The following is a 57,671-nucleotide window of genomic DNA, read 5'->3' as shown; positions in this document are numbered from 1 at the left end:
AGAGTCTTAGTAGCTAAGAAGCTTAAAATAAACAATCAGAAATAAAAAAGTTGCGAAGTAGCTAAGCGACTAAGAGAAAAACTTAGAACCTCAGAACCTTAGTAACTCAGAACCTAAAAGAAAAATATGGGAATTTTTAAAATCGAAGGAGGAATTCCTTTAAAAGGAGAAATTACTCCGCAGGGAGCAAAAAATGAGGCATTACAAATTTTATGTGCCGTGCTTCTAACGGGAGATAAGGTAAAAATTAATAATATTCCCGATATTATTGACATCAACAAATTAATCACCTTGTTGGGTAATTTAGGAGTTAAAATTCAACGCAATGAACCGGGTTCGATTACGTTTCAGGCTGATGAAGTAAATGTTGGATATTTAGAAACCGAAGCTTTCAAAAAAGAAGGTGGAGCACTTCGTGGTTCTATTATGATTGTTGGACCATTATTGGCTCGTTTCGGGAAAGGATATATTCCTAAACCGGGAGGAGATAAAATAGGCCGTCGTCGTTTAGATACTCACTTTGAGGGTTTTATTAACCTTGGAGCAAAATTCAGATACAACAGAGAAGATCACTTTTACGGAGTAGAAACTCCTGCAGAAGGACTGAAAGGTACAGATATGCTGCTTGATGAGGCATCAGTTACCGGAACAGCAAATATTGTTATGGCTGCTGTTTTGGCAAAAGGAAAAACGACAGTTTACAACGCAGCTTGTGAGCCTTACCTGCAACAATTGTGTAAAATGTTAAACTCAATGGGAGCAAACATTACAGGAGTTGGATCTAATTTACTGACTATCGAAGGTGTTGAAAGCCTTGGTGGTTGTGAGCACACAATTTTGCCGGATATGATCGAAATTGGTTCTTGGATTGGTCTTGCGGCTATGACAAAAAGTGAAATCACGATCAAAAATGTAAGTTGGGAAAACTTAGGTTTAATCCCGAATACTTTTAGAAAATTAGGTATTACAATCGAAAAACAAGGTGACGATATCTATATTCCTGCTCATAAAGACGGATACGAAGTAAAAACAGATATTGATGGTTCTATTTTAACAATTGCAGATGCTCCTTGGCCAGGTTTTACGCCTGACTTATTAAGTATTGTTTTGGTTGTGGCAACGCAGGCAAAAGGCGATGTTTTAATTCACCAGAAAATGTTTGAAAGCCGTTTGTTCTTCGTAGATAAATTAATAGATATGGGAGCAAAAATTATGTTATGCGATCCGCACAGAGCGGTAGTTATGGGGCATAATTTTGAATCTCAGCTAAAAGCTACAACAATGTCATCTCCGGATATTCGTGCCGGAATTTCATTATTGATTGCAGCTCTTTCAGCAAAAGGAACAAGTACAATTCAAAATATTGAACAAATTGATCGTGGATACGAGCGTATCGATGAGCGTTTGAGAGCTATTGGAGCAAAAATCGTGAGAGCGTAATAAGAGTTAGCCCCGAATTTTATGAATTTTTAATTTGTGAAATTCGGGGCAAAAAAATAGTCTAAATGACAGATGAACAAAAAGCTGTAAAAGCTACTATCTTTAGTATAGTTGGAAACACCTGCCTGGCCCTGGTAAAAGGTCTGGCAGGTTTTTTTGGCAATTCTTACGCCTTAATTGCAGATGCGATAGAATCAACAGCGGATATATTTTCGTCTTGTTTGGTTTTATTCGGGATCAAATATTCTAATAAACCGCCAGATGAAAATCATCCGTACGGTCATGGCCGTGCAGAACCTTTAATTACCTTTTTGGTTGTTGGTTTTTTAATTACTTCAGCAACAATTATTGGTTACGAAAGTATTGCAAATATTCAAACTCCGCACGGACTGCCAAAATCCTGGACATTATATGTTTTAGGAGCAATTATTGTCTGGAAAGAATACTCGTTTCGTTTGGTAATGAGACGAAGCAAAGAAACAAATAGTTCTTCTCTTGCAGCAGATGCCTGGCACCATAGAAGTGATGCTATTACCTCTATAGCCGCATTTATTGGGATCTCGATTGCACTAATCATGGGAAAAGGGTATGAATCAGCAGATGATTGGGCAGCACTTTTCGCTGCTTTTTTTATCTTATATAACAGCTATAAAATTTTCAGACCTGCACTTGGCGAAATAATGGATGAGAACCTAAATGATGATTTAGTCGAAGAAATTCGAATTAAATCTTTAAACGTAGAAGGTATTTTAGGGACTGAAAAATGTTTTATCCGTAAAGCCGGAATGAAATATCATGTTGACCTTCATGCTATTGTTTCAGCTAAAATTTCAGTAAAAGAAGGACATGATTTGTCACACAGATTACAAGATACTTTAAAAGAAAAAATACCTCAATTAGGGAATGTTTTAATTCATATTGAGCCAGATGATTATCATTGAGAAGAAAGGCTCAAAGTAGCAAAGTAGCAAAGGTTTTATATATGTTGCGAATCTTTAAAATTAAAATCCGTTTATTCTTAAAAGAGTAAACGGATTTTTTATTGATATTATGTCAGTTCAAGTGAAGTTAAGAACTTCTCATAGCATATACCTTTGTTGCTTTGAACCTTTGCTACTTTGTACCTAGTTTAAAACATTTAAAATCTTCATCCCCAACACAACGCCATTTTGTTGAATTCCGCCTTGATAAGAATGAACATAATCCAATCTGAATAATTTAAATTTACCAAACCCCAGATTATCTAGGCCTACAGTAAACTCGGTGTAAGGTTTTCTATCCGGAATAGCCAGCGAATGGAAACCAATATTTATAGTCGATTTTAAGAGATTCAATAATGGTATTTTATTCATAATAAATCCGGTATCGTTATGCTCTAAATGCATTTCAAAATAACTATCGTTTGTACTATTGGCATAATACGGCATTAAATTGAAAACATTCAGATAACGATCGCTTGTTCCAATATGTGTTTGATTGCCATTAAAATGCCTGTAATCAACAAAAGAAATATTCTCAGCATTAAAGAACTTTCCTGCTCTTAAATTCATCCCAAGAATTCCTTTATTGCCTAATGACAAATCATAAACTACAGAAGCTCCAATGCGTTCAAATTCATATTTTTTCTCGCTGGCAGCAAATGCTTTTTCAAAAGCTAAAAATACAGTTGGATATTTATCATCTTTAAAATTATATCTTCCGTCAGGTCTTGAAATGTATTTGTTACCAAAGTTAATTTGTGTGCTTAAAGCTGCTTTAAATAAATGATGAGGATCAAATGCGGGAGTTGTAAAATCATTTGGCGCCAAAGGATTATTAGACGAATACACATCATCTCTTTTAAAGAAAGAATAATCAGTAGTATTAAAAAGCGGTTTTCTTTGTTCATAAGCTACTTTTCCAATCAGTTTTACACCATTTAAGATGTCTTGTGAATAATTTACCTGCGCATATTCCAGATTATACAATTTCATATAATTATCTTTAAAAAATAAAGAACTTATAGAATTAATCAATTTGCTTATAGGTTCAAAGCTGTTAAACTGCGCAACCTTTGTTCCTCCTGAAACTCCAATGGTAGCATAATTTATGTTGTTGAATTTATGACTGAATTCACCAACAACCCGAAAACGTTCATCTGAAAAACCATAATTAAAAGTTGTACTTACAGAGGTGCTTTTTCCTTTTTCTTCATTCCATTTTTTAAAGGAGAAACCGGAATCTAAATTAAATCCCTGAACAGTATTAAAACTTAAAGAAGAGATGTTTAGTAAACCTTTATAATCAAAAGAATATTTTTTGAAAGTATTCTTATAATCATAACCCATTAAAATGTCCGAAATTTTGAACTTATTGTTTTTTGCATCTATCGAATCTGTATATTTTTGAGATTTTCTAATAGTTTGCAAACTGTCTTTTTTAGTATAATCCGTGCTTTCTTCAATGGTCAGGGGAATTGGACGAATTTGATTCCAGAAAGCATCATCTTTTTTATTTGCATTAATTTCAAAAGCAACAATTTCATTTCCAAAGGTTTTCTTTTCAAAATAGGCAGGAAATTCATAATTTGAATAGACATAGTTGAATTTTCCGGAGAATTTTACACCAAAGATTCCTGCCGTAAAGTCAAGTGTTTGGGCATTTTTTGTCCATATTTTATTTTGTGCATTATAACTAAAGCTTTGTTTGAGAGTCATTACTTCAGTAAATTCATTTTTCATTCTATACCCTTTTATGTCTAAATCAAGGGCATAAATTGCAAAACTGTCGTCGACAATATAAATATAACCTTCAAAAACAGGTTCTTTATCTCGTTTTGGCAACACTTTTATTTTATAAACCTGTTGATTGTTATCATCATAAAAAGTGCCTTCAAGTTTATATTTATAGTAACTAAAAGCGTTGTCAGCAATGGGGGAGATGAGTTTAACATCAAAATCCAGCGTGTTGTCATAAAAGTCATAAGTCGACAATGAAGCTGTATTGTAGCTGTAACCTTTATTGTTTCCGGAGATTTTAGAAGCAATAATTTTCTCTTTTAATTTATTGGGCTTTTGAAAAGTAATTTTCGAAATAGTTTCAGATAAATATAAAATTCCTGTTCCTGTAGAATCCAGATTTGAAGCCATATCATCGCCAAGATCTACTTTTTTGCCAAGGATTTTTTTGGGTAAATCTTTAACTTTAAACATTCCTTTCGAATAAAAATCTGCAGTATATCGGGCAGTTTTATCTGAGTTCTCTTTTTTTTCTGCAATTGCGCTTTTAATAATTGCATCTGCAGGATTATTTTTAGGATCAATAACAACTTCATTTAATGCAAAGCTTTCTTCAAGCATTTTTACATCAAGTGTAATTGTTTTTGAATTATTAGAAACTGTTATTTTTTGAGTTTTGAATCCTAAATACTGAAAAGTGATTTTATTTTTACCAATTTCTTTTACGTTAAGTTGGTATTTTCCCTGCTCGTTAGAAGTTGTTCCACTATATGTGTTTTCCTCAAATACCGAAACAAAAGGCAACGGATTACCTTTTTCATCCGTTATGGTTCCCTTTATTTGGGCAAAATTTGAAATCGAAAAAAATAAAAAGGCGAGTAAAGTATAGTTTTTCATGGAAGTAGTTTCTCTAACAAAAATAGAATAAGTTAAAAATGAGCTTATTAAAAAATTGTTAAAAAAAAAGACTTACAAGAACGATTGAAGCGCTAATTCATAGCTTTTTAATCCAAAACCTAATATAACACCTTTTGCATTTCCGGACAAATACGATTGATGCCTGAAACTTTCACGTGCATAAGTATTCGAAATATGAACCTCGATAACTGGAGTTGTAACCGCTTTTATAGCATCGCCTAAACCTATTGAAGTATGCGTATAAGCTCCGGCATTCAAAATAATTCCGTCATAAGTAAAACCGCATTCCTGAATTTTCCCAATCAATTCGCCTTCAATATTACTTTGGTAATAAGAAAGTTCAATATCCGGGAATTTTGTTTGCAACGTTTCAAAGTAATCTTCAAAAGTTTGGCTTCCGTAAACTTCGGGTTCTCTTTTTCCTAAAAGATTCAAATTGGGTCCGTTGATAATGCAAATTTTCATATGATAATTTTGATTTATTTAAATGTAATTGGTTTTATTTTATACCTCGCCAAAAGCATTTTAGAATGTGTGTAAAAATAAAAAAACCGTTCTAATTAATAGAACGGTTTTTGTAAAAGTATGTGATATATTTTTTAGAACATAAAACCAGCTGATAACTGGAATACAGAGTTTTTAACATCTGCATCTTTAGAAGCTTCTGTTAATCCTAAACCGTAACGTCCTTGAACAAATATACTTTCTGTAATTTTAAATCCTAAACCTGCGTTTAAACCAAATTCGAATGTTTCACCATTTTTAACGTCAAAATCATTTCTTTCGCTTAATAAAAATGAAGCTTGTGGTCCAAGTTCTAAACTAAATGATTTGCTTAAGTAAAATTTAGCCATTACCGGAATAGATAAATAACCTAATTCGTTTTTAAATTCCTCACCTGCACTTTTATAAGTTGCTCCTTGAGTAGAATATAAAAGTTCTGGCTGGATAGAAAACTTTTCTAATAATTTTACTTCTGCAACAAGACCTGCGTGGTAACTTGTAATACCTTCTTTATCAACAGAAATTCCGTCAAATGCAGCATCTCCTGTTTGATTAGCAAAGTTAACCCCTGCTTTTACCCCAATTTTTAATAATTGTGCTTGTATTGTAGCTGAAGTTGCGATGAACAGAACAGCTGCTAAAATTATCTTTTTCATAAAAAGTGTTTTTTAAAATTTGGTATTTTTTAAATGTTATTTACAGTCAAAACTACAGAATTAGGAATTTATTGTTTTATATTTTGGTTTAAATAATTACTAAATTTCTCATGTTTTTTTGTTTTAGTTGTGTAATATGCTCTATTTAAGTGGGTTGTTGCAGTTTTAAAACACTCATAAATATTTTTAATTAATCAGATTTTTATTTCAAATTAATTTAAAAATTATTTTGTTTTAATAAGGATATTTTGATGTTTGATTATTTTTTATCTTGAATTATTGGTTAGAAAAGTTAAAATTTACATTTGTAATGATGTCGTATTTTGCCTCGGAAAATTGGTTTTAATTACAAATTGCAATTCTATAAAATTTTCTAACATTAAAGTCTTTCTTACTAATGAGAAGGTTTTCTATTTGTTTGATATATAACAAATTAAAATTTATTAGTTCGTTTTTAATAGGATTATGTTTCTAATTACCACTTTTTTTGTTAAAATACAAATTATTTTTTATGAAGAATATATTTATATTTGATCATTAAATTTAACCAAAACAAATAAAATGAAAAAGATTATTTTATCTGCGATCGCAGTTATGGCATTTGCATATACAAATGCACAATCAACAAGATTTGGAGTAAAAGGAGGTCTTAACCTTTCAACTGTAGTTGGAGGAGATGTCGAAGACACTAAATCTTTGGTAGGTTTTCACGTTGGGGGTTTTGCAGAAATCAAAGTGGTTGAAAAATTCTTTATCCAGCCGGAACTTTTATACTCTGCTCAGGGAACTAAATTTGATGGTCCTTTTGGAGAAGATTTCGATACTAAATTGAATTATTTGAACATTCCAGTTCTTGCAAAATATTATATCGTTGAAAAATTTAGTGTTGAAGCAGGTCCACAATTAGGTATCTTATTATCAGCTAAAGCAGATGGTGAAGATATTAAAGATTATACAAGATCAGTAGATTTTGGTTTTAACATAGGTGCAGGATATAATTTTACTGATAATCTCTCAATTGGCCTTCGTTATACTATTGGTTTATCTCCTATTTCTGATAAAGATATTGATAATGAAGATGATTATTACGATAGTGCTAAAAATAGCAACCTTGCATTGTCTTTGGCATATAAGTTCTAAAAATATATTAGTGTATAAAAATGAGCCTTCCAGATATGGGAGGCTTTTTTTTATATTTAGTTAACAATAAATTTATTTTAACATAATTAAATTCAATTATAATTTTTTTGTTAAAAAACAAGTCCTTTTTTTCTTTCTATAGTTTTATATTTGGTCCATTAATTTTAACCATAAAAAAATAAAATGAAGAAGATTATTTTATGTGCCATTGCAATAATGGCATTCGGGTTTACAAATGCTCAAAAAACTAGATTTGGAGTAAAAGGCGGTCTTAATATTGCTACTATAGGCGGTGTTGATGAGGCGAATGCATTAGTAGGTTTTCAATTAGGTGGTTTTGCTGAAATCAATATTTGGAAAAAATTATACATTCAGCCAGAACTTTTATTTTCTGCTCAAGGAGCAAAATTTGATGGATATGGTGGTGAGCGTGACTATACCGTAAATTTAAACTATATCAATGTTCCTGTAGTCGCTAAATATTATATTACAAAAGAATTTAGTGTTGAAGCCGGACCACAACTTGGGTTTTTAGTTTCGAGTAAAAACATTGATGATGAAAAATCTGTTGATGTAGCTTTTAATTTAGGAGCAGGATATAATTTTACAGATAATTTTTCTGTAGGTGCTCGTTATACTATTGGTTTATCTAATGTTTATGATTACAACGATCGTTATGATGGATATTATTATGACAATAGATATACAAACAACGTTTTGGCATTAACTGCGGCGTATAAATTCTAATCTATAATTTTAGATATTTAAAAACCTTCCCTAATCCGGAAGGTTTTTTTATGCCTAAAAATGTTTTACTTTGTAAGTATGAATTGGGACAGATATATAAAAGATTATCAATCGTATTTGCGGATCGAAAGGGGAATGTCTAAAAACACAATCGAAAATTATAGTTTTGATATTGAGCGATTGTGTCTTTTTTTAGAAACAAATCAAATTGAAGTTTCGCCTTTGAAGATTACAGATGAAACTGTGCAGGATTTTATTTATGCTGTAGCGAAAGAGGTAAATCCACGTTCACAGGCAAGAATCATATCAGGATTAAAAAGTTTTTTTAATTACCTGATTTTTGAGGATTATAGAAATGACAGCCCTCTTGAATTAATCGAAACCCCTAAAACCGGACGAAAATTACCGGATACTTTATCTCTCCAGGAAATTGATGCCCTGATTGCGGCTATTGATCTAAGCTCAAATGAAGGCGAAAGAAATCGTGCTATGATAGAAACTTTATATGGTTGCGGACTTCGGGTTTCAGAGTTGGTTACGCTCAAAATATCCGATTTGTTTTTTGATGAAGGTTTTATAAAAATTACCGGAAAAGGAAATAAGGAACGTTTTGTTCCAATTGGTAAATTGACTCAAAAATACATTCAGATCTATCAAAAAGAAGTTAGGGTGCATCTGAATATTAAAAAAGGGCATGAAGATACTTTGTTTTTAAACCGAAGGGGAAATCAGCTTACCCGGGCAATGATTTTTACGATTATAAAAGATTTGGCTGTAAAAATAAATTTGCATAAAAACATCAGTCCGCATACGTTGCGCCATTCTTTTGCAACACATTTACTTGAAAATGGTGCCGATTTAAGATCGATTCAATTAATGTTGGGACATGAATCCATAACCACTACTGAAATTTATGTACATTTAGACAGAAGTTTCTTAAAAGAAGTCATGCATTCGTATCATCCGCGAAAATAATTTTTTAACTAATCGCCTCATTTTAAGCGAAAATTTAATATATTGTGTGATATTTTGTATTAATCAGGAAATAAAAAAAACATGAAGTAAAGCTTTTTTATTCTTTTTTGTTGAGATATTATTTTTTGAATAATTGAATCTACATAAAATAAGTAATGTATGGTTTTTGATTTGTATGGAAATGAAGATTGCTTAGAGGTAAATAATTTTTATAAAAAGTTGTTTGCAGAAATGCCTGATTTACTTTTTCAGTTTGTAATCGATTGCGATAATAATTATACTTTTCCCCTTGTCAGTAAATCAGCTGATGAAATTTTTGAGCTTAGTGCTGAAATGTTTTCTAATGATCCCAAAATCATTATTTATGAGAGGATTTATGCTCAGGACCGCGATTTGTTTTTTGAATCTCTAGTAAAAGCGCGAAAAGAAGTAAAACCATGGCATGTCGAATTTAGAGCTGTTTTGCCTAAAAAAGGATTACGCTGGTTTAAAGTTTCTTCGAAAACCGAATTATCTGCAGATGGTTGTGTTAGTTTTTACGGACATGTATCTGATATTACAGAACTAAAAGACAAAGAAGAAAAACTTCGTATATCCGAAGAACGATTTCAGTTTGCCCTTGATGCATCTACAGCCGGAATTTGGGATTGGGATATGGTAACCAATAGGGTTTTTTACTCCTCATTATCATTAAAAATTTTAGAATTAGATTCAAGTGATGTAGTCGATGATCCCGAACGTTGGGATAAAATTGTTCATCCTGAAGACCTGCCCAAATACTATTCTGACATTCAGGAACATTTTGAAAATAAGATTCCGTATTATGAAAATTATCATCGTGTAATGACTTCAAGCGGCAATTACAAGTGGATTCTCGATCGCGGAAAAGTTATCAAAAGAGATGAAAATGGTAAGCCATTACGAGTAATTGGCATGCATACAGATGTTTCTTTGCAGAAGGAAAAAGAGTTGGAACTTCTAAAAACAATGAAGTTATACAGTGATCAAAATAGCCGACTGGTTAATTTTTCGCATATCGTTTCACACAATCTAAATACTCAGGCTGGCAATATTAAGTCGATTCTGGATTTTATTGATGCTGATGTTGATAAACAAACTGTTGATGAGATGTTAGAACATCTAAGAACTGTTTCTAATGATTTGAACGATACAATTACAAATCTAACTCAGATTGTAAAGACACAAAGTAATATAAATATTGCTGTTGTCCCTTTAAAATTATGTGATTACATCGAAAAGACGATCTCTACTATTAAAGGATTTGATAAACAAAAGAATGTTAAGATTATTAATAACGTTCCTAAATATCTCACCGTTAATTTTAATCCGGCATATATGGAAAGTGTTTTGCTGAACTTTGCAACAAATGCCATAAAATATGCACATCCGGATCGCGACCCAATTATTGTATTTGATTTTGGAATTGAACCTGAAGGTTTTAAATCATTAAAAATTACAGATAATGGTTTGGGTATTGATCTTAATATTTATGGTGATTTATTGTTTGGGATGTATAAAACATTTCATAAGCATCATGAAGCCCGCGGAATAGGATTGTATATTACACGTAATCAAATTGAAGCTATGAAAGGAAGTATTTCTGTAGAAAGTGAAGTTGGAGTAGGGACAAGCTTTAAAATTGTTTTTAATGATATTTAAACAATATTTTCAGGTTAATATAAACAACAAAGGCTATCCGTTAAGATAGCCTTTGTTATTTTTTATAATGTTTGGGAGATTACTTGGCAATATTAACTGCTCTCGTTTCTCTAATTACTGTAACTTTTACCTGACCTGGATAAGTCATTTCAGTTTGAATTTTTTGTGAAATCTCGAAAGATAAGTTTGCTGCATTATCATCAGAAACTTTTTCGCTTTCTACAATTACACGAAGTTCTCTACCTGCCTGGATTGCATATGCATTTTTTACACCGCTAAATCCGTAAGCTACTTCTTCAAGATCTTTCAAACGTTGAATGTATGAGTCTAAAACCTGACGTCTTGCACCTGGTCTTGCACCTGAAATAGCATCACATACCTGAACAATAGGAGAAAGTAATGATTTCATTTCGATCTCATCGTGGTGAGCTCCAATAGCGTTGCAAACTTCTTCTTTTTCGCCATATTTCTCTGCCCATTGCATTCCTAATAATGCGTGAGGTAAATCGCTTTCAGTATCCGGAACTTTTCCAATATCATGAAGTAAACCGGCTCTTTTAGCAAGTTTTACATTCAGGCCTAATTCAGCAGCCATGATACCACAAAGTTTAGAAACTTCTCTTGAGTGTTGCAATAAGTTTTGTCCATAAGAAGAACGGTATTTCATTCTACCTACAACTTTTATCAATTCAGGGTGTAAACCGTGAATTCCTAAGTCAATAACCGTACGTTTACCAACTTCGATAATTTCGTCATCAATTTGTTTGGCTGTTTTAGCAACAACTTCTTCAATTCGCGCCGGGTGAATACGTCCGTCAGTTACCAATTTGTGCAATGACAAACGGGCAATTTCTCTACGAACCGGGTCAAAACAAGAAAGGATAATAGCTTCTGGTGTATCATCAACAATGATTTCTACTCCGGTTGCAGCTTCAAGAGCTCTGATGTTACGACCTTCACGACCAATAATTCTACCTTTTACATCGTCAGACTCAATGTTAAAAACCGAAACGCAATTTTCAACTGCTTCTTCAGTTCCAACTCTTTGAATTGTATTAATGATAATTTTTTTAGCCTCTTGCTGAGCAGTAAGTTTAGCTTCTTCAATAGTATCCTGAATATGCGACATTGCTTTGCTTTTAGCTTCGGCTTTTAATCCTTCAACTAATTGCTCTTTCGCTTCTTCTGCAGAAAGTCCTGAAATTACTTCAAGTTGCTGCAATTGACTTTTATGTAATTTGTCAACTTCAGCTTGTTTTTTATCTAAAACTTCAATTTTGTTATTGTATTCATTTGTTTTAGCTTCAAAATCATCATTCACTTTTTTGGCTTTTGACAATTCATTTGAAATTTGAGATTCTTTATCACGAACTCTTTTTTCTACTTCTGCTACTTTTTTGTCTCTGGCAAGAATAACTTGTTCGTGCTCTGATTTTAATTCAATGAATTTTTCTTTTGCCTGAAGGATTTTATCTTTTTTAATGTTTTCAGCTTCTAAATTGGCGTCTTTTAAAATGGAAGAAGCTTCTTTTTTTGCATTTTTGATTAAGTTAGAAATATTGCTTTTTTCGATAATTTTAGCGATTGCAAAACCTGCTGCAATCCCTATAATACCTGAAATAATGATCGTTATGATGTCCATGTTTGTTAAAATTTATATATAAAAAAAGCCTACATTAATTGCTTGAATAAACTCGTAAAGACAAGTTTTGAGCTAACTCACTGTTCAAGTTTCCCCAATAAATCGGGGCATACTATAGTAGCGAAGATTCACTCACTTTAATTTGTTAGTGTTGAGTTTACCAATTGTGAACTAATGTAGGCAGTATCTTAGTTTCTGTAAAGAACGTTTAATTTTCGAGATATTGATCTAATAGCGAATTTAATCTTTTAATTCTTTCGATGGTTTCTTCGCCATCGATTGCGTTATCAATTTGTTTTTGTTCTACTTGTGATGCAAATTGCAAGGCACACATAGCCAGAACATCTTGTTTATCGCGAACCGCGTAACTTTCTTCGAATTGCTTGATCATAGCATCAATTTTTTTAGAAGCACTTCTAAGTCCTTCTTCCTGAGCTGGTTCAACCGTTAGTGGGTAAACTCTGTCTGCGATTGATATTTTAATTCTAAGCTTTCCGTCCATGTCTTTCTAGTCTGATAGTTGTGCTATACAGTAGTCAATTTCGCGAATTAATGAATTTATTTTAAGCTTTGTCTCTCTCTTGTTATTGTCGCTGCCAAGCAACGAATTGGCTATCTTAAGTGTGTCATATTGCTTCTTCAAAGCTTCCATTTCTTCAGATTGTTTCTGGATGATTTGCGCAGCTTTGGCTAATTCTAATCTTAAAACCTGATTGTTTTTCTCCAAACCTTTTGACTTCTCAAAAAGCTTTTCGACTTTATATTCAAGAGTATCAATTATTTCTGCAATTACACTCATTGTAAATCCTATTCATTACTTAATCATACAAAGTTAGTATTCCTTTTTATTAATGCAATTTTTTATCGATTTTTTTACATTAAAAATAACCAAATAAATGAAATTCAATCAATTGTATTTTTGTAGCTTTTTCCTCGTTTTTGGCTTTAGATTTTTTTATCTTAGCAAAAATGTTGTTTATGAAACTCTCACTACTCACCCTGTTTTTTTGCCCTTTTATTTTTGCACAGACCCAATATCCCAAAGAAGATTTTCGTGCTCCGCTTGATATTCCGATGCAGCTTTCCGGTAATTTTGGGGAATTAAGGCCAAATCATTTTCATGCAGGTTTCGATTTAAAAACGAATCAAAGAGAAGGATTAAGCGTACATGCAATTGCTGATGGATATGTTTCCAGAATAAAAATTTCAACTTTCGGGAACGGTAAATGTATTTATATTACGCATGCAAACGGATATACTTCTGTTTATGGTCATTTACAGACTACCGTGGGTGAAATTCAGGATTATGTAACCAAAACTCATTATAAAGAGCAGTCGTATGAAATAGAAATGTTTCCTAAACCTTTTGAACTTCCGGTTACGAAAGGACAAATAATTGCACTTTCAGGAAATACAGGTTCATCAGAAGGGCCTCATTTGCATTTTGAAATTCGCGATACTAAAACCGAATTTGTAATAAATCCAATATTCTTCGGATTTGATAAAGAAATAAAAGATACTAAAAAACCTACCGTTTCAAGTGTTTATGTTTATCCGTTAGACAATGCTACGGTAAATCAGTCTAAATTGCCTTTGTTGTTAAATCTTACGCTTCAAAAAGACGGAACATATTTGGCTGGGAAAGTAAAGGCGAATGGAAAAATTGGTTTTGGAATTTCGGCGGTAGATTTTGATGATGTTTCATTTAATAAAAATGGTGTTTTTAATGTTTCAGCCTTTTTTAACGGAAATCAGAATTACAATTACCAATTCAATACTTATTCATTTGATGAAATGAGGTATATAAATGCATTCATTGATTATGCAAAATATAAAAAATCAGGGCAGCGTGTTCAGAAACTTTTTATGAAAACGCCTTTTGCTTTAAGTATTATTAAAACAGATTCTCTTCGCGGAATTATTCCGGTCGAGCCGAATCTTGCTTCTACGTACCGAATTGAAGTTTCGGATTATTTTGGTAATTTGAGTTCCATTACCGTTCCAATTGAATATGATAGTGCAACTCCAATTGTCAATGCAGAACCTGTAGCGTCAAAATATTTTATAAAAACAAATAAAGACGCCAATTTCGAAAAAGATAATATGTCTGTATTTTTTCCTGCCGGAACCTTTTACGAGGATTTTAATTTAAATTTTGATGTAAAGAATAATCGTATTTATATTCATGACGATACCGTTCCTGTTCATTCTAATTTTACCATTACAATAAAAGACAGCCTTTATCCGGAATCATTAAGGGATAAACTTTTTATAGGCAGGCTTACTGGTAATAATGCCAGTTATAATGGTACGATAAGAAAGGGAGATGTTTTTACTGCAAAATCTAAAATATTGGGCCAATTTGGATTAGTTTTGGATACCATTGCACCAACTATTAAAATTGCTAAACCTATCGAAGGTAAATGGATAAGTGATCAAAAGAAAATTGCATTTACGATCAATGACAGTTCATCAGGGATTAAATCCTACAATGGATACTTAAACGGAAAATGGATTTTGTTTGAATATGAAAATAAAACCAGGAAAATCACCCATACTTTTGATGATTCAATTGTTGCCGAAGGAGCAAATGATTTAAAAATTGAAGTTGTTGATAATGTAGGTAATTCTGCTATCTTTGAAACTCATTTTTTTAGAAGCCAACAAAAATAAAACCAAAACAGTTGAACCAAAATAAGCTACTATTCGTTTTTCTTTTTTTATGCATTACTTGTGTTTCATTTGCTCAAAATGCTCATATTAAAGGTGTTATTTTAGATGATCTCAATCGTCCCGTTGCTGATGTTAATATTACTTCTTTAGGTAATAGTACCCGATCAGATGCTAGTGGTTTTTATGAAATCGATGTCCCTTCGAAGAAAAAAACGTCGCTGATTTTTACTCATGTTTCATTAAAAATGATGAGTCTTACGATAAGTCTGAAGCCTGATGAAGTCTTTGTTTTTAATCCTGTAATGAATAATTCTGAGGAGCAAATGGGAGAGGTTTTCGTTTCTTCCGGAAATAAAAAACGCATTCAGGGAATTACAACTGTTGATGCCGCTACCATTAAAAAAATTCCCGGAGCCAATGCCGGAATTGAAAATATTCTAAAAACATTACCGGGCGTAAACTCAAATAATGAGCTTAGTACACAATATGCCGTTCGTGGCGGTAATTATGATGAAAATCTCGTTTATGTAAATGAAGTCGAAATATATCGTCCTTTTTTAATTCGTTCCGGACAACAGGAAGGATTAAGTTTTACCAATACCGATCTGGTTCAGAATGTCGATTTTTCGGCGGGAGGATTTCAGGCTAAATTTGGAGATAAATTATCATCAGTATTAGATATTACCTATAGAAAGCCAACCCATTTTGGAGCTTCTTTAGAGGCTAGTTTATTAGGTGGAAGTATTTCTGTAGATGCCGTTTCTAAAAATAAAAAATGGTCAGCCGTTACCGGTGTTCGTTATCGAAATAATAGTTTGCTGGTAAACAGTCAGGATACACAAACGAATTATACGCCTACTTTTGCTGATATTCAGACCAATATTAATTATGATATTTCAGATAAATGGCAAGTAAGCTTTTTAGGGAATATTTCACAGAATAAATACCTATATCAGCCTTTAACGCGCGAAACAAAATTTGGGACTATCGATCAGCCCATGTCGCTTGCCGTTTATTATGAAGGAAAAGAGCGTGATCAGTATGATACTTATTTTGGTGCATTTAAAACCACTTATAAAGCTTCGTCAAGTTTGACTTTAAAATTTATTGGATCGCTTTTTCATACAATGGAAGAAGAGCATTTTGATATTTTGGCACAGTATCGTTTGGGAAATGTAGGCGAGGATCAAACAACAGAAGTTGATTTTACAAGAGGAATTGGTTCACAGCTTAATCATGCCAGAAATGATCTGGATGCTTTAATAGCAAATGCAGAAATTAAGGGCTTTAAAGAATGGAAAAATGACAGCCAATTAGAATTTGGTCTTAAGTATACCAGAGAATCTATCCGTGACAGAATTGTAGAGTGGGAGATGATCGATTCAGCAGGATTTTCTATAAATCCTCCAATTGTTGTTTTACCAACAAACAATCAGCCTTATCAACCTTATACAGGTCCTTTGCTGCCATATCAGGATGTTAGGGCGACAAATTACAATACGATCAACAGATTTTCAGGGTATGCACAATACAATAAGAAATCAGAATTAGGATCTAGTCAGATTTGGTATAATGCAGGCGTACGTTTCCAGAGTTGGGATGTTTCCGGTGCTGCAGTTGAAGGAAAAAATCAAATTGTTTTTAGTCCGCGTGGTCAGTTTGCCATAAAGCCGGATTGGAATATGGATATGGTTTTCAGGCTTTCAGGCGGATTATACCATCAGCCGCCTTTTTATAGAGAACTCCGTGATCTGGATGGTGTTGTGAACCCAAACGTAAAAGCACAAGAATCTGTTCATATTGTTTTGAGTAATGATTATAATTTCAGAATGTGGAATCGACCATTTAAATGGGTAACGGAACTTTATTATAAATCACTTTCAGATGTAAATGTATATTCGATTGATAATGTCAGAATTCGATATGTAGCCAATAATAATGCAACAGCTTATGCGCAAGGTTTAGATTTCAGGTTAAACGGAGAGTTTGTACCCGGAACAGAATCCTGGATTAGTTTTGGATATTTAAAAACCGAAGAAAACTATGAAAACAAAGGTTATATCGCCAGACCAACTGATCAGCGTTTAAAATTTGCCATGTTGTTTCAGGATTATATGCCTAATATTCCAAGTGTAAAATTGTATCTTAATTTAGTCTATAATACAGGTTTGCCTGGTGGAGCACCAGCATATTCTGATCCTTATTTGTATCAAAGCCGTCTAAATGATTATCGTAGGGCAGATGTTGGTTTTGCTAAAGTTTTTGTTGATAGCAGTACGAAAGCGCCAAAAGCAAAATGGTTGAAAAATTTTAAAGAATTATCCGTTGGATTAGAGATTTTTAACCTTTTCAACAATCAAAATGCGATAACTAATACATGGGTTCGCGATGTATATTCTAAAAATCAATACGCGATTCCCAATTATATGACTTCAAGGGTTTTTAATGTAAAGCTGAATGCAAGGCTGTAATATTGGTTTAACTCTTTTGCAATAAGAGGAGAACTATGTGCGTTGAGAGTAAGTACATCTTTATGCCAGTAAAATTCAATAAAACGAGATAATACAATCAAAAATACTATATTTGATATCCTAATATAATTAGCATACATGAAAAAATCCTTAACATATATAGCCTTGGCAATCATCGGAACTTTAGTAAGTTGTAAAGATGAAGCTCAGAAACCGAAAGTAATTTATGATGCTACAAATAAATCTAATGTGGTGTCAAAGACTGATTCTACGCAGATTGAAATTGCAGATTTGCCAATTCAGATGGAAGGAACAAGTTATTTAATTCATCCTGTAGGAGATTTACGCGTTTTCGAAAAAGGAACAAAATCTCGTTATGGATCTTCAAGTGTAAATGATGTTAGTTTTACAATTTCGAATTTAGGAGAATACGAAATAACAGGTTATTTACAAAATCTTAAATTTCAAAAAGTAGATTCAGATTCAATTCGTCCTTTGACAGATAAACCAGCTTTAATTTTGACTGCTACTTATTTAAAGTCAGTTGCAGACAGAACTCAGAACCAAGTTATGGTGTATACACTGGCGGATTCTGATACTAATAAAGATGGTAAAATTGATTCAGGTGATATCAAAACGCTATATCTAAGCAGTATTAGCGGAGAAAATTTCACGAAAATCTCTGAAGATTTTCAGGAGTTAGTAGACTGGAGTTTGGTAGAATCTAAAAGCCGTCTATACTTTAGAACAATAGAAGATACCAACCAAAACGGACAATTTGATAAAAACGACGTTTTACATTATAACTACATTGATTTGGGCGCAAAAAAATGGGAAGTTAAAAGTTATAAACCTATTTGAAGGTTCTAAGTTACTAAGATTCTAAGTTGCTAAGATTTGGAATCAAAAAGAAAAAGCTGTTTAAAAATTAAATCAATTAATTTTTAAACAGCTTTTTCTTTTAAGACGATGGTTAAAATCCTTTTAATCTATATAATCTGTGGCAAAAAAACTCAGCACCTTAGAATCTTAGTAGCTTAGCGCCTTTATATCAATATATCGCTTTCCAGATCAGATTTTTCAATCTCAAAATCAAAGCCCAAACGTTCTACCAACTCGATAACCAGTTTTTTATACCAGTTTTCAGATTTTGGATGAATGTATATTTTCTCGATTAATTGTTTAAGATCAACATTGATTTTTAAACCGTCATTCAGTTTTATAATACTTTTTGAAGTATCGGTAATAATACGGACTTCGCGTTCGTACTGAAAACTTTTTCGTTTAAACAAAAACGGAAAAAATAAATCATCAAACGGAATATATTCTTTTTTGTAGTCGATGTAATTGACTTCGCCAATATACTGATCAAAATTATTCTCGGGATTTACTGCTTTTTGTAATCTGCCAATAGTCGACTGAATTGCCAATCCTTCGCTGTTTTGCGTAAAAATCTGCCACATGGCAAACGATTCATATTCGTTGATATGCCAGCTGCTTATGGCAACTTGTTCGCGATGCGTTTTGTAATAATTTAAAAAGTCAGGATTGTCTATTGCCAGTTTTTTAATCTCTTCAAAAGTAGGCTCGCTAAAAGTCCCTTCGTACTGATCTTCAAATTTATCAGATCGGGACATGAATAATTTTTTAGACATTAATAAATCGAGAAATTTAGATAAGTCTAAGTATTTCCAAACAACAGTATCCGGATCATCGGGAAGCTTTATATTCTGACTATTGAGATACATATTTTATATTTTAGGATTTATGCTAAAAAAAATAGCCACAGATTATAAAGATTAAAATGATTTTATTTCGTTAAAAAAAAGAATCTGAGTTAATCTGTGTAATCTGTGGCTAAAAGTATATTTCTTTTATTTACGATTCAAATGATTGCATGGTAACCAATTTATTATAGGTTCCGTTTTGAGCAATTAAGTCATCATGTGTACCTTGCTCAACAATTTTTCCTTTTTGCATTACAACTATTTTGTCAGCTTTCTGAATGGTCGAAAGTCGGTGCGCAATAACGATCGAAGTTCTGTTTTGCATCATGTTTTCTAAAGCGACCTGAACAAATTTTTCGCTTTCAGTATCCAATGCAGATGTTGCTTCGTCCAGAATCATAATAGGAGGGTTTTTTAATACCGCGCGGGCAATCGACAAACGTTGTTTTTGACCACCTGAAAGCTTGTTTCCGCTGTCACCAATGTTGGTATAGATTCCTAAAGGCAATTCTTTTACAAATTCAAAAGCATTTGCAATTTTTAGCGCTTCGATAATTTCATCATCAGTAGCATCTAATTTTCCTAACGCTATATTGGCTTTTATAGTGTCATTAAATAAAATACTGTCTTGTGTTACCAATCCCATCAGGCCACGAAGTGATTGTAAATTCATGTCTTTAATGTTAACGCCGTCAATAGAAATTGTTCCATCATTTACATCATAGAAACGAGTCAGTAAGTTTGCAATAGTACTTTTCCCGCTTCCGGATTGTCCAACAAGTGCAACAGTTTGTCCTTTTTTGATTTGAAGAGAAAAGTCTTTTAAAACCGTTTCGTCTTCATATTTAAAGTTGATATTTTGAATATCTATATTGTTATCAAAAGTTGTTTTTTCGATTGCATCAGTTTTTGATGTAATGGTGTTTTCCTGTTCCAGAATTTCAAGAACACGTTCAGCGGCAGCATTTCCTCTTTTTACTCCGTAAGAAGCTTTAGAGATTGCTTTTGCAGGAGTAAGGATATTATACGCTAATCCCATGTAGGCAATAAATGAAGGGCCGTCAAGCGTTTTTTCAATCAAAACCATTTGACCTCCGTACCAAAGTAAAATAGCGATCACGGTGATTCCCATAAATTCGCTGGCAGGAGATGCTAAGTTTTGACGATTCCCGATGCTATTTGATAATTTGAAAAAACGTTCTGTGGAATTTTGAAAAATAGAGTTGAAATAATTTTCAGAATTGTATCCCTTTACAACTTTCAAACCGCCAATTGTTTCTTCAATAGTAGATAAAAAACTACCTTGTTCCTGTTGTGCTTTACTGGATTGTTTTTTTAATTGTTTTCCAATTAATGAGATAATATATCCGGAAACAGGAATAAAGATAAATACAAACAAAGTAAGTTTAGCGCTAATAATTAGCATGGCGCCTATTGTAAAAATAATAGTTAAAGGCTCTTTTACGATAAGTTCCAAAATTGCCAGAAAAGAAGTCTGAACCTCATTTACGTCAGCAGAAATTCTTGAAATTACATCTCCTTTTCTTTTTTCAGAATAGAAAGCCAAAGGTAATTCCAGTGTTTTTTTATACAGTGCATTACGCATATCTCTTAAAACACCATTACGCAAAAAATTGATGAAGAACATCGCTAAATAGTCAGCTAAGTTTTTTAATAAAAATATCGAGATGATCAGCGCCACCATTATCGAAAGTACGTAACCGGGATTACTTGGGTCTGTATGTGTTGTAATGTAATAGCTTAGATAGTTTTCTCCATATTCTTTTATATGGGTAAATCCTTCATAAGTTGGCATTACATAATTTTTCTTTGTTTTATCGAATAAGACCTGAAGCATAGGGATCAATGCCATAAAAGATAGTGTGCTAAAAAGTGCATACAAAACATTGAAAAAGATGTTTAAGAATGCATATTTTTTATACGGATATATAAAAGGAACTATTTTTTTGAAATTACTCATTTATTTGTAGATATTATTTTCTGCTATAGCAATGGCATTTTCGAGTTTTCTAGTAATAATTTTTTCAGATTACTGAATTATTGTGAATCTAAAACTCCTGCTTAATAATGGTTTCGTTTTAATCTTAACCTAATTGTGCACACAGTGTGTGCACAATTGTAGAGGTCAATATTTTTTATCACTCATTATTTTTATTTCAATTGCATTCCTGCAATAATGTTTTGTATTTTTTCGTCTAAGAAACTTTCTGCAGCATCAAAATTTTCAACTGAATCTAATTCTGCATTAACACTAATGTAGAATTTAATTTTAGGCTCAGTTCCGCTTGGTCTTGCACAAATTTTAGAACCATCTTCAGTATAATAAATCAATACATTCGATTTCGGAATATCCATTGTAGTTTCTTCACCATTCAGTAAGTTTAGAGCAATAGATGATTGATAATCTTCAACCATAATTACGCGTTGTCCGCTGATTTCTTTCAAAGGATTTTCACGTAAATCAATCATCATCTGATTAATTTCCTGTAAACCTTCCATTCCTTTTTTGGTCAACGAAACTAAATATTCTTTATAGAAACCATTCTCAACATAAAGTTGTATAAGTTCTTTATAAACGCTGCTTCCTGCTGCTTTTGCCTGAGCTGCAACTTCGCAGATTAATAAAGTAGCTGCAACAGCATCTTTATCTCTAACGGCGTCGCCAACCATAAAACCAAAGCTTTCTTCACCACCTCCAATAAATTCGAGTTCCGGGAAATCTTTGATCATTTTGGCAATCCATTTAAACCCGGTCAAACCAACTTTACATTCTACGCCATAACTTGTGGCTAATTCCATCATCATTGGAGTTGAAACAATTGTAGAACCTACGAATTGTTTTCCGTTGATTTTACCTGCTTTTTTCCATTGTTTCAATAAAAAGGAAGTCATCAAAATCATGGTTTGATTTCCGTTAAGCAAAATCATTTTGCCATCATTATTTCTAACGGCAACACCAAGACGGTCACAATCAGGGTCAGTTCCAACAACGATATCAGAATTTGTTTTATCTGCTAAAGCCAATGCCATTGTTAAAGCCTCTGGCTCTTCAGGATTTGGAGATTTTACTGTTGGGAAATCTCCGTCCGGAATAGCTTGTTCCGGAACAATATGAACGTTTTTGTAACCTGCTTGTGATAATGTATCAGGAATAGATTTTATAGAAGTTCCGTGAAGCGAAGTAAAAACAATATGTAAATTATCTTTGGCTTCAGCCGGAGTGTTAAAACTTGCGTTTTCAATAGATGATTTCACAAAAGCCTTATCAATTTCAGTATCGATATATTCAATCAGGCTTTCGTTTGCATTAAATTTAATTTTATCGTAATCCAGATTTTCGATCACGTTGATAATTGCAGCATCTTGAGGAGGAACAATTTGTCCGCCATCTTCCCAATATACTTTGTAGCCATTATATTCCGGCGGATTGTGTGACGCTGTAAGTACGATTCCGCATTGACAGCCTAAATGTTTAAGGGCAAAAGACAATTCAGGAGTTGGACGTAAATCGGAGAACAAATAAACATGAATTCCGTTTGCAGAGAAAACATCTGCAACAACCTTTGCTAAAGTGTTGCTGTTATGACGACAATCATAAGCAATAACAACCTTTAAGGGTTGATTAGGGAAAACTTCATGCAAATAATCAGACAATCCCTGTGTGTTTTTTCCAAGCGTATATTTATTGATTCTATTGTTTCCAACGCCCATAACACCGCGCATTCCGCCAGTTCCAAATTCCAGGTTTTTATAAAAACTTTCCTCAAGTTCCTTTGGCGACGTAGTCATTAATTCCTTAACCGCAGCTTGTGTATCGTTGTCAAATGTTGGGGTCAGCCATTCGTTTACAGCATTCAAAATATTAGGTGCTATATTCATCATTCGTATATTTTTTATATTTAAATAGTAATAATTTTCAGAAGCTAATTACTTCGTTAGCTCTCTTTGCTCTTGTCTGCTGTACGCTAGTTCCCCATTTAAAAAACAAAGCTTTTTAGCCGTAGTTTTTTAAATTGTGAGATGCCTCAACCATAAGGGAGGACTTCGCGTTAAAAATTAACTTCTCGGGCTACTTTATAACGTGCTTCGTTGCTTTTAGTTCTTAAAATAATCTCCCCAAGAAAACCTGCAAGAAATAATTGAGTTCCTAAAATCATAGTTGTTAAAGCAATAAAGAACCAGGGATTACTGGTGATTAAGCTGTATTTCATTCCGTTATACATATGGTACAATTTCGAAACTCCAATATAACCCGCCAATAAAAATCCGATAATAAACATTAATGAGCCCATGGCGCCAAATAAATGCATTGGTCTTTTTCCGAATCGTGATAAAAACCAAATCGTAATCAGGTCAAGGAAACCGTTTATAAAACGCTCCATTCCAAATTTAGTTTCACCATATTTACGAGCCTGATGAATAACTACTTTTTCACCAATTTTACCAAAACCGGCATTTTTTGCTAAAACCGGAATGTATCGGTGCATTTCGCCAGATACTTCAATGTTTTTTACGACTGTATTTTTATAAGCTTTTAATCCGCAGTTGAAATCATTCAATTCAACACCCGAAGTTTTTCTGGCCGCCCAGTTAAAAAGTTTAGACGGAAGATTTTTCGCCACAACAGAGTCGTAACGTTTCTTTTTCCAGCCTGAAACCAAGTCAAATTTTTGGGCCGTGATCATTTCGTATAATCCTGGAATCTCATCCGGACTATCCTGTAAATCGGCATCCATAGTAATAATAACATCACCCTTTGCTTTTGCAAAACCAGCATGTAAAGCCTGTGATTTTCCAAAATTCTTCATGAAACGAATCCCTTTTACATTAGGATTTTCGTTAGAAAAACTTTCAATAATATTCCAAGAATCATCTGTACTTCCATCATCTACAAAAATGATTTCATAAGAGTAATTATTAGATTGCATCACTTTAATAATCCACGAGTAGAGTTCTTTCAGTGATTCCTCCTCATTAAGAAGCGGTATAAGTATAGATAGATTCATTTATATTATTATTCTTGTATAGTAGTTTTACTTTTAAAAAATGCTGCGAAAATTAATCCAAAAATTGAACTGACAACGATTGCAAAAACAGATCCTTTAAGTAATTCTAAAGTAGAATATGGATTTGTTTCTTTCATTTTGTCAATAGTTTCATTGATTACAGAAGCCGGTGATCCAAATTTTTGCATCATGTTTGCCGTATATTTAATAATCAATTCGTTCAGGGTGTCTTTTGCTGCCGGGTCAATAAAATTGAATAGGATAATATTAAAAAATGTAGAAATCAGAATTCCAATTACCGCAGCTATAAAATAAGTAGTAAAAGCTTCTTTAAAAGAAAAAACTCCTCTTAAATCTTTCTTGGTTTTAGAAAGTAAAACGATACATATAGTAAGGTTAATAGCCAGACTTAAAAGCCCGATCCACCACGAAGTGAATAAATTTAAATCAACCGCATATATAGTGCTCGTAACTAATGCAGATGCAACTCCAATCATTACACCATAAGTAATACCATTCTTTTTTATAACTTCATTAATCATATTTCTATATGTTTTAAAATTAATCCACAAATATAGCAATTCCCAATATATTGAGAGACAAAAAAAGCTTTTTGAATTTAACTAAAAAAAAGTGGGCTAAACATTTGTAGATTAAAAAAGAATTGTAAATTTGCAACCTGAAATAATAAAAAGTTTTAAACAAAAAAGAGTATCCTTTGTTTACACCTTTTTCTAACCATGAAAAAGCTTCAAAATAAAAATGCTCTAAACAATAAATAAAAAGAAAAGATGAAAAAAGGAATTCACCCAGAAAATTACAGATTAGTTGCATTTAAAGACATGTCAAATGACGAAGTTTTTATCACTAAATCTACTGCAGATACAAAAGAAACAATTGAAGTTGACGGAGTTGAGTATCCAGTTGTAAAAATGGAGATTTCTAGAACATCTCACCCTTTTTATACTGGTAAATCTAAACTTATCGATACTGCAGGACGTATTGATAAATTCAAAACTAAATATGCAAAACACGCTAAAAAATAATAGCTGTTTATACTTATATAAAAGCCTTCCAATTTGGGAGGCTTTTTTTATACCCTTATTTTTAGCCGAAGAATGAACCAACGCAGCAAATTTGTGGCGAAAAAAGTGCATTTCTTCATTTTGAGCAGAAACACGTTTAATAGAACAAATAAAATATTTGTAACTTTGAACTCGATAACCAAATCAGATTTTAACAAGTACCAAATATTTTTTATTTATGAATTACATTCTTTTTGACGGTCCCGTCCGGAATGCTTTATTACCTTTTACTTTTACAAGACCAGTTGCGGACATACTAATTGGAATAATGACGATTCGCCAAAAATGGGAAACGCGTTTAGGTTCGACTATAACCACTATTACTGAAGATTACTTGTCAACCAAATTTCCAATGGTTGAAATGGAAGAAAACGTAATGATCAATGCAGCATATTTGCCAAATGATACGCTTGCAGAATTAGTTTCTGATTTAAAAGAGAATCAGGCAATCTTTAAAGGCGATGATGTTATTGCTTTTTTTACCAATGAAAACCAGGAAGAAGTTGACTTTGATTTGTATGAAATTATTCAGTACAACGACGATGTTTTAACTGTAGAACATACATGGGATATTTTCTCTAAAAATGATGCTGCCATTCGTGAAGATTTTATTTATCTGACCGAAGACAGAAAATCACAGCCAATCCCAAAAAGTGTAAATGTTATTGCTCCTGAAAATATTTTTATTGAGGAAGGTGCGAAACTAGAATTTGTAACCTTAAATGCTTCAGGCGGTCCTATATATATAGGTAAGAATTCTGAAATTATGGAAGGAACCGTAATTCGTGGTCCTTTTGCTTTATGCGAAAATGCTCAGGTAAAATTAAATGCTAAAGTTTATGGAGCTACAACTGTTGGTCCTGGATCAAGAATAGGAGGAGAAGTTAAAAATTCGGTTCTTTTTGCAAATTCAAATAAAGGGCATGACGGATTTCTGGGAGATTCTGTTTTAGGTGAATGGTGTAATATTGGAGCAGACAGTAACAATTCGAATCTTAAAAACAACTATGAGGAAGTAAAATTATGGAGTTACGAAACAGAAGGTTTTGCAAAAACCGGACTTCAGTTTTGTGGTTTAATGATGGGAGATCATAGTAAATGCGGAATCAACACGATGTTTAATACCGGAACGGTAGTAGGAGTAAGCGCCAATATTTTTGGAAGTGGGTTTCCTCGCAATTTCGTGCCGAGTTTTTCGTGGGGAGGAGCGGCAGGTTTTACAACTTATGTAACCAAAAAAGCTTTTGAAACTGCAAAATTAGTTATGGGAAGACGAAACATAGATTTCGACGATACAGAAGCAGCAATCTTAGAATATATTTTTGAGGAAACTAAAAAATGGAGAAAAGATTAATTTTAATTAGATAATTAGTCAATTTGATAATGAGATAATTTAACAAACCCGACACGTTTTAAAGCCTGTCGGGTTTTGTTTTTTTATAAAATGCTATTTGTCTATTTTAGTAAAATCTCCTTTTAAGTTGAATTTTAATTCTAAACCATTGGTTAGTTTTGTTTCGTAACCGGAAGATCCTAGTTCTATTTTGATTATTTTTTCTTTGCGGAAATTTGTTTTTATATACGAAGCGACTTTTTTCGGGATAATAGACGAAGGGATTTTAGAGCCATTACCATCTACTTCCTTCCAGTTTCCTTTTTTATCAAATTCAATTTCTGTTTTATTGTCAAACTGAACTTTATATTCTGTAGAGAGGATTTCTTTGTCTTCTATTATATAGCTTGGTTTTTTAGATCCAAAGTGGGTCTTTAGAAAAGTTTGAGCATTTGCCGGTAAATTTTCCTTTTTGATTACAGTTTTTTGTGCATTCGCAGAAAGTCCAAATAGTAGTCCTGCAAGTAGGCCAACTGCCAAGTTTAATTTCGTTTTCATTTTTTCCTGATTTTTAATTATTATACAAGATAAGGTGAAAATTTTAAAATATGTAAGAATATTGGTGTGATTTAAAAAATCTAACAATCCGGTAATCTAAATAATATTGTCTAATACTCTAATTAATCTATCTTTGCGCTTTCAAAAAATACTTGCTAAGAAATCTAAGAATCTAAGCAGTCTAAAAATCTAAAAATCTAAATGATTACAGTTAACGATATTTCGGTTCAGTTTGGTGGAACTACATTATTTAGCGATGTTTCTTTTGCTATAAATGAAAATGATAAAATTGCCCTTATGGGTAAAAATGGTGCGGGAAAATCGACACTTTTAAAAATAATTGCAGGTCAAAGCAAGCCTTCTACCGGAAGTATCTCTGCCCCAAAAGATGCTGTTGTGGCTTATTTGCCTCAGCATTTATTGACTAAAGATGGTTCTACAGTAATGGAAGAAGCGTCTAAAGCTTTTGGTGAAATTTTTAAAATGAAAGCCGAAATCGATGAAATCAACGAACAATTAACCGTTCGTACAGATTATGAAAGTGATGCTTATATGAAATTAATCGAAAGAGTTTCTGACTTAAGCGAAAAGTTTTATGCTATCGAAGAAGTAAATTACGAAGCTGAAGTTGAGAAAATATTAGTTGGTTTAGGTTTTGAACGTGAAGATTTTACACGTCAGACTTCTGAGTTTTCTGGAGGATGGAGAATGCGAATTGAATTGGCTAAAATTTTATTACAAAAACCAGACTTAATTTTACTGGATGAGCCAACCAACCACATGGATATCGAAAGTATTCAGTGGTTAGAAGAATTCCTGATTAATTCAGCAAAAGCAGTTGTAGTAATTTCTCACGATAGGGCATTTGTAGATAATATTACCAATCGTACTATCGAAGTTACAATGGGAAGAATCTACGATTATAAAGCAAAATATTCTCATTACTTAGAATTGAGAAAAGATCGTCGCGTACACCAACAAAAAGCATACGATGAGCAGCAAAAAATGATTGCTGATAACAGGGCATTTATTGATCGTTTTAAGGGGACATTCTCTAAAACTGATGCCGTTCAGTCTCGTGTAAAAATGCTTGAGAAATTAGTTATCGTACAAGTTGATGAAGTTGATAACTCAGCATTGAAACTTAAATTCCCACCTGCAGCACGTTCCGGACAATATCCGGTTGTGGTAAAAGAACTTTCGAAATCATATGGTGATCATGTAGTTTTTAAAGATGCTAATGTTGTGATTGAAAGAGGTGAGAAAGTAGCTTTTGTAGGTAAAAATGGAGAAGGAAAATCGACTATGATCAAAGCGATCATGAAAGAAATTGGTATTGATGAAGGAAGTGTTGAAATTGGTCACAATTCTCAAATTGGATATTTTGCTCAAAACCAAGCTTCATTATTAGATGAGAATGCTACGATATTCGAAACTATAGATGCAATTGCTGTTGGAGATGTCCGTACACAAATAAAAAATATTCTTGGAGCTTTTATGTTTCAGGGAGATGATATCACTAAGAAAGTAAAAGTACTTTCAGGAGGAGAAAAAACACGTTTGGCAATGATTAAATTATTGTTGGAGCCTGTTAATTTATTAATTCTCGATGAGCCTTCGAATCACTTGGATATGAAGACTAAAGATATTATTAAAGATGCATTACGCGATTTTGACGGGACATTAATCCTTGTTTCTCACGATCGTGATTTCCTTGACGGATTAGCAACTAAAGTATTTGAGTTTGGAAACAAACGCGTCAAAGAGCATTTTGAAGATGTAGCAGGTTTCCTGGCTCATAAGAAAATGGATTCAATGAGAGAAATCGAAAAATAATTTTTCTATTTTAAAAATATAAAGGTATAAGTTCGTTCTTATACCTTTTTTTATTTTATGAATATTCACAATGAAATTTTAATGCAGATTTTTTTTACAATATATTTAAATTTTCCTTAATTTGGTAAGATATTTTGTAGGAGTGTATCTGTTTTAAGGTTGCTTAAATAAAACAATGCGCTAAGGTCTCATTTTTATTTCTGGTATGTATGAATCGGTCTTTCCTAATGAAAATTATTTTTGTCTTTGTATTCATGCCGCTTTTGGTTCATGCTCAAAATGAAAATCAAAAGACAACCGATTCTGAAAGTAGCGTTAAGTATCCTCAATTTCAGTTTAGAGGACTTTTACAGGCTAGATATTTAGAAAGTTTTGGTGATAATGTTGATGTTTTGGGAGTTCATCATTCTACAGGTGACGTGACTCAAAGCTCATTTGATATCAAAAGAATGCGTGTAGGTCTTACTACTAAATTAGGTGAAGCCACAGAAGTGGTTATTTTGGTAAACCTTGCTGATTTTAAATCAGATCCTAAAGGTAAAGTTCTTGAAAATGCTTACGGAAAATATACTTTCAATAAATATATAGCTTTAACTGGTGGTCAGTTTCGACCTGCGTTTGGTATAGAGGAATTAGTTCCTGTGGATATAATTAAATCATTTGATTTTTCGAATCAATATTATGAATTCGGAAAAAATGGCTGGACAAGTTTTCAAATTGGAGCTTCTGCTTCCGGAGTTTTTGATATTGGTAAAATTCCGGTGAGTTATGCCGTTTCTGTTTTGAACGGAAACGGGAAAAATCAGGAAATGGATAATGACAATGGAAAACAATATTCGACAAGATGGGTTTTTGAATTGTCAAAACAGCATAAAATAAATTTAGGATTAAATGGTGGTATCGGAAAAAGATCAGATCAAAAAGTGTTTGCTTTGGGAGCTGATATTACCAGTGATTTTAAACTTACTGACAGGTTTACTTTTGATTTGCAGATAGAATATAAACAAGGTACAAATCATAATCTTTATTTTTCTTTACCCGCTGATGCAAGAACTCCTAATGTTGATGATTATCAAATGCGTGGTGTTTATTTTTTGCCTAATTTAAGGTATGTTGTGGATTATAAAAAATTGACTTCACTGGAATTATCATGTAGATTTGAATCATTTGATAATAATTATAAAGTGAATTCGAATGTGCGAAAAACCTATACACCTATGATAAGCCTTGAATTTGGTAAAGCATATTTAGGCCGTATAGAAATGGGATTTGAAATAGACCGATACGATAAAAACATTCCTGACACCTCTTTTTATGATGATGATTTATTTCTGATTCAGTTGCAGCTCAGACTTTAATTTAATTTTAATTCTTGTTTTATGAAAGAAGTAAAAATTCCTCAATCGCTTATAACACTTGCAATTGGAATTGCAATTTGGTTTATTCCTGCTCCTGATGGAGTTGTGATTGAAGCATGGCATCTATTCGCCATTTTTGTAGCTACTATTTTAGGAATTATTCTAAAGGCTGCGCCTATGGGTACTATGTGTATGATTGCTATTGCTATGACTGCGTTTTCTCAGGTTTTGGCTCCCGGTGAAGCAGGCAAGTCGATTACACTGGCATTAAGAGGTTTTGGTGATAAGGTAATCTGGCTTATCGGAATTTCGTTTTTTATTGCCAGAGGTTTTATCAAAACCGGTTTAGGAAACAGGATTGCTTTTTTGTTTATTAGGATATTCGGAAAAAGTTCGCTTGGCCTCGCTTATGGTTTAGGTCTCGCAGATTTAGTTCTGGCTCCGGCAGTACCAAGTAATACTGCAAGAGGAGGAGGGATTATTTATCCTATTATGAAATCGATGTCAATGAGTTTTGGTTCAATGCCGGATCAGCCCGAAACACATAGAAAATTAGGTGCATATCTTACTTTGAGCAGCTATAATGCAAACCTGATTGCTTCGTCTATGTTCCTGACCGGAACAGCAAGTAACCCAATGTGTCAGAAATTTGCACTTAACCTGGGGATTAAAATTAATTGGATTTCTTGGGCAACTGCAGCAATAGTTCCCGGTTTGGTGGCTTTTTTTGTGATTCCCTTTGTATTGTATAAAATTTATCCGCCAGAACTTAAAAAAACGGGAGATGCTCCGCAAATTGCGGCTCAAAAACTAAAAGAAATGGGCGCAATCTCCCGCAACGAATGGATGATGTTGTTTACTTTTTTTATTTTGTTATTTCTCTGGATGACAGGAGATTTATTCTCTATTGATGCTACAACAACTGCATTTATTGGTTTGGTGATTTTATTGCTTACATCTGTTTTAACCTGGGAAGACGTAAAAGCCGAAAAAGGTGCCTGGGATACAATTGTTTGGTTTTCGGTTTTGGTAATGATGGCAAGTTCGCTTAACGAATTAGGATTTATAGGTTGGTTTAGTAACTTGGTAAAAGCTGAGATTGGCGGATTAAGCTGGCAAATGGCTTTTCCTATTATTATATTAGTGTACTTTTTTAGCCATTACCTTTTTGCAAGTGCAACAGCACACGTTGCTGCAATGTATGCGGCTTTACTTGGTGTAGGTGTATCGCTTGGGATTCCGGGATTGTTATTAGCTTTTATGCTTGGTTTTGTGGGATCACTTTACGGAACATTAACGCATTATGGTCACGGGCCGGCACCTGTTTTCTTTGGGAGCGGCTACGTAGATTTAAAAAACTGGTGGGTCAAAGGTTTAGTCACCGGATTAACAATGTTACTTATTTACATGGTTATCGGTGGGTTATGGCTAAGACTTATTGGGTATTTTTAAATTCGGATTCCCGGAGGAAGTAACTCTTTATACTTTGGATTTTTTTTGATAAATAAAACAATCTTCGGGTGAATGGGCATCAGCCTAAATTTCTTTTCAACGATGATTTCCATAATGTTTTTAAGTAAGGCATCAATTAATGCTTGATTCTCAAAACCTTCAGGAGTGTTTATTTTGGTTAAGAAAATTTTCTTTTCCTGAAAAGAATACTCTACAGATAGTAGTCCTTCAGGTACTATGGTTTCAAATTGTCTTGCAAAAGTGTTGTCTTTGATTGCCATAGTTTCAATAGGTTCCATATTAGTCATGTTTTAATGTAGGTTAAAATAATAATAGAAAAAAGAACGAAAAAATATTCAAACAAAATCTTTTAGAAGATGTCAAAATGTAGTTGATTTGGAATACAAAGGTAATCATTTGATTTTCAATATAAAATTATTTTTAAAAGATCTTAATTAGTCCCCATAGCGCTGTAGTTTTGTAATTTTATTTGGTTTAAAAAATAATTATGGTGTAAGATTTGCAGTGCATATAGCTAAAAAAAGTATTTTTAGCTTAAAATTAAGCGCTGTAACCATAATCACTTTTCAAACAAATGAGTAAAATTCCTGTATATTTTATGCCTGGCCTGGCGGCAAGTCCGGCTATTTTTGAAAGAATCAAATTAGATGAATCTGTTTTTGAGGTTTTTTTGCTGGAATGGGAGATTCCTCAGCCAAAAGAAGCGTTGACGGATTATGCCCTTAGAATTTCAAAAAATATCAAACATGAGAATCCGGTTTTAATAGGTGTTTCTTTTGGAGGAATCCTGGTTCAGGAAATAGCAAAACATATTGAAGCGCGAAAAGTAATAATTATTTCGAGTGTAAGAAGTAATGCCGAATTCCCGAGAAGAATGAAAATAGGTAAAACTACAAAAGCCTACAAACTCATTCCGATGAAGTTGATTTTGAATATTGAAAATCTTGCAAAGTATTCCTTTGGAGAAAAAATCAATAAGCGAATTAAATTATATGAGAAGTTTTTAGCAGTTCGCGACCTTAAATATTTACAATGGGCAGTAGAATCGGTTATTTTATGGAATAGAAATGAAATTGATCCAAAGGTGGTTCATATTCATGGCGATCAGGATGATGTTTTTCCTATTAAGTATATCAACAGTTGTATTGTGGTAAAAGGAGGAACTCATATTATGATCCTTAATAAATATAAATGGCTGAACGAGAATTTACCTTCGATTATATTGGAGGATTAAATGTTGATTTGTTTTTAAATAGAACTACACTAGGCAATCTTGCCATCCTGACAGAGCAAGAAACTAACACAAAGTGGTTTTGCACAATCTTGTCATCCTGAGGAACGAAGGATCTCCGCAAGAAACTAACACAACGATTATTTAGCATGTCGAGCTACTAACAGAGATCCTTCGTTCCTCAGGATGACAAGATTGCGTAAAAAAGCCTCGACTTCGCTCAGCCTGACAAAAAAAATCCCATTCGCCGCGGCGAATGGGATTTTAATATATTATAATTTAAAGAAATTTAGATTTTCTTCATTTGTTCTTTCATCATTGTGATTTGCTCTTTCAACATTCCTTGTTTGTCTAATTTCTTAGCTTCATTCAATAAATTTGTAGCTTCAAGTTTTCTGCGGCGTGACATGGCTACTCCGGCAAGGTTTAATTTTGCTACGGCCAAATCCATATCCATTGATAGTCCAAGTTCGATAGCTTTCTTGAAATGTTTCTCTGCCTGATTGATATTGGTTTGAGATAACATGATTCCGTGAAGATAATTAAAGTATCCTTGTTGTTTTCTTACTAAAGCTGCTTCCGGGTTTTTGATGTATGCCAGCCATTTTTTAGCACCTTCGAAGTCTTGTTTTCTTAATTTAAGGAAGGCTAAAAGGATAAATTCATTTTTAAAGTAAAGAAAAATTGGAATTGCAGTTAGTAAAATAAGGAAAATTCCATTCCCGATATTACTCTCTGTAAATTGGTAAATGCCTGCAACTACAAGAAGTCCGGCCAAAATAAGTTTAATATTTTTGTGAAACATAATAGATGTATATTTGTAATTGCAAAGATAGTAAAATGAATTAAAAATATTTTTATAAAACTACTTGCGAGAAAAAAAAGTCTTTGTATATTTGCACTCGGTTTTAGAGTAACGATATTCAAAAACGGAAAAGAGATATTAGATACCATTTTAAAGATACAAAGCAATGAGCAAAAGAACATTTCAACCATCGAAAAGAAAAAGAAGAAATAAGCACGGATTTATGGACAGAATGGCTTCTGCGAATGGAAGAAAAGTTCTAGCGCGTAGAAGAGCAAAAGGAAGACATAAATTAACTGTTTCTAGCGAGCCTAGACACAAAAAATAATGTTTGTATAAACATACATAAGGCGATTACTTTTTTAGTATCGCCTTTTTTTATACCTTGTCGGTAAAAAATTTGTAACATTCTAGTTTCTAAAGCACTGTGAATGTTTTTGAATGCATATTATAATAACTACACAATACACACAAAATGCCTAAAGACACATCAATAAAATCAGTTTTAATAATAGGGTCAGGTCCTATTGTTATTGGTCAAGCTTGCGAATTTGATTATGCAGGTTCTCAATCTGCACGTTCTATTCGTGAAGAAGGAATTGAAGTTATCTTGATAAACTCAAATCCAGCAACAATTATGACCGACCCAACAATGGCCGATCATGTTTATTTGAAACCATTAACTACAAAATCGATTATTGAAATTCTGAAAGAACATCCACAAATTGATGCTGTTTTGCCAACAATGGGCGGACAAACAGCTTTGAATTTATGTTTGGAAGCTGAAGAAAAAGGAATCTGGCAGGATTTTGGAGTAAAATTAATTGGAGTTGATGTAAACGCAATTAATATTACAGAAGACAGAGAGCAATTTAAACAGCTTTTAGAAAGAATTAATGTACCAACTGCACCTGCAAAAACAGCTACTTCGTACTTAGAAGGAAAAGAAATTGCTCAGGAATTTGGTTTTCCGCTTGTAATTCGTCCTTCGTTTACACTTGGAGGAACAGGAGCAGCAATTGTTTATAAAAAAGAAGATTTTGATGAGCTTTTAACCCGTGGACTTGAAGCATCTCCAATTCATGAAGTTTTAATTGATAAAGCTTTAATGGGATGGAAAGAATATGAGTTAGAGCTTTTAAGAGATAAAAATGATAATGTTGTAATCATTTGTTCGATCGAAAATATGGATCCAATGGGAATTCATACCGGAGACTCGATTACGGTTGCACCAGCAATGACATTATCAGACACAACATTCCAAAAATTACGTGACTATGCTATCCTGATGATGCGTAGTATTGGTAATTTTGCAGGAGGTTGCAACGTACAATTCGCAGTTTCACCAGACGAAAAAGAAGATATCGTAGCGATCGAGATTAATCCTCGTGTGTCTCGTTCATCTGCTTTGGCATCAAAAGCAACGGGTTACCCAATTGCTAAAATTGCTTCTAAACTAGCTTTAGGATACAATCTTGATGAATTGCAAAATCAAATTACAAAATCAACTTCGGCTCTTTTTGAACCAACTTTGGATTATGTAATTGTAAAAATACCTCGTTGGAACTTTGATAAATTCGAAGGTGCTGACAGAACATTGGGTCTTCAAATGAAATCTGTTGGTGAAGTAATGGGAATTGGACGTTCTTTCCAGGAAGCATTACACAAAGCAACTCAATCTCTTGAAATCAAGAGAAATGGTTTAGGAGCTGACGGAAAAGGATATAAAAACTACGAACAAATTATCGAGAAACTGACTTTCGCTAGTTGGGACCGTGTTTTTGTAATTTATGATGCAATCGCAATGGGAATTCCGTTGAGCCGTATTCATGAAATCACAAAAATCGATATGTGGTTCTTAAAACAATATGAAGAGCTTTATACTTTAGAGAAAGAAATTTCGAACTACAAAGTATCAAATCTTCCAAAAGAACTTTTGCTTGAAGCGAAACAAAAAGGTTTTGCTGACAGACAAATTGCTCACATGGTAAATTGTCTTGAAAGTGAAGTGCATACTTTGCGTATGGACCAAAATATCAACCGTGTGTTTAAACTGGTTGATACTTGTGCGGCTGAGTTTAAAGCAAAAACTCCTTATTATTATTCTACTTTTGAGGCTGAAATCGAAAAAGCAAATGGTGAGCGTTATGTAGATAATGAAAGTGTTGTAACAGATAAAAAGAAAATCATCGTTCTGGGTTCAGGACCAAACAGAATTGGACAAGGAATTGAATTTGATTATTCTTGTGTACACGGAGTTCTGGCTGCTAAAGAATGTGGTTATGAAACGATCATGATCAACTGTAATCCTGAAACAGTTTCGACAGATTTTGATACAGCTGATAAATTATACTTCGAACCAGTTTTCTGGGAGCATATTTATGACATCATTCAGCATGAAAAACCAGAAGGTGTTATTGTGCAATTAGGTGGGCAAACAGCTTTGAAACTGGCAGAAAAATTATCTAAATACGGAGTAAAAATCATCGGAACTAGTTTTGATGCACTTGATTTAGCCGAAGACAGAGGACGTTTCTCTGATTTATTGAGAGAATTACATATTCCTTTCCCACAATTCGGAATCGCTGAAACTGCTGACGAAGCTTCTGCGCTTGCAGATACTTTAGACTTCCCATTATTGATTCGTCCTTCTTATGTATTAGGAGGTCAGGGAATGAAAATCGTAATTAACAAAAAAGAATTGGAAGAGCACGTTATCAACTTATTGAAAACGATTCCAGGAAATAAATTACTTTTAGATCACTATTTAGCCGGAGCAATCGAAGCTGAAGCTGATGCGATTTGTGATGCCGACGGAAATGTATACATCATAGGAATTATGGAGCACATCGAACCTTGCGGAGTTCACTCTGGAGATAGTAATGCTACATTGCCGCCTTTTAACTTAGGAGAATTTGTGATGCAGCAGATTAAAGATCACACGATGAAAATCGCAAGAGCTTTAAAAACAGTTGGTTTAATCAACATTCAGTTTGCGATAAAAGATGATACGGTTTATATTATCGAGGCAAATCCAAGAGCTTCCAGAACGGTACCATTTATTGCAAAAGCTTACGGAGAACCTTATGTGAACTATGCTACGAAAGTAATGTTAGGTCATAATAAAGTAACTGACTTTGATTTTAATCCACAATTAAAAGGATATGCGATCAAACAACCGGTTTTCTCTTTCAGTAAATTCCATAATGTAAACAAAGCATTAGGACCAGAAATGAAATCAACTGGAGAAAGTATCTTATTTATTGATGACTTAAAAGACGATCAATTCTACGAATTGTACTCTAGAAGAAAAATGTATTTGAGTAAATAATCTCAAATTCTGATATAAAAAAAGCTCCAATGAAAATTGGAGCTTTTTATTTTAATACTGGAAGTTGGTTTATTTAATAAAAATTATTCATTAGAGATTGACATATTATCTCTGGTATTTTTTTGTACTGAAATTGCACCAAACAAAGCCAATAAAAAAGCAAATGCATAAAAACCTTTTTCGCTTGGTAAAATTGTAGCGTTCCAAAGACCAACAACTAATAATACAATAGATAACAGTGTTCCGAACCAGCAAATTCCGTAATAAATATCAGTAACCGGAAGTTTTTCAAGTCTGTCTCTCACACTTTTTTGTAAGGAAACAACAGCAAAAAGACCAAACATTAAAACGGTGAAATAATATCCTTTTTCGTTTAGTAACATTTCGGCTCTTGCAAGACCAACAATAAATCCAACTGTTCCAGCTCCAAGAGCTACCCAAGATGCCGCTATAAAGGCATTCGATGTTTTTTGTACCATATTAATTTATTTAATTCATGTTTTGGTTAATCACAAATATAAATAAATTAGGTTCTGATTCTAATAAATTGCAATAAATGTTATTCAGTATATTCTTCTAAATTGTTAAATAAAAAAGCTCCATAATCAAGGAGCTTTTTGTTTGAAAAAATAAAGTAAGATAGTTGTTATTGCTTAATCAATTGTTGCAGAGGCTTCAATTGTTCCATATCGATTTTTGATTCTTTTAAAACGGACATTAAAGTCATAATATTGTTTGGGTTCATATTTTTTCCTAATACCCTGACAACTGCAAATCCATTTTCTTTTTTATTGGCAAAAACTACGAATTCTTCAATATTATCATCTGTGCCTACATAGCTTATTGATGCACCGTCTTTACCAGAGCCAAAACTCATTAATTGCTGGTATTTTGGATCTTTTAGAATCGCTTTGACTTTTGCTCTTTCTGTTTCGAACTGAGCCTGATTTGTAGTATTGGCTTTAAAAGCTAAAATATTCATCTTATCAAATGATTTTAAAGCCTCATTTTGTTCTGCAGATAATTTTGTTTTCTCTACGTTCAAAATACTAGGTGAAACATCCAACGCGATAAAATCTTTATTATCGGTATTCTCAACAAAATATTTCTGCAATGAAGGATTAGAATTACAACTTACTAAAGTCAGTATTACTAAAAGGGCTGAGGTAAAAATGCTGATTTTCATCTTATTTTTTACCTTTAGAGGCTTTTTTTAGGTCAGAACCACCAGGAAGTTGCATCTTGTCTGTAAGTACTGAAATTTCGTTAATATCAAAATTACCTGTCAATGACAATAAAACAGTCTCATCGTTTTTTGCTCCGTCAACATACATCAGTAATTCTCTTACCTGAGAATCTGTTGCTCCGGATTTAACAGATATTCTAACGTTTCTTCCGCCATCATTAATTCGCATTAATTCTTCTAAACCGGCTGTTTTTACATATTTGTCAGCAGAGGCTTTCATATCTGCTTCAATTTTTGGGTTTTTAGTGGTAAAAACTTTTAGGTAATCTAATTTTTTAATCAGGTTAATGTATTGTTGTGTTTCCTTATCAGAAGCATCGACTTTTACTTTACTCATTAAATCGAACATCTTTTTGTTTACAATTACTGAGGTCACGTCGTCCTGACCATCAAATTTATCAAATGCTCCCTGTGCATAAAATGCGTGGCTAACGAATGCTAAAACTAGTGTTATGATGAAATTTTTCATTTTTGATTGATTTTAATTACTGTTTAAAAATTTTGTTTTTTGATTGTTCGTATTCTTTAATGTATTGTACGCTTTCGATACCTACATTAACATTGTTTGATAATAACGCCAAAGCTTTTTGCGTTGCAGCAAATGCTTCTTCGGGATCATCATAGGTTCCTAATTCTGATTGCGCTACAGCTGGGGCTGCATTTTTTTCGCTCACATAAAAGTAGGTTCCAACTCCTAGTAAAACAACAACAGAGGCTGCAATAGATAACCACGCTACATTTCGTTTTTTAGTTTTTAGTGGTATTGCTTCATCTGTTTGCACAAGATTCTCGAGTTCCTGCGTCGATTTTTGTTCTTTTACCTGAGAGAAATAACCAAACATAGGTTTGTATTGCTCTAAATGCTGCGCAACATTTGGTGAAGAAAAATATTCTTTTAATTCTTTTTCCTCTACAATACTGGTTTCTCCCTGAAAGTATTTTTCTAATATATCTTCTATTTTATTGAATTCCATAACGGTGTGTATTAAGCATTGATTCTCTAATTTTTTTTCTCGCTCTAGAAAGTGCTACCCGAATAGCCGTTTCATTCATGTTGACAATTTTCGCAATTTCATCAAATTCATATTGTTCAACATCGCGTAACTGAATTAATATTTGTAATTGTTCGGGCAACTGACTTATAATTTTTTCAACCCATTCCAGACTATTCGAATCCTCTAATTTTTTATCCAGTTGAGGTTCCCGATCTGTATAATTATTATGAACAATTTGAAGATTTCCGGCTCTTTTGGATTTTAATTGGTCCAGGCAATAATTTTTGGTCATTGTCATTGCCAGCGCTTCAACACTACTATACGAGTCTAAATTCTCTTTTTTGTTCCATAATTTAACCATTACTTCCTGAGTTGCATCTTCTGCCTCTTCGGTACTGGTTAACAATCTTTTTGCCAGACGAAAAACTTTGTCTTTAAAAGGATTTATTAATTCTATAAACACAATTTGGTTCATCTGTGGTTATTTTTTGGTTTTTGGTTAGAAATGATAATCCTTGTTTTAAATCTTTTTTCAGATAAAATTCAGAGTTATTTTCATTTCATAAACAAACCATTATTAGTTCGTTTATATAGTCAAGACGAGACACGATTATTTTTGTTACACGGCAGATGTAAATTTTAATAAAAAAAAACTCTTTAAAATAATTAGAGTTAAAACTAAAGATACTATTTTTACGTTAATACTACATAGATACCTACTATATGAAAACAATATTAAAGAGTGTACTGTTATTATTTTTGCTTGCTTTTTCTTTGCAATCTTGTGAGGATCAGGATGATGTTGAGTCTCCAGCGGCTTTACAAGTAAATGATTTTGTCTGGAAAGGACTAAATCAGTTTTATTTATGGCAAGCTGATGTACCTAACCTGGCAGATGATCGTTTTAACACTCAGGAAGCATTAAATTCTTTTTTGAGAGGATATTCCAAACAAGAAGATTTGTTTCAGGATTTATTAAATAAACCAATCAGCAAATATCCTAAAGGTCAGGCAATCGATCGTTTTAGCTGGATTGTTGATGATTATACTGTTCTGGAACAGGAATTACAGGGAACTAGTAAAAATGATGGTGTAGATTTTAGATTGAGTTATAAACCCGGAAGCTCTACAGATTTGGTTGGTTATGTGCGTTATATTATTCCGAATTCTGATGCTTCAAAAAAAGAAATTAAGCGTGGTGACCTTTTTAGTGGAGTAAATGGGACACAATTAACGGTTTCTAATTATCAATCACTTTTAGCAGCTGATAGTTATACACTGAATATGGTTTCTTATAACGGAACTGGTTTTGAATCTAACGGAAAAACAGTATCATTAGTAAAAACAACTTTAGACGAAAATCCTATTTTTATCAATAAAGTGATTACTTCAGGAAGTCACAAAATTGGTTATTTAATGTATAATGGTTTCTACGGTAATTATGATACACAGCTTAATGCAGCTTTCGCTGAATTAAAATCACAGGGAATTACAGATTTTGTATTGGATTTAAGATATAATGGAGGAGGTTCTATACAAACTGCAACACGATTGGCAAGTATGATTACCGGGCAGTTTACTGGTAAGATTTTCTCTAAAGAAAAATGGAATGCAAAAATAAATGAATATTACGAAAGTGAAGATCCTGAATCTCTAAATAATAAATTCGTAGATAAAATCGATGGAACTGCAATTAATAGTTTGAACCTGACCAAAATATATATCTTAACGACAAGTGGGACAGCTTCTGCGAGTGAATTGGTAATAAACGGCTTAGTTCCTTATATTTCTGTAATTCAGATAGGGGAAACGACAGTAGGTAAAAATGTAGGATCTGTTACCTTATATGATTCTCCAACTTTTGGCAAATCAAACAGAAATCCAAATCATAAATATGCGATGCAGCCTTTGGTTTTAAAAATTGTAAATGCAGCTGATTTTGGTGAATATACAGATGGTTTAAAACCAACTTATGAGCAATTAGAACGCATTAGTAATCTGGGTGTTTTAGGAGATTCATCAGAACCATTGCTAAATGTTGCAATTTCGCAAATTACAGGATCAGGTGCTAAAAAAGCACAAAATGATAAAGGTGTAGCTTTAAAATCTTTTACAGATGTAAAAGCAATGAGCGGAATGAGAAATCAAATGTTTATAGAAAAAGCTCCCGAAGGTCTCTTAAGAGCATTAAAATAAGAATAATAAAAAAGGCTTTCAGAAATGAAAGCCTTTTTTATTATTGTATTATTCCAAAAACACAATTTATTCTAAACTAAAAATTATTCATTAAAGTAGAAACCATTTGGTGCAATACCTACAGCTAAATCTTTTATAAAAGTTCCATTTAAATCATAGATATAAGCTTTACTGCTTGATTTGAAGTCACCACCATCGCCAATATAAAATTTGTCATTTTTTACTGTGAAACCATATATGTAACCATCTGTAGAAAGACTCGCAGTAAATAATGGAGTAGTTGAAGGGGTTGTTGCCGATGTATTCATAGCATAAACAGATTTATTTACAGTGTAATAAATTTTATCGCCATAAATATCTAAATTTCCAGATCCGTCTAATGATTCAGGGAAAGCAATTTTAGAAATAGTTTTATCTGATAATTTTATTTTTACAAGTTCACCTCTATTTTGGTATGGACTTTTTAAAACATATAAAACGCCATCTTTTACCTCCATGCTGTCTCCACTATACCCAATAGTTATTGGAGCTTCTAAAGTTTTTGTTGCTGGATTAACTACTAATACTTTATCATTTGAAGAATCAGTGATGTATAATTTATTGTTTTCTAAAATAATTCTGTTTGCAGTTGAATTCAGGTCAATTTTAGATTCAACTTTATTTGTGGCTAAATCAATTACTGCAATAAAATCATCAGTATCTCCTGTTGCAGGATTAATGTACGAATATGTATTTGCATTTGTAACATAAGCCTTTCCGTCTTTCACTACACCATATCTTGGAGTAATAAGACCGGTTTCAATTTTCGAAACTAATTTAAAAGTATATCTGTTTACTACATTAATTACGTCAGATCCTCCCGCAATTATGTAAGCGTTGTCTCCATTAAAAAAGATATTTTGAAGATAAACACCCGCAAAATCTGCACCATTAGCAGCTTCATAAACGTTAGGAACAACGGTAGAAAAATCGTCACTTGAAAAAGAAACGGAACCACCTTTACTGGACCCTTCATTTAAAATAAAAAAACCATTATCATAAACTCCTTTTGGGGCATCATTTGAGTCGTCGTTAGAACAAGAAACAAAAAGCGATACGCTTAGTGCTATTAATAAAAATCTAGTTAGCTTCATTATATTAAAATTTAAGGTTAATGTATATATTAAAATTTCTGCCTGGCAAAGGTCTGTTTTCGAGACTTTCGTAATTCTCATTAAAAAGGTTCAAAACCTGAAAGCCTAATTTAAAAGATTCTAAAAAATTAAAATCATAATCAACTCCAAGATTTGATACCGTATAATCCTTTACGATTTGTTTAGGGTCATTATCAGATTGTGTGTAAACAAAACCATTATATAAAAATTGGTAATATGCTGAAATTTTGTTTCTGGAATAAGATATTGCGCCATTTACTTTATGAAACGGAACGAAAAATAACTGTTTTCCAGTTGCTTCATCTTCAGAAATCGTGTAAGCGTATGAGGCATTGGCACTAAAATAATTTTTACTAAAATGCTTTTTCCAGCTTAATAAAGTCTCGGCTCCGTAACTATTTACCTTATCAGTATTTTGAGGAGACCAAATTCCGTTTTTTCCGGGAACCCATTGCAGTAAATCTTTTATTTTCATGTAATAAAAGGTTTGTGTCAACGACATATTTTTGAATGTAAAAACGTTTCCAATTTCTGCCTGATAAGAACTTTCAGGTTTTAGATTTGGATTTCCGCCTTCTTCCCAATACAAATCATTAAAGGTTGGAATTCTGAAATTTCTAGACAGATTCAATTTTAAATTGTATAATTTATTGAGCTGATAAGATGATCCTAGTGAGAATAAAATTGGTGATTTATAATTATCAGTAAACTCTTTTCTGATTCCGAATTCATTTTTCCAGTCGGCTGAAAAATCTTGTTTTATCAATAATGCAGCTGAGCTAATTTCTCTGGTATGATCGCCAAAACCACTTCCATAACCTTTTGTCCTGTTGTAATCTATAATACCGTTAATTTGAGTTGATTTAAAAAGAGTATAACCTAAATCAGCTTTCGTGATTAAGCTTTCGGTTTTTCCGTAAGTATATTGGTTTTTGGAATTGTCAGCATAATATTGAAAATTTTCGAATATATAAGCTGCCTTGAAATTGGTTCTGAATTTCCCGAAATCGCCATCATATTCCAGTAAATTTCTGTTAAAACCATTTATATATTTGCTTTTTCTTTCTGTTTCTGTGATCAATGAAGTATTTCGATCTGTATTTGACGTTTGAGTATATAATTTCAAAATATTCTTTGAGTCGAATTTATATCCTACATTGGCATTCACTGTAATAATATCATATTGACCATTTTGGTTCCAGCGCTGTTCGCCTTTCCAGGTATATCTATTTAGATATTTATAATCGTTTGTAGAACTGTTTTTAGAAAATCCAATTTGAGCACTCCATTTTTCGTTCGAAATATTCGTTTTATAATTGATTCCAATGGTATTAAAACTTCCATAATCGAGCTTTAGATTATTTTCAAATCTTTTATAAAAAGCTAAGTCATTATTTAAATGAACAGTTCCTCCAACAGCGCCACTGCCATAAATAACGCTTCCTCCTCCGGCTTTTACACTTACAGAATTATAATCAGAACCTGAAATAGTATTAAAATCTGTACTTCCGTTCATTTGAGAATTGATATTTATTCCGTTCCAGATTACTGCCGTTTGTGATGCCGTAGTTCCTCTAAAAGCAACTGTAGAAAGCATTCCGCGACCATATTCCTTAAAATAAATAGTTGAATTGAAATTTAGTAAATCCGTAAGTAATGCTTCATTTTTAGCAATAACAGAATCATTGAGTTTTAAAACTGATTGTGAATTGGAGTATTTTTTAAGATTAGCATCAGAAACGATAACTTCTTTGAGACTGGTAATAGAGTCTTTCTGCGCCGATATAATCTGGCACAACAGCAATAAACAAAAAGCTGAAAGTCTTTTTAAAGTCATAATTTCTACACTCTTTTTCCCGAGAGCTCGATATTTGTTATAAAGGCAGGTCTCCTGGCTTGCGTTTTGTTATTTACCTTCCCATTCGCGGGGGCGATCAGTGGTTTTGTAGTTAATAACAAACATTCTTTTTCAGAACTTAGCATACAGTTGCGGGTACAGCTCAAGCTTTATATTACTTGATTCCCTTTTAATGTGTTGATTTAAACACAACCTTAATTTTGTGCAAAGATAAAGGTAAAATTATCGATTTTTCAAATTTATTGGACTTTTAAAAGTAAATTCTAATCAAAAAGGCATTTAAAGTACTATTTTTATTACCTGACCGAAATCTACTTTATTGTTAAAAGCATCTTTTAAGGGTAATAAAGTATGATGGCATAAGATACTTCGAATAACTCCCGCATGTGCAACTATAATTGTTGATGTTGCTGTTTCTTTTGAAAGTTGAGATAAAAAATCACCAACTCTTTTATGTAATTCGATAAATGATTCACCATTTGAGGCATTGATATTTACAAAATCTTCCATCCACGGATTGAGTTGTTCCCGATTAATGTCGTTCCAGTTTTTCATTTCCCAATCGCCAAAATTCATTTCCATCAAGAGCTCATCTTTTTGTAATGACAAGGCTTTAGTGTGCTTGTGAATATATTCGGCTAAAATTACACAACGCTTCAACGGACTCGAAAAGATAATTGCATCTTGTGGTAATTGCGAAACAATATCGTCGAAAATGTGTTCAAAAGGTTCTGCTAAACCTACATCAGATTGTCCGTAGCAAATTCCTTTTTCGCAAATTGTTTCCGTATGACGGACTAAATAAATTTCCATATAAAAAGAATACTTAAATAATAAACTACTTCACAAACTTGTTGCGTTGCACCCAAACAATCTCCTGTGTAACCATCTATCCATTTTTGAAAATAACGAGCTAGAAAATAACGCATTATGAAAACCGGAAGCAGGGCCAAAAGAAATTTGTACTGAAAATAAGAGAACACAAATAACGGAATCAGTCCAAAGAAAAAAGATCCTGAAATTTCTTTCCAGGTGTGATTTTTCGCAATCGGCTTGCTCTTGCTAGAAGCATCATCTCTCGAATATTCATGTGTAAAAATAATAGAGATTGCAGCAAGACGACTCAAAGCATGAGCCGAAACAAATAAAAGATAAACCTGAAAAACCGCAATAGCATTGTCTCCTTTAAAAAGTAAAATAGATTCAGAAAGCAATTTAAATTTCAATAAAAAAAGTAAAACTAAACCAATTGCCCCATAAGCGCCTATGGCACTATCCTTCATAATAATTAGTATTTTTTCTTTGGTCCAGCCTCCGCCAAAACCATCACAAACATCAGCAAAACCATCTTCATGAAAAGCTCCTGTAGTAAGAACAGAAGTAATAAATGCAAAAATAACAGCTGTTTCTGTTGAAAGAAAAAGAGAAAAGATATAAAAAGAGAGAAAAGAAATACTGGCAACAATCCAGCCAATCAAAGGGAAATATCGGGTTGCTTTGTTTAAATAATCAGGATGATGATCAATGTTTTTTGGACATGGAATTCTGGTATAAAACATTAAACAGGTAAAGAAGATATGTAGTTCTTTTTTCATTTAAAAAAGTGGATTTATAAATTTTTGATGAGTACTGAATACTGTAACTGAATACTGTTACTTTAATAACTTCCTACTGACTCCGGCACTTTCAAAACTTGCCATATCATTCAAAAAAGCTACGGCTGATTGTAAAATAGGAAAAGCAATTGCACAGCCAGTTCCTTCGCCTAAGCGCAAATCAAGGTTTAAAATTGGTTTTGCGTCTAAATAATTTAATAATTTTTGATGTGCTTTTTCAGCAGAGCAGTGACAGAAAACAGCATTGTTTTTTATATCGGGATTAATTTTTGATGCAACCAAAAAGGCAACACTGCAAATAAAGCCATCTACCAAAATCAGCATTTTATGATCGAAAGCAGTCAACATTCCGCTTGCAATTTGCATGATTTCAAAACCTCCAAAATAAGCGAGCTGTTGTTTTAATTCGGCATCACCGGAATAATTTTCAATGGCTTTTTGAAGTAAATTTTGTTTCTCAATCAGCTTTTCATTTTCAACTCCGGTACCTTTTCCAACACATTCTTCTATAGGTAAGTTGGTTAAAATGCTCATTAAAACAGAAGCTGTAGAAGTATTTCCAATTCCCATTTCGCCAAAACCTATGCAATTAGAGCCTGTTTTAGCAATGTCATCCACAATCGATTTTCCTTTTTCAAAACACAACTGCAATTCTATATCACTCATTGCAGGAATATGCAGGAAAGACTGCGTTCCTTTGGCAATTTTAGCGGGAATCAAATTGGCGTTTGTGGGAAAATCATAATTCACACCTGCATCTACAATCGATAACTGAATATCATTTTGATGGCAAAAAACATTTATTGCAGCGCCGCCTTCGAGAAAATTACCAACCATTTGTCTCGTCACATCCTGCGGATAAGCGCTTACACCATGATTTGCTATTCCGTGATCTGCTGCAAATACAACAATATTAGGATTTATTATTTTAGGATTTAAAGTTTCAAAAACCGTAGCAATCTTAAAAGCCAGTGTTTCTAAAGTTCCCAGAGCGCCGATAGGTTTTGTTTTAGAATCTATTTTTTCCTGCAAAAGTGCACTAAAATTATTTTTAGTTTCAGTTTTAATTTCAGATTGGGTTTTCAAATCAAAATCTAAAACAGGATTTGATATAACATTTTTAATTTCAGTACAAACCGGAGTTTCTGATTTTTGTTTCCAATTCAATTGCTGCAACATGGGTTGATTATCATAATTTGTTGCCGGTTTCCCGATACAAAAATATCCCAATGGCTCTATGTTTTCCGGTAAATCAAGGATTTTTTTAAACTGATAATAATTCAAAATAGAAACCCATCCCATTCCGTAACCTTGTTCTGTAAGCGATAGCCAAATATTTTGTGCAGCACAAACCGAACTGAATTTTACAGCTTCGTTACTGCCAACAGTTCCAATCGTAAATTGATTTAAAACAGATCGATCATATGCAATTATAAGTCCAATTGGCGCTTCTTCAATTGCTTCTAACTTCAGGGATTTATAGTGTTCTTTTTGTTCCGGATTATCAGTAAGCTCTTCGGCTTTTTTATTATAATCAAGAAATAGATTTTTTACAGCAGTTTTTACTTCGGCAGATTTTATGATAAAATATCTCGTAGCATCGGTTAATCCCACAGATGGAGCCCAATGTCCGGCTTGTAAGGCTTTTTTAATCACCTCATCAGGAACTTCATCCGTCGTGAAATGACGCGTGTCCCGGCGTGATTTTAAAATATCATCTAAGTAACTCATTTTTTGTATAGTTTTAGAATTTGGAGTTCTCTTAATTTTATTTTAACCTTTGATTTTAACGGGAATTCCTGAAACCATCAAAATTACTTCATCTGCATTTGAAGCCAGAAACTGATTCATCCAACCTTGTAATTCGGTAAATTTTCTGCCAATATGAGTTTCGGCATGAACCCCCATTCCAATTTCGTTTGTAACAATAATCAAGGTTGCATTTTCCTGATTTGCAATAGAAAGAAATTCTTTTTTAGCTTCTTCCAGACTTAAAATTACATCATATTTATGGTCAGTAAAAAAGTTTGTCAACCAGAGCGTTACACAATCAATCAATGCTGTTTTTCTTGTAAAATCAATTTTACTTAAATATTTTTCTTCTTCAATATTTGTCCAGCGTTCATCTCGTTCCTGCTGATGACGATCAATTCTGCTTTTGAAATCATCATCCCATTTTCTGGCAGTTGCCACATATAGAGGTGATTCTGAAAGCTGTAAAGCTAAGTTTTGAGCATAATTGCTTTTTCCTGATCTTTCGCCTCCGGTAATTAGATAAATCATTTATTGATTGTTAAGTATAAATTGTTAGTTGTTATGGCGTTTCCTTCGGCCGGGCTATTCGCTTTATTCCCAATTTAAAAAACTACGGCTAAAAAGCCTTGTTTTTTTAAATTGGGAGATATCGCTTCTATCCCTAACGCAAATGACCAATCGTATAAAAAATAGTTATAAATTTATAACTAATAATTCATAATTAACAATTTAATAAGGGCAATGACGGCAATCATTTCCACAACAGCTTCCTCTTTTCAGGTGAAACCAAGCTTTAAAAACATAATTATTGTTTTCGAGATAGTAATCAATTCCTTCAATTAGTTTTTCTTGTTTTGGTAAAGAGAGGGCTTTATTCGTGAGGGCTTTTTGAGGTGTAATTGTTTCTATATAAGCATCTATTTTATCTTCGCAGGCTTCTTTAAAACAAACTGGACAAAGACAATCACCTCCTTCAGAAAGATTAAATATAGGAGGGAAATCATTGCACCAACATTTGTTTTCGGTTGAAATATCGCCACAATTAAAAGAAGATTCGCAACCAGAACAAACTTTTGTTTTTATGGTATTCATAAGATAAAGGTGGTATTTGTGGGATTTTGTAAGAATAAAAGTAAACAAAAAAAATAGAAATTGCGTTACCTTTGTCTCTTTCAAAATCTAAATTATTAAATTAGAATGATTCAGATTATGAGCCAAAATTCGAGAAAGCAAAAACTATTCCCTAAAAATAAGATAACCTGTTTATGAAAAATTTATTACCCAAATTAATTTTTATTTTACCCTTTTTTATTCTCGTTGGATGTAAAAAGAATGAAACTGCGGAGATTGCAAAAACTGAAATTGCAACAAACAGTATAGAATACGCTTCCGGACTTTCTATTGTAAAACACGAAGGATATTCAGTAGTGACAGTTTCAGATCCATGGCCAAATGCAAATGCAAAATTTACGTATATTTTAAAAGAAAAAGAAGCTAAAGTTCCGGACAGTTTACAAAAATATACCACAATAAAAGTTCCATTAGAATCTGTTGTAGTAACCTCGACAACTAATATTCCGTTTCTTGAAATGCTGGAAGTCGAAGATAAATTAGTTGGTTTTCCGCACACTGATTATGTATCATCAGAAAAAACCAGAGTTTTAATTGATAAAGGTGCAGTTAAGAATGTAGGTCAGAACGAAAAATTAAATATCGAGCAATTGATTGAGTTGTCTCCGGATCTGATTGTTACTTTTGGAGTTGATAATAACAATCCGATGTTGGATAATTTGAAGAAAAGCGGACTGACTATTTTGATTCAGGCAGACTGGATGGAGCAATCTCCACTAGGAAAAGCAGAATGGATTAAACTATACGGAGCATTATTTGGCAAGGAAGATAAAGCCAAGGAGTTATTTGATAAAATTGTTTTGAGTTACAATCAGGCTAAAAAATTACTAGCCGATAAACCTGCAGTTTCGACTGTTTTATATGGTGCTATGTACGAAGATGTATGGTATGTAGCCAAAGGAAATAGCTGGGTTGCACAATTTATGAAAGATGCTCATGCAAATTATTTATGGTCAGATCTAAAAGGAACCGGAAGTGAAGGATTGTCTTTTGAAAAAGTTTTGGTAAAGGCAAAAACAGCTGATTTCTGGATTGCTTCTGGTGCATTTAAAACATTGGATGAATTTGGAAAAATTAATACACATTATAGTCAGTTTGATGCTTTTAAAAATAAGAATGTATATACATTCGAAGGTAAATCAGGAGCAACAGGAGGAACAGTATATTATGAATTGGCGCCAAGCCGTCCTGATTTAGTATTGAAAGATTATATCAAAATATTTCATCCTGATTTATTGCCAAGCTACGAATTTACTTTTGCATCTAAATTAAACTAAAGATATTGATCAATAAAAAGCGAAATATAATCCTGTTTTCAATACTTGGTTTAGTACTCTTGTTTATGTTTTTTCTGGACATTAGTTTAGGATCAATAACAATTCCGTTCAAAGAAGTTTATACAAGTTTAACAGGAGGCCAGGCCAGCAAATCGACATGGGAATATATTATTATTAATTATCGTTTGCCTAAAGCAATTACTGCTGTTTTAGTAGGTGTAGGATTGTCTATCAGCGGATTATTAATGCAAACCCTATTCAGGAATCCTTTAGCCGGACCGGATGTTTTAGGACTAAGTTCCGGAGCGATTTTAGCCGTAGCCGTTGTGATTTTAGGTGCAGGTTTTTTACCCACATTTTTAAACGTGATTCTTTTGTCACCTTACGGGATTGTAATTGCATCAACATTAGGAAGTGTTTCTGTTTTAATGTTGGTTTTGTTAGTAGCACAGCGATTACGAAACACAATGGCAATTTTAATTGTTGGACTAATGTTTGGCAGTTTTACCAGTGCTATCGTTGGGGTTTTGACCTATTTTAGTTCGGCAGAACAATTACAGAAGTTTACCTTTTGGTCCTTAGGAAGTCTGGGAAATCTTTCCTGGACCTCTATTGCTATTTTAGCTGTGTGTATAAGTTTGGGTTTACTTTTAAGTGCAAGTAGCATAAAGCCTTTGAATGCATTGCTTTTAGGAGAGAATTATGCTAAAAGCATGGGTTTGAATTATAAAATGGCACGACTAACAATTATATTTGCAACAAGTATTCTGGCAGGAAGTGTTACAGCTTTTGCGGGTCCTATTGCTTTTATTGGTTTAGCAGTTCCGCATATTGCAAAGCTCACTTTTCAAACCAGTAATCACGCCGTTTTATATTGGAGTACATTTTTTTATGGCGGAATAATCATGCTCTTTTGCGACATAGCCTCACAATTACCAGGATTAGAAACCACATTACCAATTAATGCCATTACGTCTATAATAGGTGCACCTGTAGTGGTTTGGTTATTAATGAGAAAAAGAAATTTTCAGTAAAAATTATTTATCCACAGATTAAAAAGATTCTCGCAGATTTTAAAATCATTTTAATCCTTACAATCTGTGGCAAAAGAAACTTATCAGCTTAGTAACTCAGAACCTTAGCAACTTTAAAAAATGAATACTATTTTAGAAACTTCAAACTTAAGTATTGGATATAAATCCAAGAAAGAAACTGCGGTTATTGCTGAAAATCTAAATCTAAATTTAAGTTCCGGAAAACTAATTTCATTAATTGGAGCAAACGGAATTGGCAAATCAACCTTATTGCGCACAATTACCGGAATTCAGCAGCCTTTAGCAGGAAACGTTTTCCTGAATGATAAAAATATTAATACATATACACCTTTAGATTTAGCTCAAAATCTAAGTTTGGTTTTAACCGAGAAGTTGCCACCAAGTAATCTTTCTGTTTTTGAGTTGGTTGCATTAGGCCGTCAGCCTTATACAAACTGGATTGGTACTTTGACGCCAACTGATATTGAGAAAGTTCAGGAGGCCTTAGAATTGACTCAGATTGAGCATTTAGCTCAGAAAAAACATTATGAAATTAGCGACGGACAATTACAAAAGGTTTTAATTGCAAGAGCACTGGCGCAAGATACACCATTGATTATCCTGGATGAACCTACAACACATTTGGATTTACTGCATAAAGTAGCCTTATTCAAATTATTGAAAAAGCTAACGCAGGAAACTCAAAAGTGTATTTTGTTTTCAACACACGATATTGATCTGGCGATTCAGTTAAGTGACGAAATGATTATTATGACACCGGAATTAATTATTCAGGATGAACCTTGTAATCTAATTTCAAAAGGAAGTTTTGCCACTTTATTCAAGGACGAACATATTATTTTTGATGCCGAAAGAGGAAAGTTTATAATTACTTAAAGGTTGGAAGTCCCAGCGGGACGTAATATTTATATAAATGTGAATCACATTCAATAGAGCCCCGTAGGGGTGAAATATATATCGCTCCGCAGGAGCTTCGTGTTAGAAATTTAATATGAGTTATAAGTATAATGCTCCTCCGGAGGTTACAATTATATCTTAAACCTTTAATGCAATTTGTCTTTTAGCTTCTCCAACCACAAAAGCCACAGAATTTGCAATATTAAAACTTCTGATTAATTTCGACATCGGAATCGTTAGGTGATTTTCAAAACGTGCCAAAACTTCCTGGCTCAAACCAACACTTTCTTTCCCAAAAACCAACCAATCGCCATCGTGAAAATCAGTTTCAAGATATGATTTTTCGGCATGGGAACTCATCAGGAAAACACGTGACTGATCCGGAATTTGTTGAATCCATTCTTCTATGTTTTGATATTCGGTAACGTCAAGATGCACCCAATAATCCAAACCGGAACGTTTCAGGTTTTTATCATTAATAACAAATCCAAAAGGATGAATTAAGTGCAATTTACTTTCTGTACCTACACACAATCGCCCAATATTTCCGGTATTATTAGGGATTTCCGGTTCTACAAGAACAACGTTTAGCATTATTGTTTATTTGTTTAATTGGTTAATAGTTTAATCCGTGAAATTGTTAGTCAATCGATCTTTAACTCAAACTCATCCAGGAATCCAGACATCGAAATTATCTAATTTTCAAATTGACTCATTATCTAATTCAAAAAAATCTGAAACTTCTAAAACCTCACCGGCTTTTAAGTTCTGCAAATATACATTTCCTATACGAACACGAACTAATCTTAAAGTTGGAAAACCAACTGCAGCGGTCATTTTTCGAACCTGACGAAACTTTCCTTCATTTACCGTTATAGAAGCCCATGAAGTTGGACCATGCCGTTCGTCCCGTATTTTTTTTGCCCTTGGACCAAAATCAGGAATTTCGGTCACAATAAAAGCAGAGCAAGGTTTGGTTTTGTATTTACCTCCATCAAAACCAATTTCTACACCTTTTTGCAATTCTGTAATAGCTTCTGGTGTAATAACACCATCAACCTGAACATAGTATTCCTTATCGACTTTTTTGCTTCTTATCTGTTCACTTACTTTACCGTCAGTAGTCAGTAAAAGCAATCCTTCAGAATCTTCGTCAAGTCTACCAATGGCCATTGTGCCCACCGGAAAATCATGCAATTCGCCTAAAAGCTTTTTCTTTCTTTTTAATTCATATATAAATTGGCTGAGATAGCCATAAGGTTTAAAAAGAATGAAGTGTCGATGCATGTTTTATTTTTTTGCAAAGATAGTTTTGTTTGAGAAGGAATTGAAAATATTGATCAAATAAACCAAAAGCAATGTTAAAGCACTTAGTTTTCAGCTTTAGAATTCGTAATATTATAATACTAACAATAAAATACAAAATTATGGAAACTAATAATTTAGGATCAAAAAAGATAAATGGAGCTCAAAAAAATATAGATGAATCTAAAGGAAAAAACATTTCGCATGATAACCAACCAGAAGAATCTAAACTGAAAAAAGAAGTTGTTACTGATAAAAGCGGCAATAAAGAAGTTGTAGACAGGGCCCGAAATGAGAATGAGGAAATTAAGGAAGTAAAAGGTGACGTAAATTCAAAAAACGCAAATTCTAATCGTGGAGTTGCTACAGAAGAAGAGGCAAAGAAAACGGTAGAAAACAAAGACAGAAACTCAGATATTACACCCAATCGTTATTCTAATTCTAATCCCGAAAGTCATAAGGATCGCGGAAATATGAAATTAGATGAAGATAGTAAATAAGAAAAAATTAACGGATTATCGTGATCTTAATGTAAAATAACATATGATTATGAGAAAGTCTTAATCTTATTGTAAACTCCGGATTTCGTATGGTCTTCCCTGAATATCTTCGTAAATTGTAGTACAAATTTTAAATATATTAAAGATGGCACTTTTAGAAAACAAGGTTGCTTTTGTGTCCGGCGGAGGTTCAGGAATTGGACGTGCGGTGGCAGAAGCTTACGCTCGAGAAGGAGCAAAAGTAGTACTTTCAGATATTAACGTAGATCACGGCGAAGAGACCGTAAAAATTATAAAGGATAGAGGTGGAGAAGCTTTTTTTGTAAAAGGAGATTCATCAATCGCAAGCGACAATAAACATATGGTTGAAGTAACCGTTTCTAAATATGGCCGACTTGATATTTCATGTAATAATGCAGGAATGGGCGGTCCTGCCAAACCAACCGGTGAATATGAACCTGAAGCATGGGATAAAGTAATTGCTTTAAATTTAAGTGGTGTTTTCTATGCCTGCCGCTATCAATTAGAGCAAATGGAAAAAAATGGCGGAGGAAGTATTGTAAATATTGCTTCAATTCACGGTCAGGTTGCAGCGCCTCTTAGTCCGGCTTATACTGCTTCTAAACATGGAGTAGTAGGGTTGACTAAAAATATTGCAGCAGAGTATGCACAAAAAAATATTCGTTGTAATGCAGTTGGCCCGGGTTATATAGAAACAGCTTTGCTAAAAGATAATCTAAATAAGGAAATGATGACTGCAATTGCTGCAAAAGCACCAATGAACCGTTTAGGAACTGCTGAAGAAATTGCCGAACTGGTAGTATTTTTAAGTTCTGAAAAATCTTCCTTCACAACTGGAAGTTATATCATCGCCGATGGTGGATATACTGCAATTTAATTTTCTTTTATATAAAATATAAAGGCTGTTTTAATTTTAAGGCAGCCTTTTTTATGTTTATATCTGAAAATAAATAAAGTTTTATCTTGTTAAAATACAGTAATAAGGTAAATTCTTTCAATAATATATAATTGTTTAAAGTGGCGATAAGTTTGGTGAATGCTCAGTCATTTGTGCAATAAATTGATATTTATTGTGAAATATTTATAAAATTGAAAACAATAACTTTATGGTTTCACAATATTCCCTTAACTTTAAAGGATATAAATTTGATTTCTAAAAACTCTATTTTTTTAAACACATGAAAAACATTTACTCTGCTCGCCATTTAATGGCTTTTTTAAGTTTTTTTTATTGCTGCTCCGGGAATCTCTTTGCGCAAACGATGCCATCTCCCAGAGTTTCGCTTCCTATCACTGAAAATTTTGATGGATTATTAGCTTCTTCTACAACTTATCCAGCAGGATTTCAAGGCTGGTTGGTAAGCGCTACAGCAAATACAGCTACTTATGGTACCGGATTAACCGGTGACAGAGCTTTAATAGCAAACAGTACCGCAAATACTAATAGTGGTAATATTCATAATTATAATGGTAAAATTGGTTTTTTGAATACTACTTCTGCTGATTTCTCTTTGGGGTTTGCTTTTTCAACCCTTAACAATACAGCAATAAAAGTAAAGTACGATGCAATGATAATTCGTAACCCATATGACGGAAGCGCTAACAATCGTCTTCAGGAAATGGCATTGCAATATCGTGTAGGTAGTACAGGTGCTTTTATCACTTTGCCATCTACAGCATATTCAAATTCTAGTACAGTGCAGCAAACCACTGCTGTTACAACACCTTTAAATTTACAAACAATAACAGTAACACTGCCATCAGATTGTGATAATCAAAATCTAGTTCAGATAAGATGGATCGCAAGATTAGTTTCAGGTACGGCCGGTTCAAGACAATCATTTGCTATAGATAACATCGATATTAGAAGTGATGTTCTTGCTCCTGTAAATGTTGCAGGCTATCCAAAAGCTGAAAATATTTACGGAGAGAGTTTTGATTTTTCTAATAAAATAGATGAAGTTGGTAAAACATATTATGTTTTATTGCCAGGAGGAAGTGCTGCTCCAACAGTTGCACAGTTAAAAGCTGGACAGGACGCAAACGGAATGGCTGCTTTGCAATCCGGATTTTTAAACATTACGAATCCTTCTCAGGCTTATGTGAAAAATTTTGCAGGATTGAGCCTGAGTACATCTTATTCTGTTTTCTCTATTTCTGAGGATCCTTACAGCAATATTCAATCAACAATAAATAAGGTTGATGTGACAACTTCAAGCGTTGCAACTCCAATTGTATCGACTACAGTAACTTCGTTAGATTTAGGTTTTTCTCAATCTACATTTGATTCAGACACTTTCGAATATAAAATTCAGGCTGTAAATCTTACGAATGATGTAACTTTAAACGCTACTACAAACTTTACAATATCTAAAGATAATACAACTTTTAGTTCGTCTCTTGTTTTTACTGTTGCTGATTTTGTTTCTAATCCAACACCTACAGTTTACGTAAAATTTACTCCAGATGCAGTAAATAACTTTACAGGACTAATAACACACGAATCGGTTGGTGCAACTACTAAAACAGTAACGTTAGCCGGAGCTGGAATTGATCCTTATAAGCAAGGATTTAATGATGCAAATGTTTTGACAAATAGTGGCTGGACGCAATATAATGTTGCCGGAACTTTAAACAAATGGGCTTCAACAACAGTTGCCAGAAATGTAAATTCAGGAGCGGCAGCAGTTTTGATGAACGGATATTCTGAGACCGGAGCAAGCAAAGACTGGTTGATTTCGCCTAAATTGCATTTAGATACTTTTGGACAATTCCCATTATTATCTTTTTACTCTCGTAAATTTTATACAGGACCAGGTTTAAAATTAATGGTTTCTGTTGATTACGACGGAAAAAGTAATCCTGAAACGGCAAACTGGACAGAAATACCAGCTGATTTTCCAACTACAACAGGAAATTACACCAAATCGCAATACATCAAACTAAATAATTATAAAACAAGTCATACCTATTTGGCATGGGTTTATGAAACCACAGCAGGCGGAAATAATTTTGCTGCAGAATGGTCATTAGATGATGTAGAAATTACTAACGAAGCGGGTTATGTAGCTTCTAATCCTGTTTTAGATTTTGGAGATGTAAATCCAAGTGCGGTTTCTGCAAGCCAGTCTTTTAGTTTTAATGCAGAAGGTCATGGTGATATTATAATTACAGCTCCGGCAGATTATCAACTGTCTTTAGATAATAATTTATTTCAAGCAACGATTGTTGTTAGCCAAGCCGATGCTGCAGCAGGAAAAACACTTTATGCAAGATTTGCACCTTCTGTAAAAGCGTTAACTATTTCTGGAACTTTAACAGTAACTGGAACTTTGTTG

Annotated in this window: 52 protein-coding genes and 1 riboswitch (1 of these 53 only partly in view); of the genes, 24 read left to right on the top strand and 28 right to left on the bottom strand. The window is 33.2% G+C overall.

The window, feature by feature from the left end:
- Nucleotides 1-126: 126 nt before the first annotated feature.
- Entirely contained in the window at nucleotides 127-1,440 is a 1,314-nt protein-coding gene (gene murA / locus RC62_RS01485) for a UDP-N-acetylglucosamine 1-carboxyvinyltransferase (RefSeq protein ID WP_055091898.1), read from the top strand.
- Nucleotides 1,441-1,505: 65 nt separating this feature from the next.
- Nucleotides 1,506-2,381, top strand: a complete 876-nt coding sequence (locus RC62_RS01480) for a cation diffusion facilitator family transporter (protein WP_055091896.1) — start codon at nucleotides 1,506-1,508, stop codon at nucleotides 2,379-2,381.
- A gap of 183 nt (nucleotides 2,382-2,564) precedes the next feature.
- Here RC62_RS01480 and RC62_RS01475 read toward each other — a convergent pair whose 3' ends face one another.
- From RC62_RS01475 to RC62_RS01465, 3 genes are all read right to left on the bottom strand, one after another.
- Entirely contained in the window at nucleotides 2,565-5,054 is a 2,490-nt protein-coding gene (locus RC62_RS01475) for a DUF5686 and carboxypeptidase regulatory-like domain-containing protein (protein WP_055091894.1), read from the bottom strand.
- 72 nt (nucleotides 5,055-5,126) lie between these two features.
- Nucleotides 5,127-5,540 carry a type II 3-dehydroquinate dehydratase gene (gene aroQ / locus RC62_RS01470; RefSeq protein WP_055091892.1) on the bottom strand — a complete coding sequence of 138 codons (414 nt, stop codon included), beginning with the start codon at nucleotides 5,538-5,540 and terminating at the stop codon, nucleotides 5,127-5,129.
- A gap of 134 nt (nucleotides 5,541-5,674) precedes the next feature.
- Nucleotides 5,675-6,235 carry a porin family protein gene (locus RC62_RS01465; protein ID WP_055091890.1) on the bottom strand — a complete coding sequence of 187 codons (561 nt, stop codon included), beginning with the start codon at nucleotides 6,233-6,235 and terminating at the stop codon, nucleotides 5,675-5,677.
- 561 nt (nucleotides 6,236-6,796) lie between these two features.
- Between RC62_RS01465 and RC62_RS01460 the strand changes: the two genes are divergently transcribed.
- The 4 genes from RC62_RS01460 (at nucleotide 6,797) to RC62_RS01445 (ending at nucleotide 10,777) form a co-directional block, all read left to right on the top strand.
- A complete protein-coding gene (locus RC62_RS01460; RefSeq protein ID WP_055091888.1) occupies nucleotides 6,797-7,375 on the top strand; it encodes a porin family protein in 579 nt (192 codons plus the stop codon).
- Nucleotides 7,376-7,558: 183 nt separating this feature from the next.
- Nucleotides 7,559-8,122 carry a porin family protein gene (locus RC62_RS01455; RefSeq protein ID WP_055091886.1) on the top strand — a complete coding sequence of 188 codons (564 nt, stop codon included), beginning with the start codon at nucleotides 7,559-7,561 and terminating at the stop codon, nucleotides 8,120-8,122.
- Nucleotides 8,123-8,200: 78 nt separating this feature from the next.
- Entirely contained in the window at nucleotides 8,201-9,097 is an 897-nt protein-coding gene (gene xerD, locus RC62_RS01450; protein WP_055091884.1) for a site-specific tyrosine recombinase XerD, read from the top strand.
- Nucleotides 9,098-9,256: 159 nt separating this feature from the next.
- Nucleotides 9,257-10,777, top strand: a complete 1,521-nt coding sequence (locus RC62_RS01445) for a sensor histidine kinase (RefSeq protein ID WP_055091882.1) — start codon at nucleotides 9,257-9,259, stop codon at nucleotides 10,775-10,777.
- Between the two features lie 79 nt (nucleotides 10,778-10,856).
- On the opposite strand, the gene rny is transcribed toward RC62_RS01445, so the two are convergent.
- From rny to RC62_RS01430, 3 genes are all read right to left on the bottom strand, one after another.
- Nucleotides 10,857-12,419 carry a ribonuclease Y gene (rny, locus tag RC62_RS01440; protein WP_055091880.1) on the bottom strand — a complete coding sequence of 521 codons (1,563 nt, stop codon included), beginning with the start codon at nucleotides 12,417-12,419 and terminating at the stop codon, nucleotides 10,857-10,859.
- 208 nt (nucleotides 12,420-12,627) lie between these two features.
- Nucleotides 12,628-12,921, bottom strand: a complete 294-nt coding sequence (locus RC62_RS01435) for a cell division protein ZapA (RefSeq protein WP_012022231.1) — start codon at nucleotides 12,919-12,921, stop codon at nucleotides 12,628-12,630.
- A 6-nt stretch (nucleotides 12,922-12,927) separates the two neighbouring features.
- Nucleotides 12,928-13,218 carry a hypothetical protein gene (locus RC62_RS01430; protein ID WP_055091878.1) on the bottom strand — a complete coding sequence of 97 codons (291 nt, stop codon included), beginning with the start codon at nucleotides 13,216-13,218 and terminating at the stop codon, nucleotides 12,928-12,930.
- Nucleotides 13,219-13,397: 179 nt separating this feature from the next.
- Between RC62_RS01430 and RC62_RS01425 the strand changes: the two genes are divergently transcribed.
- The 3 genes from RC62_RS01425 (at nucleotide 13,398) to RC62_RS01415 (ending at nucleotide 18,424) form a co-directional block, all read left to right on the top strand.
- Nucleotides 13,398-15,092 carry a M23 family metallopeptidase gene (locus RC62_RS01425; protein WP_055091941.1) on the top strand — a complete coding sequence of 565 codons (1,695 nt, stop codon included), beginning with the start codon at nucleotides 13,398-13,400 and terminating at the stop codon, nucleotides 15,090-15,092.
- Between the two features lie 11 nt (nucleotides 15,093-15,103).
- Nucleotides 15,104-17,563: a TonB-dependent receptor plug domain-containing protein gene (locus tag RC62_RS01420; protein WP_055091875.1), complete on the top strand. Its 2,460-nt coding sequence runs from the start codon at nucleotides 15,104-15,106 to the stop codon at nucleotides 17,561-17,563.
- Between the two features lie 138 nt (nucleotides 17,564-17,701).
- On the top strand, nucleotides 17,702-18,424 hold the full coding sequence (locus tag RC62_RS01415; protein WP_055091872.1) for a hypothetical protein: 723 nt from the start codon (nucleotides 17,702-17,704) through the stop codon (nucleotides 18,422-18,424).
- Between the two features lie 185 nt (nucleotides 18,425-18,609).
- Here the strand turns inward: RC62_RS01415 and RC62_RS01410 are convergent, their stop codons facing one another.
- From RC62_RS01410 to RC62_RS01390, 5 genes are all read right to left on the bottom strand, one after another.
- Entirely contained in the window at nucleotides 18,610-19,311 is a 702-nt protein-coding gene (locus tag RC62_RS01410; protein WP_055091870.1) for a DUF2971 domain-containing protein, read from the bottom strand.
- 130 nt (nucleotides 19,312-19,441) lie between these two features.
- On the bottom strand, nucleotides 19,442-21,271 hold the full coding sequence (locus tag RC62_RS01405) for an ABC transporter ATP-binding protein (RefSeq protein ID WP_055091867.1): 1,830 nt from the start codon (nucleotides 21,269-21,271) through the stop codon (nucleotides 19,442-19,444).
- A 191-nt stretch (nucleotides 21,272-21,462) separates the two neighbouring features.
- Nucleotides 21,463-23,190 (bottom strand): phospho-sugar mutase, encoded by a 1,728-nt coding sequence (locus RC62_RS01400; RefSeq protein ID WP_055091865.1) that lies wholly within the window; start codon nucleotides 23,188-23,190, stop codon nucleotides 21,463-21,465.
- Nucleotides 23,191-23,360: 170 nt separating this feature from the next.
- Nucleotides 23,361-24,317 (bottom strand): glycosyltransferase family 2 protein, encoded by a 957-nt coding sequence (locus RC62_RS01395; RefSeq protein WP_055091862.1) that lies wholly within the window; start codon nucleotides 24,315-24,317, stop codon nucleotides 23,361-23,363.
- Nucleotides 24,318-24,325: 8 nt separating this feature from the next.
- Nucleotides 24,326-24,859 (bottom strand): DUF4199 domain-containing protein, encoded by a 534-nt coding sequence (locus tag RC62_RS01390; protein ID WP_055091860.1) that lies wholly within the window; start codon nucleotides 24,857-24,859, stop codon nucleotides 24,326-24,328.
- A 249-nt stretch (nucleotides 24,860-25,108) separates the two neighbouring features.
- On the opposite strand from RC62_RS01390, the gene RC62_RS01385 reads away from it, so the two are divergent.
- Both RC62_RS01385 and RC62_RS01380 read left to right on the top strand, forming a co-directional pair.
- Nucleotides 25,109-25,363: a type B 50S ribosomal protein L31 gene (locus RC62_RS01385; RefSeq protein WP_008464817.1), complete on the top strand. Its 255-nt coding sequence runs from the start codon at nucleotides 25,109-25,111 to the stop codon at nucleotides 25,361-25,363.
- Between the two features lie 217 nt (nucleotides 25,364-25,580).
- On the top strand, nucleotides 25,581-26,756 hold the full coding sequence (locus tag RC62_RS01380) for a GlmU family protein (protein ID WP_055091858.1): 1,176 nt from the start codon (nucleotides 25,581-25,583) through the stop codon (nucleotides 26,754-26,756).
- A gap of 93 nt (nucleotides 26,757-26,849) precedes the next feature.
- Here the strand turns inward: RC62_RS01380 and RC62_RS01375 are convergent, their stop codons facing one another.
- The gene (locus tag RC62_RS01375; protein ID WP_055091856.1) at nucleotides 26,850-27,293 is read right to left on the bottom strand and encodes a PepSY-like domain-containing protein; all 444 of its coding nucleotides are present in this window, start codon (nucleotides 27,291-27,293) and stop codon (nucleotides 26,850-26,852) included.
- A gap of 201 nt (nucleotides 27,294-27,494) precedes the next feature.
- Here RC62_RS01375 and RC62_RS01370 point away from each other — a divergent pair, with 201 nt between their 5' ends.
- The 3 genes from RC62_RS01370 (at nucleotide 27,495) to RC62_RS01360 (ending at nucleotide 31,939) form a co-directional block, all read left to right on the top strand.
- Entirely contained in the window at nucleotides 27,495-29,129 is a 1,635-nt protein-coding gene (locus tag RC62_RS01370; RefSeq protein ID WP_055091854.1) for an ABC-F family ATP-binding cassette domain-containing protein, read from the top strand.
- Between the two features lie 227 nt (nucleotides 29,130-29,356).
- The gene (locus tag RC62_RS01365; RefSeq protein ID WP_245176761.1) at nucleotides 29,357-30,487 is read left to right on the top strand and encodes a porin; all 1,131 of its coding nucleotides are present in this window, start codon (nucleotides 29,357-29,359) and stop codon (nucleotides 30,485-30,487) included.
- Between the two features lie 21 nt (nucleotides 30,488-30,508).
- Nucleotides 30,509-31,939 (top strand): anion permease, encoded by a 1,431-nt coding sequence (locus RC62_RS01360; RefSeq protein WP_055091850.1) that lies wholly within the window; start codon nucleotides 30,509-30,511, stop codon nucleotides 31,937-31,939.
- Here RC62_RS01360 and RC62_RS01355 read toward each other — a convergent pair.
- The gene (locus RC62_RS01355; protein ID WP_245176760.1) at nucleotides 31,936-32,247 is read right to left on the bottom strand and encodes an N-acetyltransferase; all 312 of its coding nucleotides are present in this window, start codon (nucleotides 32,245-32,247) and stop codon (nucleotides 31,936-31,938) included. The genes RC62_RS01360 and RC62_RS01355 overlap by 4 nt on opposite strands.
- A gap of 287 nt (nucleotides 32,248-32,534) precedes the next feature.
- On the opposite strand from RC62_RS01355, the gene RC62_RS01350 reads away from it, so the two are divergent.
- Nucleotides 32,535-33,194 carry an alpha/beta hydrolase gene (locus RC62_RS01350; RefSeq protein WP_055091848.1) on the top strand — a complete coding sequence of 220 codons (660 nt, stop codon included), beginning with the start codon at nucleotides 32,535-32,537 and terminating at the stop codon, nucleotides 33,192-33,194.
- A gap of 286 nt (nucleotides 33,195-33,480) precedes the next feature.
- Here RC62_RS01350 and RC62_RS01345 read toward each other — a convergent pair whose 3' ends face one another.
- Entirely contained in the window at nucleotides 33,481-33,996 is a 516-nt protein-coding gene (locus RC62_RS01345) for a hypothetical protein (protein WP_055091846.1), read from the bottom strand.
- Between the two features lie 166 nt (nucleotides 33,997-34,162).
- Here RC62_RS01345 and rpmH point away from each other — a divergent pair, with 166 nt between their 5' ends.
- Both rpmH and carB read left to right on the top strand, forming a co-directional pair.
- Nucleotides 34,163-34,324, top strand: a complete 162-nt coding sequence (rpmH, locus tag RC62_RS01340) for a 50S ribosomal protein L34 (protein ID WP_008464848.1) — start codon at nucleotides 34,163-34,165, stop codon at nucleotides 34,322-34,324.
- 147 nt (nucleotides 34,325-34,471) lie between these two features.
- Nucleotides 34,472-37,327 carry a carbamoyl-phosphate synthase large subunit gene (carB, locus tag RC62_RS01335; protein ID WP_055091844.1) on the top strand — a complete coding sequence of 952 codons (2,856 nt, stop codon included), beginning with the start codon at nucleotides 34,472-34,474 and terminating at the stop codon, nucleotides 37,325-37,327.
- Between the two features lie 83 nt (nucleotides 37,328-37,410).
- Here carB and yiaA read toward each other — a convergent pair whose 3' ends face one another.
- The 5 genes from yiaA to RC62_RS01310 form a co-directional block, all read right to left on the bottom strand.
- Nucleotides 37,411-37,806 carry an inner membrane protein YiaA gene (gene yiaA, locus RC62_RS01330; RefSeq protein WP_055091841.1) on the bottom strand — a complete coding sequence of 132 codons (396 nt, stop codon included), beginning with the start codon at nucleotides 37,804-37,806 and terminating at the stop codon, nucleotides 37,411-37,413.
- 167 nt (nucleotides 37,807-37,973) lie between these two features.
- Nucleotides 37,974-38,513 (bottom strand): DUF4252 domain-containing protein, encoded by a 540-nt coding sequence (locus RC62_RS01325; protein ID WP_055091839.1) that lies wholly within the window; start codon nucleotides 38,511-38,513, stop codon nucleotides 37,974-37,976.
- A gap of 1 nt (nucleotide 38,514) precedes the next feature.
- A complete protein-coding gene (locus RC62_RS01320; protein ID WP_055091836.1) occupies nucleotides 38,515-39,042 on the bottom strand; it encodes a DUF4252 domain-containing protein in 528 nt (175 codons plus the stop codon).
- A gap of 16 nt (nucleotides 39,043-39,058) precedes the next feature.
- On the bottom strand, nucleotides 39,059-39,547 hold the full coding sequence (locus tag RC62_RS01315; RefSeq protein ID WP_055091834.1) for a hypothetical protein: 489 nt from the start codon (nucleotides 39,545-39,547) through the stop codon (nucleotides 39,059-39,061).
- On the bottom strand, nucleotides 39,534-40,043 hold the full coding sequence (locus tag RC62_RS01310) for an RNA polymerase sigma factor (RefSeq protein ID WP_055091832.1): 510 nt from the start codon (nucleotides 40,041-40,043) through the stop codon (nucleotides 39,534-39,536). The genes RC62_RS01315 and RC62_RS01310 overlap by 14 nt, the downstream gene beginning before the upstream one ends.
- A gap of 248 nt (nucleotides 40,044-40,291) precedes the next feature.
- Between RC62_RS01310 and RC62_RS01305 the strand changes: the two genes are divergently transcribed.
- Nucleotides 40,292-41,764, top strand: a complete 1,473-nt coding sequence (locus tag RC62_RS01305; RefSeq protein ID WP_055091830.1) for a S41 family peptidase — start codon at nucleotides 40,292-40,294, stop codon at nucleotides 41,762-41,764.
- 83 nt (nucleotides 41,765-41,847) lie between these two features.
- On the opposite strand, the gene RC62_RS01300 is transcribed toward RC62_RS01305, so the two are convergent.
- From RC62_RS01300 to RC62_RS01270, 7 genes are all read right to left on the bottom strand, one after another.
- Nucleotides 41,848-42,897 carry a YncE family protein gene (locus tag RC62_RS01300; protein ID WP_055091938.1) on the bottom strand — a complete coding sequence of 350 codons (1,050 nt, stop codon included), beginning with the start codon at nucleotides 42,895-42,897 and terminating at the stop codon, nucleotides 41,848-41,850.
- Nucleotides 42,898-42,901: 4 nt separating this feature from the next.
- A complete protein-coding gene (locus RC62_RS01295) occupies nucleotides 42,902-44,755 on the bottom strand; it encodes a TonB-dependent receptor plug domain-containing protein (protein ID WP_055091828.1) in 1,854 nt (617 codons plus the stop codon).
- Between the two features lie 26 nt (nucleotides 44,756-44,781).
- Nucleotides 44,782-44,988: riboswitch (cobalamin riboswitch) on the bottom strand.
- A 67-nt stretch (nucleotides 44,989-45,055) separates the two neighbouring features.
- The gene (cobC, locus tag RC62_RS01290) at nucleotides 45,056-45,589 is read right to left on the bottom strand and encodes an alpha-ribazole phosphatase (RefSeq protein ID WP_055091824.1); all 534 of its coding nucleotides are present in this window, start codon (nucleotides 45,587-45,589) and stop codon (nucleotides 45,056-45,058) included.
- Complete coding sequence (locus tag RC62_RS01285; protein ID WP_055091822.1) at nucleotides 45,574-46,371, bottom strand: adenosylcobinamide-GDP ribazoletransferase; 798 nt, start codon at nucleotides 46,369-46,371, stop codon at nucleotides 45,574-45,576. Before RC62_RS01285 ends, cobC begins: the two co-directional genes overlap by 16 nt.
- Nucleotides 46,372-46,428: 57 nt before the next feature.
- Nucleotides 46,429-48,123, bottom strand: a complete 1,695-nt coding sequence (gene cobT, locus RC62_RS22610; RefSeq protein ID WP_082421189.1) for a nicotinate-nucleotide--dimethylbenzimidazole phosphoribosyltransferase — start codon at nucleotides 48,121-48,123, stop codon at nucleotides 46,429-46,431.
- Nucleotides 48,124-48,165: 42 nt separating this feature from the next.
- On the bottom strand, nucleotides 48,166-48,675 hold the full coding sequence (gene cobU, locus RC62_RS01275; protein WP_055091820.1) for a bifunctional adenosylcobinamide kinase/adenosylcobinamide-phosphate guanylyltransferase: 510 nt from the start codon (nucleotides 48,673-48,675) through the stop codon (nucleotides 48,166-48,168).
- 201 nt (nucleotides 48,676-48,876) lie between these two features.
- Nucleotides 48,877-49,239 (bottom strand): DUF5522 domain-containing protein, encoded by a 363-nt coding sequence (locus tag RC62_RS01270; protein ID WP_055091817.1) that lies wholly within the window; start codon nucleotides 49,237-49,239, stop codon nucleotides 48,877-48,879.
- Between the two features lie 173 nt (nucleotides 49,240-49,412).
- Between RC62_RS01270 and RC62_RS01265 the strand changes: the two genes are divergently transcribed.
- From RC62_RS01265 to RC62_RS01255, 3 genes are all read left to right on the top strand, one after another.
- Entirely contained in the window at nucleotides 49,413-50,555 is a 1,143-nt protein-coding gene (locus RC62_RS01265; protein WP_055091815.1) for an ABC transporter substrate-binding protein, read from the top strand.
- A gap of 5 nt (nucleotides 50,556-50,560) precedes the next feature.
- Nucleotides 50,561-51,589 carry an iron ABC transporter permease gene (locus tag RC62_RS01260; protein WP_245176759.1) on the top strand — a complete coding sequence of 343 codons (1,029 nt, stop codon included), beginning with the start codon at nucleotides 50,561-50,563 and terminating at the stop codon, nucleotides 51,587-51,589.
- Between the two features lie 120 nt (nucleotides 51,590-51,709).
- The gene (locus RC62_RS01255) at nucleotides 51,710-52,486 is read left to right on the top strand and encodes an ABC transporter ATP-binding protein (protein WP_055091812.1); all 777 of its coding nucleotides are present in this window, start codon (nucleotides 51,710-51,712) and stop codon (nucleotides 52,484-52,486) included.
- Between the two features lie 159 nt (nucleotides 52,487-52,645).
- Here RC62_RS01255 and RC62_RS01250 read toward each other — a convergent pair whose 3' ends face one another.
- Both RC62_RS01250 and RC62_RS01245 read right to left on the bottom strand, forming a co-directional pair.
- Complete coding sequence (locus RC62_RS01250; protein WP_055091810.1) at nucleotides 52,646-53,101, bottom strand: tRNA (cytidine(34)-2'-O)-methyltransferase; 456 nt, start codon at nucleotides 53,099-53,101, stop codon at nucleotides 52,646-52,648.
- A gap of 108 nt (nucleotides 53,102-53,209) precedes the next feature.
- Nucleotides 53,210-53,794 carry a pseudouridine synthase gene (locus RC62_RS01245; protein WP_055091808.1) on the bottom strand — a complete coding sequence of 195 codons (585 nt, stop codon included), beginning with the start codon at nucleotides 53,792-53,794 and terminating at the stop codon, nucleotides 53,210-53,212.
- A gap of 140 nt (nucleotides 53,795-53,934) precedes the next feature.
- Here RC62_RS01245 and RC62_RS01240 point away from each other — a divergent pair, with 140 nt between their 5' ends.
- The 3 genes from RC62_RS01240 to RC62_RS01230 form a co-directional block, all read left to right on the top strand.
- On the top strand, nucleotides 53,935-54,312 hold the full coding sequence (locus RC62_RS01240) for a hypothetical protein (RefSeq protein ID WP_055091806.1): 378 nt from the start codon (nucleotides 53,935-53,937) through the stop codon (nucleotides 54,310-54,312).
- A 145-nt stretch (nucleotides 54,313-54,457) separates the two neighbouring features.
- Nucleotides 54,458-55,210 (top strand): SDR family NAD(P)-dependent oxidoreductase, encoded by a 753-nt coding sequence (locus RC62_RS01235; protein WP_055091804.1) that lies wholly within the window; start codon nucleotides 54,458-54,460, stop codon nucleotides 55,208-55,210.
- A 301-nt stretch (nucleotides 55,211-55,511) separates the two neighbouring features.
- Nucleotides 55,512-57,671, top strand: the 5' portion of a protein-coding gene (locus tag RC62_RS01230) for a T9SS-dependent choice-of-anchor J family protein (protein WP_055091802.1). Its footprint extends 1,260 nt past the window's final position; only the first 2,160 of its 3,420 coding nucleotides appear in the window; it begins with the start codon at nucleotides 55,512-55,514; its stop codon lies off the right edge, out of view.

This window comes from Flavobacterium aquidurense, assembly GCF_001404985.1.
Lineage (GTDB): Bacteria > Bacteroidota > Bacteroidia > Flavobacteriales > Flavobacteriaceae > Flavobacterium > Flavobacterium aquidurense_B.
The sequence above is the reverse complement of the archived record's forward strand: the minus strand, read 5'-3'. Positions and strand labels throughout refer to the sequence as shown.

Excerpts from the sequence above, each read along its gene's own strand:
- murA (WP_055091898.1), top strand. The coding sequence starts at position 127 with ATGGGAATTTTTAAAATCGAAGGAGGAATTCCTTTAAAAGGAGAAATT.
- RC62_RS01480 (WP_055091896.1), top strand. The coding sequence starts at position 1,506 with ATGACAGATGAACAAAAAGCTGTAAAAGCTACTATCTTTAGTATAGTT.
- RC62_RS01475 (WP_055091894.1), bottom strand. The coding sequence starts at position 5,054 with ATGAAAAACTATACTTTACTCGCCTTTTTATTTTTTTCGATTTCAAAT.
- aroQ (WP_055091892.1), bottom strand. The coding sequence starts at position 5,540 with ATGAAAATTTGCATTATCAACGGACCCAATTTGAATCTTTTAGGAAAA.
- RC62_RS01465 (WP_055091890.1), bottom strand. The coding sequence starts at position 6,235 with ATGAAAAAGATAATTTTAGCAGCTGTTCTGTTCATCGCAACTTCAGCT.
- RC62_RS01460 (WP_055091888.1), top strand. The coding sequence starts at position 6,797 with ATGAAAAAGATTATTTTATCTGCGATCGCAGTTATGGCATTTGCATAT.
- RC62_RS01455 (WP_055091886.1), top strand. The coding sequence starts at position 7,559 with ATGAAGAAGATTATTTTATGTGCCATTGCAATAATGGCATTCGGGTTT.
- xerD (WP_055091884.1), top strand. The coding sequence starts at position 8,201 with ATGAATTGGGACAGATATATAAAAGATTATCAATCGTATTTGCGGATC.
- RC62_RS01445 (WP_055091882.1), top strand. The coding sequence starts at position 9,257 with ATGGTTTTTGATTTGTATGGAAATGAAGATTGCTTAGAGGTAAATAAT.
- rny (WP_055091880.1), bottom strand. The coding sequence starts at position 12,419 with ATGGACATCATAACGATCATTATTTCAGGTATTATAGGGATTGCAGCA.
- RC62_RS01435 (WP_012022231.1), bottom strand. The coding sequence starts at position 12,921 with ATGGACGGAAAGCTTAGAATTAAAATATCAATCGCAGACAGAGTTTAC.
- RC62_RS01430 (WP_055091878.1), bottom strand. The coding sequence starts at position 13,218 with ATGAGTGTAATTGCAGAAATAATTGATACTCTTGAATATAAAGTCGAA.
- RC62_RS01425 (WP_055091941.1), top strand. The coding sequence starts at position 13,398 with ATGAAACTCTCACTACTCACCCTGTTTTTTTGCCCTTTTATTTTTGCA.
- RC62_RS01415 (WP_055091872.1), top strand. The coding sequence starts at position 17,702 with ATGAAAAAATCCTTAACATATATAGCCTTGGCAATCATCGGAACTTTA.
- RC62_RS01410 (WP_055091870.1), bottom strand. The coding sequence starts at position 19,311 with ATGTATCTCAATAGTCAGAATATAAAGCTTCCCGATGATCCGGATACT.
- RC62_RS01405 (WP_055091867.1), bottom strand. The coding sequence starts at position 21,271 with ATGAGTAATTTCAAAAAAATAGTTCCTTTTATATATCCGTATAAAAAA.
- RC62_RS01400 (WP_055091865.1), bottom strand. The coding sequence starts at position 23,190 with ATGAATATAGCACCTAATATTTTGAATGCTGTAAACGAATGGCTGACC.
- RC62_RS01395 (WP_055091862.1), bottom strand. The coding sequence starts at position 24,317 with ATGAATCTATCTATACTTATACCGCTTCTTAATGAGGAGGAATCACTG.
- RC62_RS01390 (WP_055091860.1), bottom strand. The coding sequence starts at position 24,859 with ATGATTAATGAAGTTATAAAAAAGAATGGTATTACTTATGGTGTAATG.
- RC62_RS01385 (WP_008464817.1), top strand. The coding sequence starts at position 25,109 with ATGAAAAAAGGAATTCACCCAGAAAATTACAGATTAGTTGCATTTAAA.
- RC62_RS01380 (WP_055091858.1), top strand. The coding sequence starts at position 25,581 with ATGAATTACATTCTTTTTGACGGTCCCGTCCGGAATGCTTTATTACCT.
- RC62_RS01375 (WP_055091856.1), bottom strand. The coding sequence starts at position 27,293 with ATGAAAACGAAATTAAACTTGGCAGTTGGCCTACTTGCAGGACTACTA.
- RC62_RS01370 (WP_055091854.1), top strand. The coding sequence starts at position 27,495 with ATGATTACAGTTAACGATATTTCGGTTCAGTTTGGTGGAACTACATTA.
- RC62_RS01365 (WP_245176761.1), top strand. The coding sequence starts at position 29,357 with ATGAAAATTATTTTTGTCTTTGTATTCATGCCGCTTTTGGTTCATGCT.
- RC62_RS01360 (WP_055091850.1), top strand. The coding sequence starts at position 30,509 with ATGAAAGAAGTAAAAATTCCTCAATCGCTTATAACACTTGCAATTGGA.
- RC62_RS01355 (WP_245176760.1), bottom strand. The coding sequence starts at position 32,247 with ATGACTAATATGGAACCTATTGAAACTATGGCAATCAAAGACAACACT.
- RC62_RS01350 (WP_055091848.1), top strand. The coding sequence starts at position 32,535 with ATGAGTAAAATTCCTGTATATTTTATGCCTGGCCTGGCGGCAAGTCCG.
- RC62_RS01345 (WP_055091846.1), bottom strand. The coding sequence starts at position 33,996 with ATGTTTCACAAAAATATTAAACTTATTTTGGCCGGACTTCTTGTAGTT.
- rpmH (WP_008464848.1), top strand. The coding sequence starts at position 34,163 with ATGAGCAAAAGAACATTTCAACCATCGAAAAGAAAAAGAAGAAATAAG.
- carB (WP_055091844.1), top strand. The coding sequence starts at position 34,472 with ATGCCTAAAGACACATCAATAAAATCAGTTTTAATAATAGGGTCAGGT.
- yiaA (WP_055091841.1), bottom strand. The coding sequence starts at position 37,806 with ATGGTACAAAAAACATCGAATGCCTTTATAGCGGCATCTTGGGTAGCT.
- RC62_RS01325 (WP_055091839.1), bottom strand. The coding sequence starts at position 38,513 with ATGAAAATCAGCATTTTTACCTCAGCCCTTTTAGTAATACTGACTTTA.
- RC62_RS01320 (WP_055091836.1), bottom strand. The coding sequence starts at position 39,042 with ATGAAAAATTTCATCATAACACTAGTTTTAGCATTCGTTAGCCACGCA.
- RC62_RS01315 (WP_055091834.1), bottom strand. The coding sequence starts at position 39,547 with ATGGAATTCAATAAAATAGAAGATATATTAGAAAAATACTTTCAGGGA.
- RC62_RS01310 (WP_055091832.1), bottom strand. The coding sequence starts at position 40,043 with ATGAACCAAATTGTGTTTATAGAATTAATAAATCCTTTTAAAGACAAA.
- RC62_RS01305 (WP_055091830.1), top strand. The coding sequence starts at position 40,292 with ATGAAAACAATATTAAAGAGTGTACTGTTATTATTTTTGCTTGCTTTT.
- RC62_RS01300 (WP_055091938.1), bottom strand. The coding sequence starts at position 42,897 with ATGAAGCTAACTAGATTTTTATTAATAGCACTAAGCGTATCGCTTTTT.
- RC62_RS01295 (WP_055091828.1), bottom strand. The coding sequence starts at position 44,755 with ATGACTTTAAAAAGACTTTCAGCTTTTTGTTTATTGCTGTTGTGCCAG.
- cobC (WP_055091824.1), bottom strand. The coding sequence starts at position 45,589 with ATGGAAATTTATTTAGTCCGTCATACGGAAACAATTTGCGAAAAAGGA.
- RC62_RS01285 (WP_055091822.1), bottom strand. The coding sequence starts at position 46,371 with ATGAAAAAAGAACTACATATCTTCTTTACCTGTTTAATGTTTTATACC.
- cobT (WP_082421189.1), bottom strand. The coding sequence starts at position 48,123 with ATGAGTTACTTAGATGATATTTTAAAATCACGCCGGGACACGCGTCAT.
- cobU (WP_055091820.1), bottom strand. The coding sequence starts at position 48,675 with ATGATTTATCTAATTACCGGAGGCGAAAGATCAGGAAAAAGCAATTAT.
- RC62_RS01270 (WP_055091817.1), bottom strand. The coding sequence starts at position 49,239 with ATGAATACCATAAAAACAAAAGTTTGTTCTGGTTGCGAATCTTCTTTT.
- RC62_RS01265 (WP_055091815.1), top strand. The coding sequence starts at position 49,413 with ATGAAAAATTTATTACCCAAATTAATTTTTATTTTACCCTTTTTTATT.
- RC62_RS01255 (WP_055091812.1), top strand. The coding sequence starts at position 51,710 with ATGAATACTATTTTAGAAACTTCAAACTTAAGTATTGGATATAAATCC.
- RC62_RS01250 (WP_055091810.1), bottom strand. The coding sequence starts at position 53,101 with ATGCTAAACGTTGTTCTTGTAGAACCGGAAATCCCTAATAATACCGGA.
- RC62_RS01245 (WP_055091808.1), bottom strand. The coding sequence starts at position 53,794 with ATGCATCGACACTTCATTCTTTTTAAACCTTATGGCTATCTCAGCCAA.
- RC62_RS01240 (WP_055091806.1), top strand. The coding sequence starts at position 53,935 with ATGGAAACTAATAATTTAGGATCAAAAAAGATAAATGGAGCTCAAAAA.
- RC62_RS01235 (WP_055091804.1), top strand. The coding sequence starts at position 54,458 with ATGGCACTTTTAGAAAACAAGGTTGCTTTTGTGTCCGGCGGAGGTTCA.